This is a genomic window from Paenibacillus sp. 23TSA30-6, from assembly GCF_014858585.1.
GTDB lineage: Bacteria > Bacillota > Bacilli > Paenibacillales > Paenibacillaceae > Paenibacillus.
Genome location: NZ_SLTL01000034.1, coordinates 1 through 55,075 on the forward strand (window position 1 = coordinate 1; position 55,075 = coordinate 55,075).

Below are 55,075 nucleotides of genomic sequence, written 5' to 3' on the forward strand. Positions count from 1 at the left end.
GTTGAACCGCCGTATACCGAACGGTACGTACGGTGGTGTGAGAGGTCGGCTACTCAGTTAATGGGTAGCCTCCTACTTGATTCGGGAGGTTTTCATTTAGATGAGAGGGAGAAGGGACGCAGACGTGATCGTATCCATTTATTGTTTGAAGTAATGATTTTGAGACTCAATATATTTATGGGAGATTACCTTGATTATGAATTGACTGAAATAAGATAGATTTTTCAGGAATATTCAGCTGAAGATGAGGAGCTAAAGAGGTACTTTTTTATAACTAAGAGGGAGCTGTATTTGATAAATATAAGTCAGAGGTTATAGGGATTAAGTCTTCTTATTCTTTTAACAATTAGTAATAAAGATAGTTTTCCATAAATTTGAATAATGTTATTATGTCTTAACGAACCTAAACCGAGGTAAATTATGACAACAATTAAAGTGACACCTGAACAACTTATATCCGTCTCTAAGAAATTTGAGCTTGCACAGCAAACCGCGATGCAAATGAATAGTCAGTTATCGCAGCAAATTTCGTTTATGGAACGATTTTGGGAGGGTATAACAAAGGAGCAATTCTATTATAGATTCCAAACATCTCAGAAGAATATGGCTGACTTTGTTAGCGTTGCTTTTAGCGGGAGCTGCTTTAATCTCGGGAAGGCTGTATGATCGTTTTGGTATCCGTATGCTGCTCCAGGGAGGCTTCTTTTTTATCACGGTTATTGCACTCCTTTTAACGGTCACAATATCTTTCCATACTTCTTACATTCTATTAGTTGTTGCTTACGCGCTCCTGCTGCTCGGGATAGGCTTTATGCTGACACCGATTACCGCCTATGCAATGATGAGTGTCCCTCATGATATCATTAGGCATGCTTCGCCTATGACAATTACCCTACGCATGTTAAGTAGTTCAATGGGAGGTGCCTTGCTTGTAACGATCATGACAGCAACTAGCTCAGTTTCTTTTTCCGGCAGCATGCTTGAAGGTATTCGTGCTTCTTTTGGAATATTAACCTTCATTTCAGGGATTGGTTTTGTCTTTTCCTTGTATCTGTCGGAGCATTCGAAACTTGACGATGCCACATTATAAAGGATATTATATATAGATTAAATCCTGAATTGAGGTGAACCACCGAGGATGAAGTATTCTAAAGCGACGAACTATGCCCTTCACACCATGCTCTTTTTAGTAGCATTAACTCCTAATAATAAGCCTGTTGGTGTACAACAGTTAGCGGATCGACAAGGGGTTTCACCTACTTACTTGTCTAAAATACTGACCAAGCTGGTCAAGGCGGGAATGATTGAATCCACTTCAGGTGCCAACGGCGGTTATAGATTGAAGCGGAACTGGGAGGATATTTCGTTTCTAGATGTCATTCATGCGATTGAAGGCACAACCTCTTTGTTCGATTGTTGTCTGAACCATGAAGCAGAATGCTTAATTCAAAAAGTAATGGTTTCAGCGGAGAACAAAATGGATGAGCATCTTAAAAGTCAAAAGCTGTCCGAACTTGCCAAAGAAATAAAAATGGTTCTGTGAGCCATATTTATTTATGAAGGGCAAATTGTGAGCTGGCCCTTTGATGAAGCCATTGCAGAATTTGGAGGTGGCGCTCGTTTTGCGCTCGCTACCAATAGTCGGGTTCGCGCTGTTCATGCACGGAATCTGCTTGGCTGGAATCCGATGGGGGAATCGATTCATTCTTGGATCGACCACAACATGAAATAGAATACCGAAAGGCACTGACACTTCGTTAGTGTCTTTTTTCTATCGGATGGGTATACATTGTGGAGATAAAAGAGGAGCGTAAGCCAAACCGATTAGCCATGAGAAATCACCATATTTATTACAGCATGCCTATAATCCAATTGACTGGTATTCTTGGGGATCAGAAGCGTTTGAAAAGGCAAAATGGGAAAATAAGCCCATTTTTTTATCTGTTGGCTATTCCACTTGTCATTGGTGTCATGTCCCCAAAATACACCTACTTAAACAAGGATTCTACTTGCGGAACATCGCCATTGCTGTAGAAAGAAAAAAAAGTATTAGACTGGCCCCAGCTATAAAAACAGCGGCAGCCGTGGACGAGTAAATAAAGTCCTAGACTGTCGCTGTTTTATTGAACTAAAGTTCTCCGTTAGTATAACAATGCATCATCTCTGCAGTTCCCGAAGGAGTTAATGCACAATGAGGACTGGGCAACTTGATAGCTGTGAAACCTTGTGGCTGACACTTCCAAGCATCATTTCTTTTATGCCACTTAGCCCACGGCTTCCAATAATAATGAGTTGCTGCTCGGAATCTCTTGCATAATTTAATATTTCATATGCAGGATCTCCCTTAAGATGAAGTGTTTCTGGGTTAATCCCCGCAGATTCTAATTTTGATTTGGCTTGTTGCAACTGTTCCAAACTCGCTTTCTCCATTTCGTTCAATATTTCTTCCAAGAAATTCTTTGGTAAATATGTCATGCCATTCGATACATATTCCTGGCTGACATTAACCAAGGTAACTTGAGTTTGTTTGTTTCGGGCTATTTCAACAGTTGCGTCGAGGAGTTTGTTCGTTATTTCAGCTTTATCAATTGCCACAATAATTTTGTCAAACATATTTATCGTCCTTTCCGTGGCAGCTCGTAACTATTTTGGCTACCTACAAAACGGTTTCTTGCTGCTCCTATACCGACTAAAAAGAGTAAGACCGAAGCGCCAAGCAGAATGAAAAGTGGCAGATTCCAACTATTTGTCGCATCATGCAGAAATCCTATAAGGGCAGGACCGATTGCGGCCAGAAGATATCCGATCGATTGCGCCATGCCAGACAGTTCCGCTGCTTGATGCGCATTTTCAGTACGTAAACCGAAAAACATCATGGACAAACTAAAGGCGCAGCCTCCACCAATTCCGAGTATTATAATCCACAACAGAATGATATTGGAGCTTCCGTATAGAAGTCCGAGCGTTCCCGTCAAAAGCAAAATGATTGTGATGACCACTAACAAACGTTGGCTAGACATGCGCCCAGCAACAACGGGGACAATAAAGGTAAATGGAAGCAGAGCTAACTGCATTATCGAGAGGTACCATCCTGATTGGTTTGAGTCAATTCCTTGCTGCTTTAAAATTTCAGGCAACCATGCGATCAACACATAGAAAACCATGGACTGTATACCCATAAACAAGGTTACTTGCCAGGCAAGAGGGGATCGCCAAACATTCACATCGTTGCTGGCCATCTGTTGACTCGTCGTGGTTGTTTGCTTCGTTTGATTTCTTAATTGGGGTAACCAAAAGAGAATCGATACAAAGCTTAGAATCCCCCATATTCCCAATGCTCCCTGCCATTTTAGACCTGCGTTCACGGCTAGCGGTACACTGATTCCCGATGCGATTGCTCCAAATAAACTCATTGAAATTGAGTAAACACCTGTCATGGAGCCAATTTTATTTGGGAAATCCCTTTTGATTAAACTTGGCAATAATACATTACATACGGCAATTGCGAATCCAAGAATTGCTGTCCCAATATACAGATTAGCTGCGCCAGATAAAGAACGTATTACAATGCCAACAGTCAGAAAGATTAGGGCAATCAAAATGATACGTTCAACCCCATACCTTCGTCCTAATTTTGGTACTAGAGGCGATAATAAAGCAAAGGCGAGCAAAGGTACCGTTGTTATCAGGCCTGCTAATGTATTTGAAATATGAACGTCATCCCTTATGAGACTCACTAAAGGACCGACTGAGGTTAAGGGAGCACGTAAATTAGCTGCAATAACAATAATGCCGAGAATTATCAGTCCTATAGAGGATGGTACGGCTTTTTTATGTTGTTTGTTCGACATTCTTCATTTTTCCTTCCTGAATTCATACGTATAATTTGTTTCCTGCTGATTGAAAAACTATGAAATAACATCCGCGCGAACAATAAAAGTATAGTATATTATATTATTTTTAACAAGAAGTATTTTATAGCACACCTGAACTCATCTAAAAAAATACAACTCTGAATTCCCGTCATGGAATTCGGAGTTGTATTTAATAAGTGGAATTTTCGACTTTTAGAAACCATACTTTAAGGATATATGGAGCACTGTTTCGCTATTCGTATGATTGGTATAAGAGTGAGGAAAATCTGCACGAAAACTGATCGTATCATATTGATTCAATGTGTAAATCTCTCCATTAACTTGAATTTCAATGGAACCAGTCATTACTGTCGCAATTTCAGTTGTATTCACATGATGACCTTCAGGGTGATACGAGCTATTCGGCTGTAAGTAAGCCCGACACATTTCAATATCGTTGCTTGCGTTTTTAAAGACTGGTTCAATGATCCAATTTTTTTGATCATTAGAAAACCGCAGTCCTTCGCCTGCTCGATACAAACTAACAGGGTCTTCTGATTTCAACAAAGCCAATAGCGGTAAAGATATGCCTTTTGAAATTTTCCATATAATCGCCAAAGTTGGATTTGTATCGCCACGCTCGATATTCCCCAGAGTAAGTTTGCTTACACCCGTTAATTCCGCTAAGTCGTCTAAGCTCATGTTTTTTTCTTTTCTGTACTTTTTCAAGACACCGCCGATTTGTAATACAATTTGTTTTGATTCATCGATTTCATCCATTTGATATTCACCTCAACAAAAAACAATTATAGCTAGTATACTGTTTATCTAGACTCTTTTCCATACAATTAGTATTGGATGGTGGACTACACTCCTATGCAAAATTCTGACGTCTATGTAACTAATCTGCCAGTTAGCTTAATGAAGCATCGTCAGTCTAATACTTTATTTTCTTTTGACAATTGTTATTCTTAATATATATAACCTTCTCAATAATTTCTTTTAGCAGACCATTTTTGGTTTCTGTTTCAACAGAAGTGCTATCAAGTATAGATATTACATCCTCAAACTTTTTGGCTTTTTGGTCATTAGTAAGTCGGATTGTTTTCGAAGTAATAATTGATAATTGACAATTTCCGCTTCTAGCTTATTGATATCTGCTTTTCTTTTATTTAGTCTGTCCAAGTATTCTTCTTTGTCGTAATCACCTTCTTCATACATATCTTTGATGCGAGAGCACTTATGAATAGTGGAGTAAGTAAAATTAGACAAATTCCTTCTGATGGACTGAACTTTATTACAAATCGAAAGTTTTCAAAAATTTCATCAAAAAAAATTATGGGAGAAGATTGGTTTAAGGAGACGAGTGTAATGAAATTTTTCCCAGCCGTAGTAGCGGATCTGGATTATCGCATGATGTATCAAAATGACCAACATTAATCATATATTTGAACGAACATTAATCGATAGCACTACCATTTATCAATTACAAGGAGAAGGGAAACCGTTTATTTTATTACATGGTTTGTTGAGTGATGGAGAGGGTTTGTTTCCTTTCGGACAAGAGATTTATGAAAAAACTGGTCAACCTGTATGGATCCTGGATCTTCCAGGATTAGGACGTTCCCCTTTTAAACGAGAGGAAAATCTTCTCAATCTGTATTTGAATATACTGAAAAAGTTATTGGGGGAAGCTACTAATGGTGCGCATGTGGCTCAAAGCCGATGTAGTCAACAACGTCTTTTTTGAGAAATTCTATAAAATTAAGCTTCATGTCAGCCAATTTATGAAGCGAATCAATAAGCATCCGATGGAAACGATAGATCGCCTGCTTGTCAGGTTATAATCTTAATTGCGGTTTATATAGAAAGTGATTGTAAATGAAATTAAAAGAGAAAAACCATAGATAAATATATAAAAGGTACAAGGAGAAGTAACAAATTGATATCTCTCCATTGGGTAAATTAAGACTAGGCATGTTTAGGCCAATACTTACGTTAAAAAGACGGTTTCCCCTTTTGGGGAAACCATACGCTATACATAATTCTTTTAAATATTTACTAAATATCCGCATTAACCATACTCTGAATTTTTTTATGTGAGAAATTGTAGTATTTATACCTCTTTGTTATAGGAACTTCTTCATTTCATTAAATGCTAACTCCCTGTGACCTGCTTGGCAGTGTTGCTCACCCCCCGTTTCTTTAGTAAATACTTTGGTTGTAATGGACGCCGCATTGATTAATTCTTGTTGGATTTGTGCGAGTCGGCTAATAGGTACGTATTGATCATCTTCTCCAGCTAATAGAAGGACATCTTGATTAATGAGTGCCCCAACGCCTTGCATCGTGTGCTTTTCGAAATTTTTAATGAGATCAAAAGGCGTTGCTTCACCGGTGTTTTCCATCCCTTTGCTAATCTTCCAATGCAAATCAATATTGTGAGTCATCATCTGTTCGAATAATGAATTCACTTGATCTACTTCATTATGATCGACTAGTTGCATCATACTCTGATAAGTTTCTTCTGGCATTCCCATTTTTAAGGCATCTAAACCACAATAGAAAATGTTAAAAGCAACTACTTTATCGATTCTCTTTTCGAAAGCTGCTGCCCGCATTGCCAAATATCCTCCCCAAGAGGCACCTACGAGACTTACACGATCTAATTTGAAATAATCAATCACCGTTGATATGGGCTTTTCCCAGTTGTGAATGAATTTTAGACCGTTTTTTAATGCAGTTCCTTGTCCTGGACCATCAAATACAATAATATTGTAATGAATTCCCTTCATAAATTTCATCATTTTAAGCATCTCTTCCATGTAAGAATCATACCCACCAAAGACAAGTAATGTTTTTGTAGCTCCAGGCGCCAACAATTTTACAGCAGGAAGATGGGAATCTTCATAGGGAATCTTGTAGGATTCATAATCAAAATCATGAAAGCCTTTATAGAAGGTTTCTCTATATTTTTGATACATTTTTTCTTTATTGGGGTCTGTGGTTGCAAGATAAAATTCTGCAGCTTGATAGTAGACTGAGGCTAAGTCATAGTCCTTGCTATCTTCACGTTTCTTTGCAGAATTGAGCCAAGCTTCATACCAACTATGGGTATCGTTTAATTTCGGAATGATTTTTTCCAAATCAGCTTCAGCTCGTTCATCTTCTTGGTAATAATCATTGATAAAACGATTAATTTGGAGATTAAATTGTTCGTTATTTACATATTGCTTAAACATATATTTTCCTCCTTCGATTTGGGTATGTGCTTACTATAGAGCATAGTTACTGCTTAAAATATAATTAATATCGTATTATCTGTAGGATATCTTACACGTTATACTTGAAGTGTTCGAAAACTTACACAAAAGGAGCAAGTGGTTGAATGGATGAAGATATCAGAATTTATAAAACAAAAATAGCTATTGAGCGAGCTTTAATTGAATTACTCCAACAACATGATTTTAAAGATATTACAATCAAAAAAATTTGTGATCAATCTCTTATCGGACGTTCTACTTTTTATAGTCATTATTTGGATAAGTACGACTTGCTAGAAAAAATAGTTAAACAGTATGCTTCTGATTTTAAAGTTGAGGTTGAACATCGTTTTGAGGCAATGGAAGACGGCAAGGTAGCAAATGCCATAGAACTTGTAACCGATAAAATGATTAAAAATAAGCTCGAGATTTCAACATTATTGGCCGTTCATGAGGTAACAGCTGATTTACGTAAGGAATTTGAACAAATTTTGTTTAGGACTTGCTTAGATTATTTAAAGCAACAGAATTATTCAACGTCGATCGCATTGGAGTATTTAGCAGAACTATATGCTGCTAACTCCATGATGTCTATCCATTGGGTTTTGAAAAATGGCAAAGATGCTAACATCATTCTTTTTTTAGATCATTTGCAGGAATATATTTTTAATCAGTTAAAGTCTGATCTATATACAAGTTAGCACGCGTGGAGTGATGTTTTTATGAACTATTTTGTGAAATGTAAAATAACACTTTGTTAAAGTTCAATCACGAATTAACAAAGTGTTATTTTAAATAATCCTTCTCGTTCACAACATCGTTTCACCAAAAGGTAACTTGCTGTAACTTTGACTTTATAATCCGTGGCTAAGTCCTAATATCTGATCATTCACATGTACATTACTTAATCCCCCGTGATAACAAACTACGGATGCAATGTCGAGATCTAAATACTTTTTCAATGAGAGACGAGCTGCATCCATATCCGGTGTGGTCGGGACATGAATTCCCCCGAGAATCCCGTTTACACTGTACATCGAATCCCCGGCGATGAGAGTTTTACTTTGTCTTAAATAAAGGCTGATATGACCAGGGGTATGCCCAGGCGTATGGATGACTCGAATTCTGCCGCAAAACGGCAGTTCCTGACCATCTATTAAGGTAACATCCACTTTGCCCTTCGGGGGATTCTCAAGGTGACTATCTTTTAAAAGGGGTATCTCCCCCTGAATATACGGCTTATCCAGTTCGTGTGCATATACTTTAATATGATTGCCACACTCCTGCAAAATCTCAGGAAGACTTCCTATATGATCCACATCCTGATGCGTCAAAATCACAACTTTTAATTTGTCGAACGACACGCCTACCTTTTCCATAGCCACGCGTAAATCTTCAATTTGCCCGGGGAATCCTGTGTCTATTAAAACAGCCATTTCTTGATCCCACAAAAGAATGGGGTGAATCATATTCCCATGAAAATCTAGCTGAAGCATTTCTACTCCCTGTGAAATTTCCATAATATCGGGCCTCCGTAAAATGAAATTGCCGCCCATGCGGCTCGCCGATTCAACAAGACATGAAAGAATAGCGTGGTTTGTTGAATCGGCGAGTGTTAAGTAATGCTAAAATAGGTTCATGGGGCGAATCCAACTCTGTAGCGTTGCCGTTCCTTAATGTCAATGGATACGGTGCGAATGGACGTAATAGGAATAACAAGCGTCTGATATTGCGTAAGGTATTTAACGAACTTGTCGTCAATCTGATCCAATACCCCGTCGCATACATGGGTCCCATCTATAAAATGAATAGTTACTTCCTTGCCTTGTAAGCTTGCTAACATGATATCACCTCATATTTTCTTGAAGTTTCTTGCGGATCATTAGGTTTTGAGCATACTCTACAAAGAAGTTATCACTTGATCAATAACACCATATTCCAGTGCCTCCTGAGCGGACATGTAAAAATCCCGATCCATATCTTTTTCGACTTTTTCAAAAGATTGCCCGGTCCGCTCAGCTGTAATACGGGTTGCCTTTTCACGAGTCCATAAAATTCGTTTTGCGCTGATCGCAATATCGCTGGCCTGCCCTTGAGCGCCACCGTGCGGCTGATGGATCATAATCTCACTGTTCGGCAGCGCCGAACGTTTCCCTTTGGTGCCGGCCAGCAACAGGATCGCGCCAAACGAAGCAGCAAATCCCGTACATATCGTATGTACATCGGGTTTGATGTACTGCATCGTATCATAAATGGCAAATCCTGCGGAAGTAGAGCCACACGGGCTGTTGATGTACATGTAAATTTCTTTTTCCGGATCTTCTGCCGCCAGGAACAATAATTGAGCAATAATACTGTTAGCCAAATGATCGTCGATGGCTGCCCCTACAAACACAATACGATCCTTTAATAGTCTGGAATAGATATCGTACGATCTTTCACCTTGAGCAGTTTGCTCGACAACATAAGGAACATAAACACTCATTTTTGATACCCCCATTTTCTTGGTTCAGTTGATTTCTCCTTGTAAACGAACCGAGGTCGTAAAAAGATACGGAGGTTTCAAAGGGAAAACGATTTGCGTAAATGGTGTAACTTTTATAACCACTTGTTCGTTTACATTGGAGGTAGCAAATGGCTTTGCTTTAGAAAAGGGCAGAATAAGACCGTGGAGGAGAAGGCCTATGAAGATAGATAATTCTATACAAATGACAGACAATATAATGAACATCGAGAACTTGGAGGAATTACAGGCAGTCCTGAAACGTTACTGTCTGTCGCTTACGAAATCAAATTGGGATGCGGAAGAATTGGCTCAGGACACTTGGGTAAAAGCATTAGGAAAGCTAAATAGCTTTGAGCATACAAATCCCAAAGCGCTTTTGCTGCGGATTGCTAAGAACACCTGGATTGATGATATACGGAGAAAAGCAGTTTACACTCGGATATTGAATAAGGAACAAACGAAAGTAACCGTACCGGATAATGAATCTTTTGAAATCGAAATAGCGTTGCAGTCCTTAATGAATCATTTATCTCCGCTTCAGAGAACTGTATTTTTGCTGCGAGATGTATTTGGCTATTCGATTAATGAGACATCCGACATGCTCGAAACAACGGAGGGAGCGGTAAAAGTTGCACTCCACCGGGCACGAAAATCGCTTGGAGCAGTCAAGGAGGATCTCCTCAAAGGAGAGTTATCCTTACCTGAAAGTGAAAACTCGAAAACTTTTCTAAGGGCGTTGACGGCGGCATATCAGATGGGAGATATTGCAGCAATGGTTATGCTCTCCCATCAGGATGTAATGGAGCCGGATGTGGTGATCGGAATCGTCAATAATAAGCTGCACCGGAGTCTCGCTTCAGTAAAACAAACGGAGTCCCAAACCATGAGTATGATAGCGGCATAGTTTGCGAAGAGAATTGCGGAGCTGATCGTAGTGAAGATAAGAATCCCATAGTCTTATATCATGTAATGACACGTATTGGAAAAGAAGGCTTCCGCACAGAGGAAATAATAAAAAATTAAGTGAATTATCATTAAATAGGGAACATAAAGATAAGCTATTAGGTCATTATAAGGTGGGAGACTTAGCAATAGCGATTATGATAAAACTTGGAGAAAAGGAAGATGAAATATCTGGATTTAGAATTTTAGATGAATTTGAAAAAATCCTCATCTATAATAATTTTCATCTTCCTTGCTGTTGCACAGTTTTAGAAATCCTTTCATTTGTTTTAAAAAAGTTGTTTAATTGTTAAATCAGTGTGTAGAGATATTGGTATTAGTTTTAATGACCAAAAATATATGTCGCATGATACGTCTACCATCTGAAATATTTTTATTTCGGAGGGGAACAATATGTATAAGGAAGAAAGACTGCCTCAAACGCAAAAGAAGGCATATTATTTTTATTGATTATTTCAATTATTTCAGTGAACACGATCGCCCCGATTATTATGGGGTTGGAACGCGGCTTTAGTAAAGAAAATTATTTAGAAACGCTAAAGATTATTCCGTTTATGTGGATTATCGTTGTTTTGTTAGTAAGATTGGTTGCAGGACCGTTAGTGGGGAAGATGATACCCAAATTCGTAGGACAAACAGATGGATTCAATGCTAGAGTTTTATTGAATACTTTATTGAATGTTACGGTCTTATCTATTCTTCTAACCATTATAGGAACTTGGGTTGGTACGAAACAAATAAGCCTAGAACCTCTTCAGAACTTCTTTCACAGTTGGTTTAGAAATTTTGGTGTAGCATTTTGGATTGAGCTATTGATTGCTCAGCCAATAGCAAGATTTGCAATGAAAAAAATACACGCAAGACAGGCTAGCCAAGAGAGAATGTAAATCCGTAACACGATACCAAAGTCATAATAAAAAACCGCATAACAACGTGTTTTTTCGTAAATCGGTAAAGTTACAAACTATGTAAAAAAAGCGCTGGTCCCAGGCTGGAACCAGCGCTTTTTCGCGTTTCGGATTACGAACTTTCGTCAGGCCAAGCAGGCCGGGTTGGCGACTTATTTCCTAAAATGACGCATTGCCGTCCGTTCGCCTCTATGCTTACTGGGCCGTTAAAATCAGTGGTCCGTCCGACGTAACTGCGATCGTATGCTCATATTGCGCTGACAACTTGCCGTCAGCCGTTCTCGCCGTCCACTGATCGTCGTCGATCGTGATACGGAACGTACCTTGGTTGATCATCGGTTCAATCGTAAACACCATGCCTTCCTTTAGCCGAATGCCTTTGCCGGCTACGCCGATATGCTCGTAGCTTGGCTCCTCGTGCAGGCTCCGCCCGATCCCATGCGCCAGCAGATCGCGTACGACCGAAAACCCGTTTGATTCCGCATGCTGTTGAATCGCCGACGTTATGTCGCCGAGCCGGCCCCCCGGGAGTGCCCGGGCGATCCCCAGATCCAAGCATTCCTTTGTCACCTTCATTAGTTTTTGCGCTTCCGGCCGGATATTGCCCACCGCATAGCACCAGCACGAATCGCCGAACCATCCGCCGTATTCCACGACGATGTCGAGCTTCAGCAAGTCGCCGTCCATAAGCGCACGGTTCGAAGGAATGCCGTGGGCCACCACATCGTTGACCGAAATGCAGGTTTCGGCGGGGAAACCGTTGTAGCCTTTCGTAAACTGCTTGCCGCCCAGCTTGGTGATGTGTCTGGCAACAAAGTCATTGATTTCCCGGGTGGTGATCCCAGGCTCGATCAGTTTGGCCACCTCGCGGTAGCAGTCCGCAACGATTTGGCTCGCCGGCTTCATCTCTTCAATTTCCCTAGGTGATTTTAAAATGATCATCTTTGTTTATTCGCTCCTTATCAATTCTATAATTTTAAAAATCGGGCGATATCCCTGGCCTCCTCGTGCAGCTTTCCGCGGCGAAGCGAAAGCGAGGCGCAGCCGACCAAGGCGGCCAGCAGCATTTCCGCGCGCTGTAGCCGATACGGCGGCTCCGCCGCGTTTCCGCCGGAAGCCCCGTCCGCCGCACGACCGGTTTCCAGAAGCGCGGCAAGCGGCGCGAGCACCTCCCGGCGAAAGGCGGCCGAGAGCGGGGCTGAGCGCGCTTCAGGCAGCGAAGCAAAGCCCTCACCGGCCAGCTTATGCAGCAGGTACAGGGCGTGGTCCTCCGCCCAAAGCTGCAGCAGCCGGATGCCGGCGGCGGCGACGGGGCTAAGCTCTGCGGCAGCGGCCGTTTCGCGGCTTCCGCTTTGGGAATCCGCAGCAGCCGAGTTCCCGGTGTCCGCCGCAGCAGCTAAGCCGAAATGCCCGCCCGCCGCTGCCTCCCCCGAAGCCGAAGCGCGTGGCGCCTTCAGTTGAGCCTCCAGCGGGACCTTTGGCGAAGGGGCCTCCAGCCATCCCCCGGCCCGCTCCAACGCGTCCCATAGCAGATCGTGGAGCAAATCGCCCTTATTACTGTAATAATGGTATACCGTGCCATAGCCGAGTCCCGCCTGCACGGCCACATCGCGGATTTCCAGTAAAGGCCCTTTATTCAAAAACACATCGGCAGCGGCTTTCCGGATTTGCGCTAGACGCCGCAGCCGGATCTCTTCGTTTTGTTCCTTCGTGCGTGGAGACATCTCGTCCGTTCACCTCTTTTATTTTTGACCTACTCTTATGTCAATATAAAACATCGGCTTGCGAATAACAAGAGTCGGGCAAACAAACGTCCCGGCAACACCTCGTAAACGAATGAAGATCAGTTATATATCAGCTCAATTTTAATAGTTTGATTGTACTGATATTATTTAGCTGGTCCCAGGTGAGCAGAAGTTATGCTATACTTGCGAAGTAAAAGGGGGTGCCTACTGATGGAGAATCTATTGGGATTGTCTGTGACTTCTTACACTCATGCAAAGCCAATTATTAGGAAAGTGTTACTTTGTATGGGGCGAAACAATTTTTAACGCTGAACAAGCTTTTTTAATATTTTTGGCTTTGCACCTTATTTTCAAGAATCAAAATAAGGGGCGAGCAAAATTGAGATATACGAATGCTACAAAAGTTTTACCTCAAAAACTAATTACGGAAATTCAAAAATATGTTCAAGGAGAGACTCTGTATATTCCTAAGCCAAAAACGGAATATATGAATTGGGGCAGTTTGAGTGGCGGGAGAAGGTTGCTTGAACAGCGAAATGCCGCAATCAGAAATGCTTTTCAAAATAGCAGCAGTATCGAGCAATTAGCTAAGGAGTTTTTCCTCTCTACCGAAACCATTAAGAAGATTGTTTATTCACATAAAAAGTAGATGGACATAACGTGATGAGCTTAGGGCGTGACCGGATGATCGCGGTGAAAAACCAATCCGGTCACGTCTTTTTGTTTGGCAAAAGATTTGATCCCACCGCCGATAGGTACAGCCAACGTTCACCCAATCGGTAGTTTATCGTTTCCAGTTCTTCGTATTACCTCCCACATCCAGATTCCCAAATATTTTTATGGCATTTCATTTTCTATTCCAAAGGTTGTACTTCATTTTTTACATTATTGTTTTTATGTCAAAAATGATTCTAAATCGTTGTTTTCATTTATAAAGTTTATTTTAATCTTTAATATATGGATATAAACGACAGCAACGACGGATTTGGAACGGTGCCGATTCTGAATAAATGAAGGGAAACATGTGTTGATTCATTGTCATTAAAACAAGAAAGTGAGGAAACGATTACTATGGGGGAACAAAAAAGTAGAAGTAGACATCTGATTGATCCAGAAATTATCAGTGCAGTTGATTTAATACCAACAACCGATCTTACCGAATCTACACTAATGGAATCACGTAAAAATCAATCTCAAATGATGCAACAAATAGATGTAACGCAGATGTACCCTATTACATTAGAAAAAAAGGTTGTGCCAAGTTATTTTAGTGGTCCAGATATTCGAATAGAAATCATTAAGCCCAAACAATCAAAGCATCATAAGATGCCTCTATATTATTCGATACACGGAGGCGGGATGGTCTTAGGAAGTCCAGTCGTGGATCGTCCTGCTAATGCATCTCTTGCTGCACAACATGGTTTCTGTTGTGTATCTGTGTACTATCGCCTAGCACCAGAGCATGTACAGCCAAGTCAGTTACAGGATTGTTATTCGGGCCTAAAATGGTGTATTGAGCATGCGGAAGAGTTAGGGATAGATACTCAGAAAGTTGCCGTAGGGGGCAGCAGCGCTGGCGGCGGTTTGGCGGCTGGCCTAGCCTTGTACATTCGTGATCAGAAGGAATTCGAAATCCATCATCTAAGATTAATGAGGCCAATGCTAGATGATCGCACAAGTACCGCACCAGAGCATCCATACGCAGGAGAGTTTATTTGGACAAAACAAAGTAATTATTTTGGCTGGAAATCTGTGTTGGGGGATGAACCGGGTCAGGAGGAGGTAAGTGAGTATTATGTGCCGGCCCGTGCTAAGTCACTGACCGGGTTACCACCGACTTATATAAATATAGGTACCATTGATTTATTCATTGATGAAGCCTTATTTTTTGCAAAACAACTGGCCTTTGATGGTGTCTTAGTGGAATTACATGTCTATCCCGGGTACCATCATATGTCTCCCGCGTTTCCGGATGCGCATTTTTCAAAAGAAGGGGCCAGAACAAGTGAATACGCCTTACTAAAAGCTCTGGAGATATTTGATATAAATTCTAATGAGTATAATGTAAACGCTAATAAGGTAGGATTGCAGTAAATAAAGCACTAATGGAGAATATCCATCAGTGCTTTTTCATATCTACTTATGATCTGAATAAACCATTTATTGATAGATTCGGTTGAGAGTCATCAGTTTAGTGGCGGCCAGCCTCAGCGTGTCAATGTCGCCAAGGCGATTGCGCTAAAACCCAAGTTGATCGTGCTGGATGAGTCGGTGAGGGGGATGGATAATGGTGTACTACCTGATGTACTTGATACTTTTTAACAATGTATTAATTCTAATCTGATATTATCTTTTTTTCATCCCTTCCGACTTTTACCACCCATTTAGGGTAAAATAGTACCAAGCATAAAATCCAACTACGGAAGTGGTGATGTCCCATGTCAACGAGCAGCAAACCGAATAGATTAGCCAAGGAAAAATCACCGTATCTGCTGCAACACGCTCACAACCCAGTTAATTGGTTCCCTTGGTCAGATGAGGCTTTTGAAATCGCCAAACGCGAGAATAAGCCCATTTTCTTATCTGTCGGCTATTCCACTTGTCATTGGTGTCATGTAATGGAAAGAGAATCCTTCGAGGATGAAGAGGTTGCGGAGATATTAAACCGGGACTATGTATCCATTAAGGTGGATCGGGAGGAACGTCCGGATGTGGATCATATTTATATGTCCATCTGTCAGACGATGACGGGGCATGGAGGCTGGCCGCTGACGATATTGATGACCCCGGATCAGAAGCCTTTTTTTGCGGGTACGTATTTGCCCAAGGAGCAGAAGTTTGGACGTGTCGGACTGTTGGAGCTGCTGGAGAAGGTGGGAACCCGGTGGAAGGAGCAGCCCGAAGAGCTGGTGGAGCTGAGTGAGCAGGTGCTAACCGAGCATGAGCGACAGGACATGCTTGCGGGGTATCGCGGTGAACTGGATGAACAGAGCTTGAATAAAGCTTTCCATCAGTACAGTCATACCTTCGATAAGGAATATGGCGGCTTCGGGGAAGCTCCGAAGTTTCCTTCTCCGCATAACTTGTCTTTTTTGCTGCGATATGCACAGCATACGGGGAATCAGCAGGCGCTGGAAATGGCAGAGAAGACGCTGGATGCGATGTCCCGGGGCGGAATCTACGACCATGTAGGTATGGGATTTTCACGGTACTCCGTGGACGAGAAGTGGCTGGTGCCGCATTTTGAAAAAATGCTGTATGACAACGCTCTGCTGGCCATCGCGTATACAGAGGCTTGGCAGGTGACGGGCAAGGAGCTGTACCGGCGGATTACGGAACAAATCTTTACATATATCGCAAGGGACATGACAGATGTAGGAGGGGGTTTTTATTCGGCGGAGGATGCGGATTCCGAAGGAGAAGAGGGCAAATTCTATGTCTGGGACGAATCTGAGGTAAGGGCTGTACTCGGCGATAAGGATGCCGCCTTTTTTAACGATTTGTATGGGATTACACCTTACGGGAATTTTGAAGGCCATAACATTCCGAACCTGATTGATATTAATCTGGAAGCCTACGGGATCAAGCATGACTTGACCGAACAGGAACTGGAACAACGGGTCAATGAGCTACGCGGCAAGCTGTTTGCTGCCAGGGAACAACGGGTTCACCCTCACAAGGATGACAAGATTTTGACCTCGTGGAACGGGTTGATGATCGCTGCTTTGGCGAAGGCGGGACAGGCTTTTGGAGATACCAGATATACAGAGCAGGCCCAGAAGGCAGAGTCGTTCCTATGGAACCAACTGAGACGGGAGGACGGACGGCTGCTGGCGCGTTATAGGGACGGAGAAGCAGCTTATCCCGGCTATGTTGATGACTATGCTTTTTATGTGTGGGGCTTGATTGAGCTGTACCAGGCCTCCTTTGACATACAATATCTGCAACGGGCGCTGACGCTTAATCAGGATATGATCGACCTGTTCTGGGATAAAGAACGGGACGGATTATTCTTTTACGGGTCAGATAGCGAGCAGCTGATTGCCAAGCCTAAAGAAATTTATGACGGAGCCATTCCGTCGGGTAACAGTATCGCGGCCCATAATTTTGTGAGGCTTGCGCGGCTAACGGGTGAATCTCGATTGGAGGACTATGCAGCCAAGCAGTTTAAGGCTTTTGGCGGCATGGTTGCTCATTACCCGTCAGGCTATTCGGCGTTGCTCAGTTCGTTGTTGTATGCAACTGGAACGACAAAGGAGATTGTTATTGTGGGCCATAGGGATGATCCGCAGACCGTACAGTTCATTCAGGCGGTTCGAGCAGGATTCAGACCCCATACAGTGATTATTTTGAAGGATGAAGGACAGCCGGAGATTACAGAGACGGTTCCTTATATCCGTGATTACGCTCTTGTGGATGGCAAACCAGCCGTATATGTGTGCGAGCATTTCGCCTGCCAGGCACCTGTCACCCGTCTCGATGATCTTAAGGCTTTACTGAATTGATTAACCTAAAATAAAAACAAATTTGATCCCCTTGGGGTAACAAGCATATGGTGATTTTCGAAAAATGACCTTATGTATGCCAACCTCAAGGGGATTATTTCATGTTTAGAGGTAGGTATAGTGAGTTAAAACTAACATTTCCTTAACATGTTCTGTGCATTTTTTTTAATAGTTTTTAGGTATATTATATTAAGGAATCGGTTCCAAGGAGCCTTGCTTCATTCAAAACTAAGTACATATACCTATTCGTTATCGTGTTTATATCTTTTTTTGTGTCGAAGTGTTTTAGAGGGAGATGATGAAGAATGGAAAAGGGGAAGTGAATTTGTCGAGTGAATAATCATTGGCAAAGCGAAGCGGTTCACAATATGCAAGCAATCCAGATGATGAATTGGAGATGTTGACTAATGAAGAAGTTTGCAGGAAAACCATGGCACATGGGAAGGATGCTCAGCAATAATTTTAAAACGAAGCTGATGGTCGCTTTTATTGCTTTTTTGATCATACCATCTATGATTGTTGGGGCTCTATCATTTGTGAGCGCCAGACAGGAGATTCTAAACCAGATTGAAGATAGCGCCGAGCAGGTCATCATCCGCACTAATTTTATTATTGATAGCGCCATTTCACCCAATGTGCATGATGCAGAATATTTCGCTGAAAGGCTAAAAGGCAACCTGGTGGAGACGGAGGAACAAGCGGCGAATTTGGAAGAATTCTTTAAGCAATATATTGCACTCCATCCTGAAACAGAATCCATTTATTATGGAACGAAGGATGGTAAATTTATAACCTATCCACAGAAGGAATTACCGGATAATTATGATCCCCGAGTCAGACCTTGGTATGAGGAGTCCATAAAGGAACAAGCAAAAACAGCGATTAGTGCGCTCAATTTCTCCGCATCCTCCAAACAAATGACGGTTACAGTGTCCAGAGCCACGACGGATGGTTCGGGTGTTATTGGCATCGATCTGAAAATTAGCGGTATTAAGGAGACACTGAACAAGATTAAAGTAGGTCGTGAAGGTTATGCCATATTGCTGGACAGCAAGCGCACTTACATTGTTCATCCGACGAAGGCACCAGGCACCAAAATTGCAGATATTGAATCACGCATGTATGAGAGCGACGCTGGTGAATACGAGTATCAGTATGAAGGTCAGTCCAAATATATGAACTATGCGACCAACAAGCTGACAGGCTGGAAAATAGGCGGAACGCTGTATTTATCTGAAGTGGATGAAGCAGCACAGCCGATTTTGATCAGCACTTTGCTTACGGTCGTCGGGTGTCTTGTGGTGGGTATAATCATTGTCTATTTCCTGATTCGTTCCATCATCAAACCTATTTTAAAATTGAAGGAACAAGCGGTTAATGTGAGCGCAGGGGATCTGACGCAGGACATTCAAGTGAAGAGTGAAGATGAGATTGGACAATTGGGACTGGCTTTCCGAAACATGCAGGATAACTTGCGATCTGTCATTCAGAACGTAGGGGAAAGTGCAGATCATGTCGCTAGATCCTCGAACGAGCTAACGGTAAGCGCAGAACAAACCAGTGCTGCAAGTGAGCAGGTATCACAGGCTGTTCAGGAAATTGCCAGTGGAGCAGAGAAGCAGACTACAGGTCTGGAAAATAACTCAGTAGCCCTTGATGAAATTGCACAGGGAGTCACACAAATTGCGGAACGCTCCATCTCGGTAGCCGATTTGGCCAGACGATCCTCTTTACAAGCAGAGGAAGGACGGAAATCCGTTGAGCAAACAGGCGAACAAATGAATTCGATTCACCATTCGGTAGAGCAATCTAACCGAATGATTCAAACCTTGCAAGCCCGCTCTCAGGAAATCGGTGAAATTACCAAGGTTATTAGTGAACTATCCAATCAGACGAACCTGCTGGCCTTGAATGCAGCGATTGAGGCGGCTAGAGCAGGTGATCATGGCAAGGGCTTTGCCATCGTTGCAGATGAGGTGCGCAAGCTGGCAGAGCAATCGCAGACATCTGCAACACAGATTGCCACATTGATTGCCGAAATTCAGCATGAAACGGAAACCACGGTTCAGACGATGAACCGTGTTACGACTGAGGTTCAGGATGGGCTGCAGATTTCCAAAGAAACCATTGTCAAGCTGGGAGACGCGATGGAAGGCATTCGGGAGACCACACCTCAGGTGGAGGAGGTCGCTGCGATTGCACAACAGATATCAGCGAGTGTACAAGAGATTGCAGCGACAGCCAACGAGCTGGCGACGATTGCAACCGGTAATGCTGCTACATCTGAGGAAGTCGCCGCTTCCTCGCAAGAGCAGCTGGCTTCCATGGAGGAAATATCAGCCTCTGCTCAGCTGCTATCAACAATGGCTGCTGAGTTGAGGTCTATGATTAGTCGTTTCAAGTATTAAAACGAACTTGAACCCTATGGAATCTATAGTACAATGAATGCTCGGGACAGTTCTTTAAGCCTTATGGCATAAGGAATCTGTCCTGAGTTTTTTTATATTTCCAATATAGCTTACAAAGTAGGGAGATTACAGGAGGGAGAACACTTGGTTCGAGACTTGGTGCTTTATGTTATCGTGATATTATTAATTGTTTTGACTTTTCAGCCACCTATTACATTTGCGCGCCGCAATCTGATTTCTCAGCTCATTCGGCAGACGATCACGCGTGTTTTTTATGGAGTGACAGGAATTCTATTCTTATATTTTGGCATAAGTGATAGAGCTCTGATGACTTGTGTTCTGGAGCTAGTGATTGGTCTGATGTTCATCGCTTTGTTTGTACGCGTTTGGATCATTAAACATACATATGAACAACGTTTACTGGACCAAAACCGTGATCTCCTAAATGTGCTTCGGGTTCAACCCGGTTTTACCTTCAGGCTGGAGAAAAGCGGCGACGAATTTTATTATAGGCTGCTCGAAGGAGGCTTGCTGGAGCGCATGGGTCTGAATCTGCAAGTCAGCTATAATCGAAGGGAGCATGTTAAGCGACTCGGGGATATTTTTGAGCTTTCCTCTGAAACGCTGGAGCAGCTTAGCGAATATTACAAACAGGCATGGTTCGGTGACCGGACGGTATTTGAGCTGGAGTTTTGGGAATACTCGGCTTTAATTACCTTACATCCGGTCAGGGAGAACGGGATCACCAAGCATGTCATCGGTCACGTAATGGATATTACGGAGTATAAAGCTTCCGAGCAGAAAAGAAAGGAGGTAGACGAGGCTAACCATGCCAAAAGCGTTTTTTTGGCTCATATGAGCCACGAAATTCGCACGCCGTTGAATGGTATTATCGGTCTGTCCAAGCTGTTGAACAAGACAGAACTGACTGCTGTCCAAAAAGACTACCTTGACAAGCTGCTCGCCTCCTCACGAACCCTCTCATCCATGCTCAATAACGTATTGGACTTTTCCAAGATGGAAGCAGGGAGTTTGGAATTGGAAAGACAGGAGTTTGAGCTGGAAAAAATGCTTAGGCATCTTGCAGAGACGGTGGGTACTTTGCTGGAACACAAAGAAATAGAGATTATTTTTATAACGGACCCCAAATTACCCAAAAGTGTTAAAGGTGATCCATTGCGGATGGAACAGGTGCTTTTAAACCTTCTGACTAATGCCGTCAAATTTACAGAACAGGGACATGTATTGTTAGAGGTGAAAATGCTAAGCCAGCAGAACGGACGGGTAGTGTTGTCCTTTATGGTGGAGGATACGGGTATAGGTATTTCCGAGGTGGGTGTGAACAAGCTGTTTGTCCCTTTTACCCAAGCGAATACATCAACCAGCCGCCGATATGGGGGCTCCGGGCTGGGTTTAGCCATTAGCAAGCATTTGGCTGAAGCCATGGGCGGGAATGTAGAGGTTGAAAGCCGATTGGGAGAATACAGTCGGTTTTACTTTAATGTCGAACTGAATATCGGGGATCTACATCCGGAAGGCGCACAGATAGAAAAACAAATAAGCGGCAAAGCCTTAATTGTTGTGCGGCATGAGCTGTTGAGATTTAGTCTGAACGAATTACTACAAAGCACAGGATTAGAAACATACACCATTTCATCCTTTCAGGAATGTGTGGAAGCTTTTCAAAATGGCGAATATTTTGATTTGGTTATGGTCGACATGGGGATGAATGGCTTTAGAGAGCTGGATACACGGAGACAATGGCTTCAATTGCTAAATAGACAGATGACTCAGGTCATTGGACTTACAACAGTGTTCCAGATGGAAGGGGTAGCGGCTGGGGACGAGGATAGCAGGGTGGATGCCTTTTTGTCTAAGCCCGTGACTCGAAACGCTGTATTGGAGGTTATCCGCTGGAGGCTGGAAAAGGAAAAGACAGTGTCTGTAGATGTTAATACTCTGGATACATATACGATGATGAGCCCTCGTTATGAAGGAGAGATGACAACACAGAAGTATCAAATTCTCATAGCGGAGGACAATGAGATTAACCAGGTGGTAATTACCGAATTCCTGGCAGAGCGCGGTTTTGAAGTAACCATGGTTGCAAACGGAAGAGAACTGTTAGAGTCACTGGAACTGCGTTCCTGGGATATGGTAATGCTTGATCTGCATATGCCAGAGATGGATGGCTTTGAGACGGCCAGACATATTCGCAGAAAGAAAGCTTTTAACAGACTTCCAATTATCGCCTTTACGGCCGATGCTACGCAGCATGAACAGGAGGTTTGCCTTCGTTCAGGCATTAATGCTGTGCTGCTCAAGCCTGTCCATGAACTGAATGCTGTAAGAGTGTTAAACAGTTGGATTCATTTAGCATGGCTGCAAGAACTAAATGGTGTTCACGCGGAACAGGCGATAGCCGGCATGGATGGCAAGGTATATATTTTCCAATTTGCCCTTTACAAATGGATTCAGGAATACCAGTATCTCGATAAAAGATTGACGAGGAAAATGGACAACGGACAGTTATCTGCCGCTCTCCGATTAATCCACTCGCTTAAGGGAGGGGCAGGAAACCTGTTTGCGTCCGGGCTGTTGGCAAAGGTCATAGAGCTGGAAAAGAGATTGAAACGTAGCCATGAAACCTCACCGGGGGAGCTGTATCCAGACTGGCGAGAGCAATTGATCTTGGTTCAAAAGGAGATTAACCAAATCAAGTCATCGGTTCCCTGGAGCTGATCGTGCTATTGCACAAATTTATAACCAATTCCCCAGATGGTCCTGATTAATTTCGGCTTTTTAGGGTCTTTTTCGATTTTCCTGCGCAAATGGTTGATATGTACGTCTACAGCCCTCTCATTAATAAAGGAGTCTGTGCCACGAAGAGCTTGAATCAAGGCATATCGGCTGAATACAATTCCCCGGTTCAAATAAAAAAGCTTCATAAGCTCAAATTCCGAAAATGTCGTCTCCACAATCTGCCCATCAACGGTAATCATTCTTCGCGCCAGATCCAAAACAATGCCTGTTTCAGGCTCGGCTTCAGGCGCAAGGCCTCTTGCCTGTAACCGTGTGATTTCAATACGACGGAAAAGAGCCTCGATTCGCGCCTTTAGCTCCTGCATACTGAAAGGCTTGCAAATATAATCGTCTGCTCCCAACGTAAGTGTACGGATGCGCTCTGAGATATTGTTTTCTGAAGAAATCACGATGATTGGCACATCCGTATGCTTGCGTACCAGTGGGCAGGGATTGACACCATCCAAATCTGGAAGCAGCAGATCTAGCAAAATAATATCAGGCTGCACCATACCCAGCCGGGCAATTCCCTCAGCCGCCTGTTCCACCCGGGTAACGTTGTAGCCTTCTCCAGTCAAATACAAGGAAAGGGTATCTCCCAGCATATTGTCATCTTCAATAATCAAAACATTAGACATGATGATATTTCCTTATCTTTCTATCAAATTCGAGCCAAATGGTTAGGATAGGTTCAATGCATTCAAAAAGTTTTTGGCAAGTTCTTTTGATAGAGTAACCCCCTTTGGACAGTCTGTCAAAAGATCAGGGGCATCGGGCAAACCAATAGCCGGGCAGAACGGATTTATACTTTTTTGATATGGAAATGCTCTATTTATAAGATTTTTAGCTCTATTCCGACATTTTTCGTGGAGAATTAACAAAATACACCAAGCCCTCGACACTCAATTACAAAAATTTAACAAAACACATTAGAATCATGCATTGACTTCAAAAATATTTATGGTATTTTATTACATAGGAGTGACATCCACTGATAGAGACCCCTTAGAAACCCCCACCACTTAATCTTCTGGAGTTTAATTTACTCTCAATAGGCTACTCTGCATTTATTTATCTGTACTCTATTCGTTCTCGTGATCGTACTCATGATTCTTTGGTGTGGCTACCCCTTTGCGATTCAGGCTGTCTTCTTATTTCAGATTACATATTTACACTTTTTTTGCTTTCCATGCTTGTATTTTTTCAAATCAGGTCAGCGGGAGGACGAGAGATTATGAACACATTCGAAGCACTGGAGTCCAATGTAAGATCCTATTGCAGAAGTTTTCCGGTTGTTTTCAACAAAGCGAAGAACGATGTGCTGTACACAGAGGCAGGAAAGGGATATATCGACTTTTTTGCCGGAGCAGGGGCTTTGAACTACGGGCACAATAATGATTTCATGAAAAACCGGCTTTTGGATTATTTAACCTCAGACCGGATTATGCATGGTTTGGACATGTTTACGACGGCCAAACAGGAGTTTATTGAATCTTTCTCCGAGCGTATTCTCCAGCCCAAGGGCTTGAATTATAAGCTGCAATTTTGCGGTCCGACTGGTACTAATGCGGTGGAGGCGGCATTGAAGCTTGCGCGCAAGGTGAAGAAAAGAAATGGAATTTTTGCTTTTATGGGCGCGTTTCACGGCATGTCGCTAGGCGGTTTGTCTGTTACCAGTAACAACTCCATGCGAGAGAGCGCCGGTGTATCCTTGAATAACGTTACCTTCATCCCTTATAACAGTACGTTTAACGGCTTGGATACCATTTTATATATGGAGCAGCTTTTAACAGATACCCATTCCGGGGTGGAAAAGCCAGCGGCCATCATTCTGGAAACGGTACAGGCTGAGGGCGGTATTAACATCGCAGATACCGAATGGCTGCGTGATTTGCGGCAGCTGTGCGATGATCATGATATTTTGCTGATTATTGACGATATACAGGTTGGCTGCGGTCGGGTTGGTTCGTTCTTCTCGTTTGAGCGGGCGGGTATCGTTCCTGATATGGTTGTTTTGTCCAAGTCAATCAGTGGCTATGGTTTGCCGATGTCCCTGTTGCTGATCAAGCCGGAATTGGATATTTGGAGTCCTGGTGAGCATAATGGCACCTTCCGTGGAAATCAGCTTGCTTTTGTCGCTGCAAAGGCAGCGCTGGAGTTCAGGGATACGGTAGGGCTGGAAGCACAGGTGAAGGAAAAAGAGGCTTTTGTCCAGCAATTTTTGCGTGAACATATTCAAACAATCGATCCTCTCATTGAAATTCGAGGCTTGGGTCTGATCTGGGGAATTGATGTATCCCACCTGGGAGAAGCGTTCGCCAAGGAGGTAGCTACTCTCTGCTTTAGTAAGGGCCTCATCATTGAGCGGGCTGGACGTAACGATACGGTGATTAAAATTATGCCTGCCCTAACGATCAGCTTGGAAAACCTGCGTGAAGGCTGCAACATCATTAAAGAATGCATGGTTCAGGTGTCCAGCACACTGGTTACTTTGTAAATCTTCATATTTTAACAGATCGACGGGAACCTCCATCACTGCTATTTTCTAGCGGTAGGAGGTTCTTTGTCAAACCACCAATAATCCGGTATGATGAGAATGATTATCAATGAACAATACTGGAGTGAAACGCTATGCAGGGAGCTACTTTTCATCATAATTTTAATCTGTTTCTTGAAAAACTGGAGCTGAACGCTGACGTTACAGGTCATAAAGCTCCGATGGAACTTACACAAACCGTGGGGAAGGGCACTATTCGCCGTTGCTCCCCGCGTCTGGATATGGAGCTTGTGGTTTCCGACTATACCTTTCATCAAAGCCGAACGATTGATTTTGTGGCTACTGTGCCTATGGTCGAGCTTACTTGCTGTTTTCGCGGCGGCCGTGAGGTTCAGGCGTCGGGAGTGCGGCATGAAATTGTGCCGGGGCATTTTTCGTTACAGCTTCTGAAGCCGGGCGAAGCCCGCTTTGAATTTACGGCGAATGAGCAATTTACGATGCTAGGCATTGGCATTCCGGTATCGACATTTCATTATTTTATGGAAGAGCCGGACGGGAGAAGGAGTGTTGATTTTGCGGATTTACTCGGACCTCATTCGTTTCGCGCTTTTCAGGCTCGCATGAATCCAGTTGCCGTCTTCAAGTTGACTCAGCTGATGCAGGGCATCCAATCCGGTTCGATGCGCAATATTGAAATGGAATGTGCCGTATTGGATTTGTGGATGCTTGCTTTACGCACCTTTTTCGAGGATAGGCATGATCCATCTGTCTCCTTGAACCGGGACGAAATCGCCAAAATTAAGAGGGCGCGTCAAATTATGCTGGAGCACATGGCGGAGCCGCCGTCTCTCTTACAGCTTTCACGTATGATCGGCATGAATGACTACAAATTGAAAATGGGCTACAAGGAAATGTTCGGAACAACCGTCTTTGGAGATCTGCGTGAACAACGGCTGGATCAGGCTCTTCATTTGCTGCAAGTCGGAGGAAATAGTGTGACGGAAGTTTCTTGTGCGGTGGGTTATTCCAATCCAAGCTACTTTGCAGAGGCATTCCGAAAAAAATACGGCTGCAACCCGGGTACGCTCGTCCGAAATCGTCTATTCGGCTAAATAAGCCATTCCCGCAAACCAGCAACGAATTCCGTTAGCTGGTAGATCAGAACTGAACCCCCGTGTAGGATGAATGGCAAGGTTACTGTACCTGTTATTCATTCATAAGAAGGGGGAACTAGGGTATGAATTCCGTACCACATGTACAAAAAGCACCTAACCCAAAACATTTCTGGACACTCGTCCTGTGCGGAACTTTACTGGTCATTACAACCACAGGCTTGGCCCGTATGGGTTATGGCGCTGTGCTTCCGTATATGCAGAAGGGGCTGCATCTGACAATATCACAGACAGGATTACTGGGAACGATCATGTTTCTGGGTTATTTGCTCACGGTAGGCTTGTCAGGTGTGCTGGCTGTACGCTGGGGAGCTAAATTGGTGCTTATAACAGGCAGTGCGGGTGTAGTGGTCAGTATGCTAGGATTGGCATGGTCGCCTTCATTTTGGGCTATCGGGTTGTTCATGTTCCTTATTGGGGCTGGCAGCTCACTTGTATTTACTCCACTGATGTCCCTGATGATCGGCTGGTTTCCGCAGCAGCGGGGGAAGGTATTAGGTATACTGTTGAGTGGCGCCGGTATCGGCATGTTATTAAGCGGTTTTCTGATCCCTGTGATCATACAGGTATTTCCTCATGACGGCTGGCGTGCTGTATGGTTGTGCTTCGGGATTATTTCGTTAGTGGTGCTTGTGTTGTCACTATTTGTTCTGAAAAATCCGGCATCTGCCTGTCAAACGGTAAGCGAGGAGGATAAGCCCCAGTGGTTGAAAAATAAAGAGCTTACCCGCATTGCTGTTTTATATTTTCTGATTGGCATGGCCTATCTAATACCTAATCTGTATCAAAGCAGCTATATGCTGGAGGCAGGTATTTCAAGCAGCACGACAGGGCTGATATATGCGTTTGCAGGGGTATTCAGCATTATAGGCGGCCCTGTATGGGGAAGTATCTCGGACAAGGCTGGGGTGCAACGAACATTTATGCTGGCGTGGATTTTTGCTGTGCTTGGGGATCTCGTTCCCATCGTTATGGACAACGTGTGGGGCTTTGCGATTTCATCTATCATTTGGGGTTCGAGCATCGGAGGACTAGTCACCTTGATCCAGGTTAAAGCTTCACAGCAGGTTCCGTCCAAATATGTTCCCTCTGCCATCGGGTTTATCTCTGTATTTTATGCAGTAGGGCAGATGCTGGGTCCGGCGCTGTCAGGCTGGATGATCGAGCATATGGGGGGCTTTGCCGCCGCTTACGGCTTGGGGGCTGTCGTCTATGTATTAGGCTTCGTGCTGAATAGCAGGGGGAAAGTCGTTTCCGTGCAATCAGAACGCAGTTCGTTATAATTCCTGATTTGAAAATTAAACTCAAAAAAAAGCCCCCTGGTCGGTAGACTGCCACATTCTGCGTCACAGCAGGTGGTAGCTCCAACCAAGGGGCATTTTCCAATACAATTAAGAAGTAACGGTTTGCACGTATTTTTGTGCGGATTGCTCAAGCTGCTCGTCGGTCAGAACCCCAGCACCATATTGTACGAAATAAGGGAGCAATTTGGCACCAATCAAGTGGCTTGTAGCTTCGAGAGGTCTCAACAGTTCTTCGATTGTGTATCTGTTCCGTCCGTCATGTTGATAGTTTTCCTCTGCACTAGCGGCAGACAGAGCAATCAGTAACTCTTTGCCCTCCAATTTGCCACCTTCGCTTCCATAAGCCCAACCGTAAGTCAGAACCACATCTTGCCATTTTTTCAGCAGGGAAGGGGTGCTATACCAGTAAAAAGGAAATTGCAGTACGATACGGTCATGCTGCTCCACGAGTTCCTGCTCTTGAGCTACATTGATTTTCTCATCCGGGTATACTTCATACAGGTTATGAACGGTTATACCCGATTGCTTTTTAAGCCCCTGGACCCATCTTTTGTTAACGCGGGACTCCGCAAGATTAGGGTGGGTTACAATAACAAGTGTTGACATATGAAAAACATCTCCCTTAACTTATTTTATGTAAGTAAATTACGTTATTACTTGTAGTTATTATAGTTTCAGCTTATATTCTTGTCAAATGGCTTGTCTTTAAAAAATAAATCCCCGGCAAGCGAGTGCCGGAGAAGTCATCCTGTGAGTATTCTCTGTCGAATTAGGCAATATGATTGAGCGAAACTATCTTATTCTTGCCAGAACGCTTGGCTTGATATAGATAGTCGTCCGCTTCCTGAAAAAACGCATCTTTGTTCATTTCTTCTGTATAGCTTTTCAGCCCAATGCTTACGGTTACGGAAATGTTTTGCTTTTTTTCGTAAAAAGTCATCTTTTCTACTTCGTGCCGGATGTTTTCGGCGATTTGATAAGCTTCTTCAAAGGTATGCTCGAACATCAGGATGGCAAATTCCTCACCACCATAGCGGGCCGCAATATCATTTGCTGTAATCTGTTCTGTAATGATTAGCGAAATGCTCTCCAAAATTTTATCTCCGAACTGGTGCCCGTAATTATCATTAATTTTCTTGAAATTATCAATATCCACTAACACAAGATGGATAATGGCGCCTTGCTCAGCATATTCGAGTGCTTTTTCATAGAAGTTCTGAAAGGACAAATGATTATAGAGCTTGGTTAACCCGTCGGTCATCGACATTTTGCTTATAATCGCATTACTAATCATTAATTCCTGGTGAGCACGCTGTGTTTTATACAAATCCAACAGCAGGTCACGGCCGCTTGCCTGAATAATAATGGCAATAAAAGTGGACATAATCAAAAAGATCAGAATCGCTACAATATCAAAGAACGACAAGTAGGTACGGAACGAACCATCCACTGCCAGCAAAAGTAAAAAGACTCCAACTTGCAAGACAAAGGAAAACCATATTAGGCGACGATTGAAGAACAGGATGGATGAGAAAATAGGCAACAAGCACAACGCCGGGATAATCCGAACATCGTAGTTTAAACGAATGATGGTCCAGCAAATGACCGTGCTTGCCATAAATAGGATCACAAATGAATATCTGTTGTATTTATAATGAACCAGCTCTGCAAGCAGATTGGAACCACACATAATCAGTGTCGGAACAATGAGAACTCCAACGTAAAATTCATAAGACGAAGCGTGGTATTCGAGAAATAAATAACAACCAAGCTGCGCAATAAAATGTACGGCTATAATCATCCAGTATAATAAAAACATCCTCCGTACCCAGCGAGCTTCCTTTAATTTATAATCGGTTGTTTGAGTAAGTCGTGTTGTCTTATTCATGATGTCACCACACTTAATGTATCTTTAGCCATTCTCGTATTATAAGGTACTATGTGATGAAGTTGAAGCTAATTTTTTAGGTGCCGATTTAGGTGCCAATGTACTTGTCAGCCCAGTAACACTTTAACCTGATGGACAGCACCATCTCCTGCAACCGGCAGAACATTGTCCGTGAGAACAGTCCCATTTATCGTGACTGTAGCTACACCCTTGGATATATGTTGTGGATTCGTGATTTGGATCACGTAGGTATCGCCGCGAAAGACGCGAGTGATTGTAAATTCGTCCCAGGCTGCAGGAATGCACGGGTCAATACGCAGACCATCCCATTCGGGCTGGATACCTAGAATAGACTGGGTAATGGCTACAAAGTTCCACGCGGCCGTGCCAGTCAGCCATGAATTTTTGGCTTCGCCTTCACGAACGGCATCCTTGCCTGCAATCATTTGCGCATATACATACGGCTCGGTACGGTGGATGTCGCTGATGTCCTCCAGGTAGGCAGGAGCAATTTTGCTATACAGCTCAAAAGCGCGATCTCCACGGCCAATCACGGCCTCCGCCATCATAATCCACGGGTTATTGTGACAGAAGATGCCCGCATTTTCCTTGTACCCTGGAGGATAAGAGGATATTTCACCCAGATTGATATAATAGCGGGAATAAGGCGGATTTTGCAGCACAATGCCATAGGGAGTCTCCAGCCGATCCCGTGTAGAGTCGAGCGCTTTTTGAGCCTGACCTTCCTCAACCCCGATTCCGGCCATCACGCAAAAACCCTGAGGCTCAATGAAAATTTGGCCTTCCTCACAATCCTTGCTACCCACTTTATTCCCATAGTGGTCGTAGGCTCGCAGAAACCAATTCCCATCAAAGCCATGCTCCAACGTGGCGGTCCGTATCTGATCCACATGGGCCTGGGCCGTGGCTGCTTCGTCATCTAATCCTCTACGCTTGCACAGCTCAATAAAATCTGGCCCTGTATATACGAATAGTCCGGCGATGAATACCGATTCCGCTATGCGACCCTCCAAATTTTGCGTGGTCTGATAGGACTCATCCGGTGTAGCAGAAAAACAATTCAGGTTCAAGCAGTCGTTCCAGTCTGCCCGGCCAATCAGTGGGAGACCATGCGGGCCGAGATTGTTAACTACATGATAAAAGGATCGCTTCAAATGCTCAAACAGGGTAGCGGTATGCTCTTCAATCCCATCGAATGGCACCTGTTCGTCCAATATGGAAAAGTCTCCCGTTTCTTTGATATACGCAGCGGTGCCAACAATTAGCCACAGCGGATCATCGTTGAAACCGCCGCCGACCTCGTGGTTTCCTTTTTTGGTTAAAGGCTGGTACTGATGGTAAGCCCCGCCGTTATCAAATTGAGTGGAGGCGATATCGATAATCCGTTCCCGCGCGCGCTCCGGTATCTGGTGGACGAAGCCGAGCAAATCCTGATTCGAATCCCGGAAGCCCATACCACGCCCGATGCCAGATTCAAAATACGAAGCGGAACGCGACATATTGAACGTAACCATACATTGATACGGGTTCCATATATTCACCATCCGGTTCAGCTTGTCGTCGTGGCTCTGAATGGTGTACTTGGAGAGCAGGTTGTTCCAATAGGCCCGCAGCTCACTCAAGGCTCGTTCAACATCGGCTTCATCCGCGAATTGAGCAATCATGGCATGAGCCTGCTTTTTGTTAATCACGCCAGGAGATTCCCATTTTTCATCCTCCCGATTTTCCACATAACCAAGTACAAAGTTAAGACTCGTTTCTTCACCTGGCTCCAATGTGATTTCGATGCAATGCGATCCTACAGGCGACCACCCGCTGGCAATAGAGTTAGAGGCTTGCCCGGAGGTGACGGTTTGCGGCTGATCCAGCCCGTTGTATAGTCCCAGAAAAGCTTCACGGTCTGTATCGAATCCTGCCATTGGACGATTGACAGAGAAGAAAGCATAGTGGTTGCGACGCTCACGATATTCCGTTTTGTGATAGATGACGGAGTCCTGTATTTCGACCTCGCCCGTGTTCAGGTTGCGTTGAAAATTGGTCATATCGTCATAGGCGTTCCACAGACAAAATTCCACGAAAGAAAAGAGTTTGATCTTTTTAGTCTGTGCAGAGGTGTTCTGAAGCTTGACCTGATGTACTTCTCCATCAAAGGACAGCGGTACAAAAGCCAACTGCGTCGCCCGGATACCGTTACGTTCACCCATAATTGAAGTATAGCCAAGCCCATGTCGGCACTCATACAGATCCAGCTCCCGTTTAACCGGCATCCAGCCCGGTGTCCAGTAATCCCTGTCATCATGAATATAAAAATAGCGACCGCCGTTATCGACAGGAATATTGTTGTATCGGTATCGTGTTAAGCGACGTAAGCGCGCATCCCGGTAAAATGCATAGCCGCCGCCTGTATTGGAGATCAGTCCAAAAAATCGTTCGTTGCCTAAATAATTGATCCAGGGATATGGGGTTTGAGGGGTGTGGATGACATATTCTTGGTTAGCATCATCGAAGAAACCGTACTTCATGGCGCAGAACTCCTCTCGAATTTAAAGAAATAAGGCCAAACACATTATTATATTCAAAAATGAAGCTGTTCTTCCTAAAAGAATCGGTTTCCTGCCTGATGCAAAAGATGCTTGATTTCCCCGACCTTGTTTCTTGAATTTGCAAAATATTTGAAATGGGTAAATATACCTTTTTATGCTAAAATGAAAGAGTAAGGACTCAGCATGGCAGGAGGTTGCAAGGATGGCACCCATCACATTGTTTTTCATTCCATATGCGGGCGGATCGGCATCGGTCAGCTTCAAATGGAAAAAGCTGCTGCTTCCGCAGATTAAGCTTGTTCCGCTGGAGCTGGCGGGCAGAGGTATTCGTTCCGGTGAACCGTTAAAGGACAGCATTGAGGAAATGAGCGAGGATTTATTGCTCAAGATCAGTCAAGAAATAGCCCCCGGCGATCCTTATGCCATTTATGGTCACAGTATGGGAACGATGATCGCATTCGAGCTGTATTACAAGCTGGTGGCTGGCGGTTATGGGAAACCTGCTCATCTGTTCGTATCTGGGGGACGGGCACCGCATGTCCCGAGAGATTTCCCGTGGGCCCATGATCTTCCCGCAGAGCAGTTCAGGACGCATTTGCAGCGGTATGGTCAGCTTTCGGAGGCCATTTTTGACAATCGCGAATTGTACGACTATTTTATCCCGGTGCTAAGAGCGGACTTCAAAGCCGTTGAGACGTATGAGTACATGGCCCCAGCCGTACCTTTGAATTGTTCGGTCACAGCATTGACAGGGCTGACCGATAACACAATGACCTTGCAGGATGCGGAGGCGTGGGGGCAGCATACGGATCAGAATTTTCGTATTTTCACCTTTGATGGAGGACACTTTTTTATTCATGACGAGGTGGAGAGGATTACGCAAATCATTAATGAGACCTTGGAACGAAGTGCTGTGACAAACAGGATGCAACATTAAAAAAGAAGAGGTGATTGGAAGTGACTGTAGGCGTATTGGCGCATTTATTTGGCAAGTTGCCTTATCGCGAGTTGGCTGCAAAGGTAGGAGCGGCGGGCTTTACTCATGTTCAACTGGCTCCATGGAGAGCGATCAGTGATGTGGACTTTAACAAACCGGGCAAGTTCAGTCCGGGATTGGCACTGTCTATCGCGGAGGCATTCCGTCAGCATGGAGTTTCTATATCGGTGCTTGGCTGCTATTTGCATTTTTTTGAAAAGGATGAGGATCTTCTACGTGAAAATGTAGAGCGCTTTAAAGAGCTGATCCGATACGCAAGCCTGTTAGGGGCACCGATGGTGGCTGCCGAAGTCGGACGTAATGAGGATGGAAGCGCATATACGGAACGAGACTGGAAGGTTGTAAAAGAAGTTGTGCGCGAATTAGCGGACGAGGCGGGAAAATGGGGCGTGTTCGTCGGATTGGAGGCCGCTAACGATCATTTGGTCGGAACGGCGGTAGAGCTGGCTACCTTGCTGGAGGAAGTACCGTCATCCCAGATCGGCGTAGTGATAGATCCGGGCAATCTGCTGAAAACGGAAAATCTGGCACGACAGGATGAAGTCATCCGCGAAGCGTTTCAACTGCTGGGACCCCGGATTATCGCGGCGCATGCCAAAGACCGGCGTTTGTCATCGACAGGTGAGATCGAGACCGTACCGCCGGGCTTTGGCGACATGAACTATGGTCTATACATGGAGCTACTGGAACAGTACAAGCCGGGGGTTCACATCATTATGGAGGCCGCGCAGGAGCACCAGATGGCTGAATCGAAACGCTACATCGAGAGCCATCGCTTATCGGCTCAAAAGGCGCAAGATGTACAGACGAAATAATATTATTCTTTCATATTTGGGAATTTCTCAGGAGATTTGGAAGCGTCTACTTTTCCAAGTCTCTTTTCTTTAGCTTTGTTTAATCCTGCACTACCGCCACAATCACAAGTACCCAACTTGCTAAAAAAGCCACTCCGCCAATCGGGGTAATCGCTCCGAGCTTCTTCACACCGGACAAGCTAAGGGCATACAAACTGCCGGAGAACAGGAGAATACCTGCTAGCATTACCCAGCCTGCGGTAACAATCAGAGAAGAATGGACCAGATTTCCTGCAACTACTCCGAGCAGAATCAAGCCCAAGCCATGAGCAATATGATATTGGATACCTGTCTGGAATATGCTCATCATATCTGCAGAAAGTCTTTTTTTCAAAGCATGTGCTCCGAAAGCTCCCAGAACTACAGCTAAAACCATCATTATACAACCAAGCCCCAGTAAAATTTTCATATTATAACGCCTCCCTGTAAAATCGTACCGATTTCCTGTAATTTCGTCAATTTTCATTACTAAACCCTAAACATATTGATTTTTTCGACTCTCATTTGGCGGTGGGTATGGTATATTTTTTCCAGGGCCAATGTGAAGCATTTGGAGCTAATGGACAGCGTGTCCTCCACTTTTTTGACGGGAAAGTGAGGTGATGGTGCTGTCTTTTTGTGCAGTCGTTTTTCGGAACAAAAGCTTGTGTAAAGCCAAAATTGATATTGGAGAGGATGGATGCAAAAGTGATCAGCAGAAAATCCGTGTTCAGGAAATCTGTCTCTATGGTCATGTCAGCCATTTTGGTACTTCCGCTAACTTTAGGCATATTTCAAGCCGAACCCGACCGTGCATCAGCCGCAACACCGGAATCCACACGCTTCCTTCAATTGTATAAACAACTGAAGGACCCGGCCAGCGGATATTTTTCCAAGGAGGGTATTCCTTATCATTCGGTTGAAACCCTGATGAGCGAGGCTCCGGACTACGGACACTTAACGACCTCGGAAGCGTATAGCTACTGGATGTGGCTGGAAGTGCTGTATGGCCATTATACCGGGGATTGGGGACATTTGGAATCGGCATGGGATAACATGGAGAAATACATCATTCCTGTTAATGAGGGTGACGGCAAGGAAGAGCAGCCTACCATGAGTAACTACAATCCTAACAGCCCAGCCACCTATGCAGCAGAGTATCCGCAGCCGGATCAATATCCAAGCCGTCTGAGTGGTCAGTATAGCGGTGGCAAGGACCCGCTGGATGCAGAGTTGAAGGCAACCTATGGCAACAATCAGACCTATCTGATGCATTGGCTGCTGGACGTGGATAATTGGTACGGTTTTGGCAATCTGCTGAATCCGTCTCATACAGCGACCTATGTGAACACCTTCCAACGCGGGGAGCAGGAATCGGTTTGGGAAGCCGTCCCGCATCCATCGCAGGATAATCAAAAATTTGGTAAAGCAAATGAAGGCTTTATGAGCCTGTTCACCAAGGAAAATAATGCTCCTGCACAGCAATGGCGCTACACGAATGCCACCGATGCGGACGCACGGGCGGTTCAAGCCATGTATTGGGCTAAAGAGCTGGGGTATGACAACTCCGTTTATTTGGATAAAGCAAAAAAGATGGGGGACTTCTTGCGGTACGGCATGTACGATAAATACTTCCAGAAAACCGGAAGCGCTTCCAACGGAACCCCGGTAGCTGGTACCGGCAAGGATGCAAGCCATTATCTGATGGCATGGTATACGTCATGGGGTGGCGGACTGGGTCAAAGCGGCAACTGGGCTTGGCGGATTGGCGCCAGCCACGCGCATCAGGGCTACCAAAATGTCGTTGCGGCTTACGCGTTATCCGATCAGGATGGCGGATTAATACCAAATTCACCAACGGCGGGACAGGATTGGGCTACCTCGTTGAAGCGCCAACTGGAATTTTATACGTGGCTGCAATCCGATGAGGGAGCCATTGCAGGTGGAGCAACGAATAGCTGGGATGGTGCCTACAAGGCGTATCCGTCTGGCACAAGCACCTTCTATGGATTGGCTTATACAGGCGCTCCTGTATACCAAGATCCACCGTCCAACAATTGGTTCGGAATGCAGGCTTGGCCTGTCGAGCGGGTTGCCGAGCTGTACTACATTTTAGCCAAGAAGGGTGATACTTCTTCCGAGCAGTTTAAAATGGCCAAGCAAGTGACGGAAAACTGGGTAGCATGGTCCAAGAGCTATGCATTTGCCAACGAACGTCCTGTGACAGACGCGCAGGGGTACTATTTGGACGCTCAAGGCAAGCGCATTCTGGGTGGTAAAAATCCGAAGGTTGCCACTACAGCAGCTAAAGGCGAGTTCTGGGTGCCAGGCAATCTGGAATGGAGCGGGAAGCCAGAAACCTGGACCGGATTTGCCAATCATAAGGGGAATGCCAATCTGCATGTGGTAACGAAGAATCCAGGGCAAGATGCGGGAGTGCTGGGCAGTTATGTTAAAGCGCTTACTTTCTTTGCTGCCGGAACGAAGGCCGAAAAAGGAGATTACACCGCATTAGGCAAGGAAGCCAAGGATCTGTCCAAAGCTTTGCTCGATGCTGCATGGGGTTACAACGACGGCGTAGGCATTACCACAAAGGAAGCACGTGAGGATTATTATCGTTATTTTACGAAAGAAGTGTATATCCCGAACGGATGGAGTGGTAAAACGGGGCAAGGCAACACCATTCCTGGCGCAGCCGCTACCGCATCTGATCCGTCCAAGGGAGGCAATGGTACGTATTCTAGCTACACCGATATCCGGCCTAACATCACCAAAGATCCGCAGTGGTCTTATCTCAAGGACAAATACACAACTTCATGGAATAATCAGACGAAAAAATGGGATAAAGGTGCTCCGGAATTTACGTATCACCGTTTTTGGTCCCAAGTCGATATGGCGACAGCTTATGCCGAATATGACCGTCTCATCAACAATAGTGGAACAACCGAGCCGACAGCTCCCAAAGCTCCGGCCAATGTGAAAGCAAGTACCGGGGATGCTCAGGTTACACTGAGCTGGAGCAAAGCGACGGGGGCCGACAGCTATACCGTCAAGCGCTCCACAACCAGTGGAGGACCTTATACCACGGTAGCCACAGTAACAGACAGCACTTACAAGGATACAGGAGTGGTGAATGAAACCACCTATTATTATGTAACAAATGCAACCAATTCCTTGGGAACCAGCCCGGATTCTGCCGAGGTCAGCGCCAAGCCGACAGCAGCATCCGTTCCGGCTACGGGAGATGTGATTGCCCAATACCACGTGGGCGACACGAACCCGGGAGATAATCAGATCCGTCCGCTTTTCCGTGTTGTAAACAAGGGGAAAGAGGCTGTTGATCTGAAGACTGTCAAGCTCCGGTATTATTATACAGTGGATGGCGACAAGCCGCAGGAATTTCATTGTGACTATGCACAGCTCGGTAGCGGCAACGTTCAGGGACGTATTGTGAAGCTGGATAAGGCCGTGACGGGTGCAGATTACTATCTGGAAATCTCCTTTGGAGCTGGTGCGGGAAGTCTGGCAGCAGGAGCCAATACGGGGGATATTCAGGTTCGCTTGAACAAAACGGACTGGAGCAATTATAACGAAAGTGATGATTTTTCCTATGATGCGACCAAAACGTCTTATACAGATTGGGACAAAACGCCTCTGTATGTGAACGACCAACGCGTATGGGGTCTGGAGCCTTGAATGTAAAATAAACATTGGGTGAGACGAGCGCAATGTAAGGAGGGGGGAACCTCACATTGTATTGCGCCCGTTTTCCAATGATATTTCTCCGATATTGTATATTCCCGCCGACACTCTTGTGGTACACTAAGATCGCTACATCATTACATATATGACCGAGGTGACCTGAGACATGAAAGACAATTTGGCACAGGCTCTGAATGAGCAAATGAATTTTGAATTTTACTCCGCTCACGTATATCTGGCAATGGCTGCTTATTGCTCCAGCGAAAGTCTGGATGGGTTCGCAAACTTTTTCCTGGTACAAGCTGAAGAGGAACGGTTTCATGCCATGAAGCTGTACAAATATATTAATGATCGCAGAGGACGCGCCACATTGGCAGCATTACCGGAGCCTAAAAACAGCTACGATTCTATGCTGGATGTGTTCGAGCACGGCTACAAGCATGAGCAGCAAAATACGCAGAAATTTTATCATTTGGCTGACTTGGCTCTGGACGGACGTGAGCATGCGACGATCCATTTCCTGAAATGGTTTATTGATGAGCAAGTCGAAGAGGAAGCTCTGTTCGACAGTGTAATCCAGAAGCTCAAACGGATTGAAAGGGACAGCAATGCCTTTTATATGCTGGACAGTGAGTTTGCCAATCGCACCTTTGTAGCCCCTGCGGAATAAAGCAACATGTATGGACGAAAAAGCAGAGAAGCCCGGTTTGCGGGCTTCTCTGCTTTTTTTATAATCAGGTATAAGCTTGGCACATTAGCCGATTCGAGGATATTAAAGGCACAATAAGTCTTTAATTTAGGCGTAGTCATGAAATTTACAAAGCGACAAATTATGCCCTGCACACAGTGCTCATGCTCGTTACTGCTTCGTCGGTTGGCCGATAGGCGTTTAGCATTTGGCAAGGAGATGAGCATCATGATTTACGATTGTGCTATTATTGGCGGAGGACCCGCCGGATTGAATGCAGCCCTTGTGCTTGGCCGGGCAAGACGAAGCGTGGCTTTAATCGACAACAACCAGCCCAGAGATGCCGTTACGCATGCGTCGCATGGCTTTATTACGAAAGACGGCGTAACGCCGGCCGAGTTCCGTCGAGTTGCTTATGAGGAAGTACTGCGCAATCCGTCTGTCGATCATCTGCAAACCGAGGTTGTTTCGATTGACAAAACTGAATTCGGATTTGAGGTGCTTGATTCGTCCGGCCTTCATCGGCCAAAATGGACAGCTTGAGCATGTTCGCTTTACGGATGGAACTCAAGTCTTGAGGGCTAGAACCTCAATACCTGGTGTATATGCCGCCGGGGATTCTTCATACTTCATGCCTTCCCAAATGATTTTTGCCGCGGCCGACGGCAGCCGAACCGCTATGTGTGTATATATGGATTTAACGGAGGAAGATTTTGCAATTCGTGCTCACTTTCGTTAGGTTATCGTTATTTTAAATATACTTATAGAAAAAATTAATTTGTCGCTGGATGGAGAGCATGCTACAGTTATTTTATCTTTTATACCTTATTAAGCAGATGGGATTAATAAATTATTAATTATACAGGAGAGGTGGGTTAACATGAGCGAAATCTATCGCCTGGCACAACAGGAAGATGCAGAGAGATTGCAGTACGTAACTTATGAGGCATACGAAACGATTCGGCAGTTGGAGCTTAAATGGCCTGCCGCTCAGGCAGACATTCCTCTCATTCAGGAGAATATTAAAAATAATGACTGCTACGTGCTGGAAGTCGATGGCGTAATTCAGGCTACGGTGAGCCATCTCAAAAATAGAGCTCTTAATTTTATAACCGATCTACCATTTGTCATGTGGTTTGCCGTCGACCCGGCTGCTCAGGGCAAGGGCTACGGACGCAAGCTGCTAAACTGGGTAGAGCAGAATATTATCCGTGATCAGGTGGGAGCTCCTGCCGTTACGCTGGCAACAGCCGAAAAGCATCCCTATCTGCTGTCTATGTATGAGCGTTGGGGGTATGAGCGTATCCATGCGTTTGACCATGGTACAGGAGACGGAACGATGCATTTACTGCGTAAAGTTGTGAATCCCCAATTATTTGAAACGTATATTCGTGAAAAAAACGGAGCAGAGACTGCTAACCGCAATTAGACCCGATACCCGGGATGGGACGAAGCCGATTCGTTCTCCGAAAGGGGGTTTCATGAAATGAAGTTTGTGTTATTCAGCCTGATGGCTAATCTGCCTAATGCGATTACCGGGGAAACCTGGAGCTCGCAGCAAAAATTCCAAAATGTAATCAAGCAGGCTGTTCTCGCAGAGGAGCTTGGTTATGATGCATACGGTGTGGGGGAGCGGCACGGTGCACCTTTTCTGTCATCCTCACCCCCGCTGGTGCTGACCGCTATTGCGGCGAGAACCGAACGGATTCGTCTCCTGACTATGGTAACGGTGCTTAGCGTGCTGGACCCGGTGCGCGTGGCAGAAGACTATGCGACGTTGGATCATTTATCAGGTGGAAGATTAGAGATTATTATTGGTAAAGGCAATGACCCGCGCCATTATCCGTTGTTTGGAATTACGGAGGAAGAACAGTGGGACTCGCTTGCCGAGCGCTATCGTTTGCTCAAACGGCTGTGGAGCGAGGAAGAGGTTACGTGGGAAGGAAGCTACCGCCCTCCGTTGCATCAAGTTACGACACAACCTCGGCCGTATCAGCAGCATATTCCTATATGGCACGGTAGTGCTTCCAGTACACTATCGACCGAGCTGGCCGCTCAATACGGGGAGCCGATATTTTCCTCGAATTCTTTCCATCCTCAGGCCAAGTATAAAGCGCTTATTGATCATTACCGCGAACGGCTGGCTTATTACAGACATGATCCGGCACAGGCCGTAATTGGTGCCGGAGCAGGGAGTTTGTATCTGGCAGATACGGATGAGGAAGCGATTCGACGGTATCGTCCTTATTATGATGCCTACCACTCGACAGCGGCAGCTCAGCACAATCAGTCGCCCTTCACGAGTCTGGAGGATAATATTCGTAATGGTCCTGTTCTGATCGGCTCTGCGGAGAGCGTTCTTGAGAAAATACGGAACTATCATACCGCGTTCGGTAATCAGGTACTCAGCATCAGCGTGGACGGGCTAGGTGAGCAAGAGCAGCTCGAACAGTTGCATCGGTTTAGCGAGGATATCATACCAGTACTGCGACGAGAAATTCCGAGCGCGATTTGGCAGCATGGGCCGAATCTTGATGTTGGAAGCAGGTCAATTACCGCTGTAAAAAATGATGCGCCACCCATATCTCCTATTTTTCAACTATAGTTGTTGACAGTTCAATCACCTTATCTCTAAAAAGCCTCCATTTAGGAGGCTTTTTAGAGATAAGGTTTTTGTATTGGAAATATATGAAGAAGCAAATTGACAGAGACAAGTAAAAAGAGTAACGTGATTTTTATATTATTTAAATCTTACAAATTTCATCGGATTAATAAATTCCTAATCTTATAGAGATCTGATGATTTGAGGAGGAATTGTTTTGAGTGACCCGCAATCCAGTATAACTAAACGCCATATAACAGCAGAGGATTTATACCATCTTCGGTGGGTCAGCGATCCTGCTGTCCATCCAGGTAACGGTGCAGTCGCTTACGTAGAGCAGTATATTAATGAAGACCGGACAGACTATAATTCTAACATTTGGGTTTTGCCATCAGAACAATCCGAGCCGTTGCCCTTCACATATGGGCCGAAAGACGAATCACCTGTCTGGTCACCTGACGGATCACAGCTTGCTTTTCTCCGCACACTGGAAGGTAAGCGTCAGGTATGGATCATTCCAGCTCGCGGAGGAGAGGCTCGGCAGCTTACATGGGCAGAGAAAGGCGTTCATTCATTGGCTTGGTCACCTGACGGTGCCTACATATCCTTTGTCGCAAAAACCGCAGAGAGTCTGTCACCCCCAACATCCGGCGCTGGAAAACAGGAGGTACATACACTTCGAACTGTCGAACACGGCCAGATCGGTACATCCAAACAGGGTGTGGAATCGACCCAGCCTCCTTTATCCGCTAGCGCAAACTCTAAAGTGCAGCCAAAAGGACAGGTCGTTAACCGAACAAAAGCCAAGTCTGATGGCTACGGGCTGTGGGATGATACGCGAAATCACTTATATGTGACTGATGTAAATTCAGGGGACACCGTCCAACTGACGTTCGGCGCGTATGATGTGGCGGAACCTGTCTGGTCGCCGGATGGCAAGCTTATTTTATTCGTGGCCAGAATAGCGGAGCATTCAGAAGAGGACACGGATTTACGAAGGCAGAATGATTTGTTTACGATAGATCCTGCTATTTCAAAAGGAGGTATGGCAATACCACGTAAGCTAACTCGGTCGGAGCTGCAAATCGAGAGTGCTGCATACTCTCCCGATGGTTCAACGATTGCCTTTTACGGACATGATCGACATGCTAAAGACGCGACCCAGACCCGTTTATACATCATCCCTTCGAGTGGTGGCTCGGCAGTATGCATTAGTGAAACGCTGGACGCACACCTCGGTAACGCGGGTATGAGCGATATGCGCTCACACCTTCATATAGGGCCACCACGTTTTAGTACGGACGGTCAATCCCTGTATACACTTGTAACCCGTGAAGGAAATGTACATGTATATCAGTTTGCATTTGATGGAAGCTTTGCAATTTTGACGCAGGGAGACAGAGAAATTTATCAGTTCACGCTCACCCCGGATGAGCAGCATATTATTGCAGCTTCAACTCACGTGGCATTGCCGGGCGATTTATTTCGAATTGCGATCTCTTCCGGGACAGAGGAACGGCTGACGCAGGTGAATGACTCGCTGCTTGAAGAGATCGAGCTAAGTGTGCCTGAGGGCTTTTGGACCGAGGTCGAGAATGGTCGGCGGGTCCAAGGGTGGGTGATGAAACCTGTCGGTTTTGCGGAGGGAGTAACCTATCCCGCTATTTTGGAAATCCATGGCGGCCCCCATGCGATGTATTCCCACTCTTTTTTTCATGAGTTTCAGTTGCTAGCGGCGCAGGGATATGCGGTCATTTACACCAATCCTGGAGGAAGCCGAGGGTACGGCCAGTCTTTTACCAATGTCGTTCTTGGCGACTACGGTGGACGAGATTACACGGACTTGCTGAGTGCGGTAGATGAGGCCATTCGCCAGTTTCCATTCATTCATCCAGAACGACTAGGAGTTACAGGGGGGAGCTATGGGGGCTTTATGACTAACTGGATTGTCGGTCACACAGACCGTTTCCGTGCAGCCGTGACCCAGCGCTCCATATCCAACTGGCTATCCATGTATGGCGTGAGCGACATTGGCTACTCATTTACAGAAGACGAGGTTTCCGGCAATCCTTGGGACGATTTCGAGGTCTTGTGGAGACAATCCCCGCTGGCATATGTTAAGCAAATAAATACACCACTGCTTATTTTGCATGGGGAGCAGGATCTTCGTTGTCCCATTGAGCAGGGAGAACAGCTATTTACTGCACTGCGGCGATTGGGGAAATCCACACAATTTGTCCGTTTTCCAGACTCAAGCCATGAGCTTTCACGAAAAGGGCATCCGCAGCTTCGTGTGGAACGACTTCAACGCATTACAAACTGGTTTGTCAAGCACCAGATATAGTACAAAACCCGTTGCTTTCACTCACTACACAGAAATTTTTACAAAAATTCATCAAAATTCATTAAAAAATTACAAACAATGCCTTATTTTCAGACCAAAGAGGGCATTGTTTGTGTGTATAATATACTTATACATTACAACGTCATACTTTAATTTACTTTTGTGTTTATAAGACCCTATCAATTTCTATTTATTTAATTTTTTTCTTATTAAAGGAATTTGAAAAAATATTGACATTTTTCAAGTCCATATTTATTATATAGTTAAAATATTTCACAATTAATACTTTCTTTTGGAATAAAATTGCGTTACCTTCGGTATTTTTTTCGACACACTCATCTATGATACTGGATTCTTAGGTCCCAACCTAAGTCTTTAGTCCACTCCAGGTTTTTCACACTTCCAAGTTTTTCACACTTCCAAGTTTTTACACACACCTAACTCATTTTCAATTACACCACGAATGGCAATTCAATTACCTAATTAAATCTTAAATTGTGCTTATTGTTTTTTGGCAACCGTACAACCTTGCTTTGTTATGGTTTGCTGCATCTATCTGCATTTCTCCATATCTCCATACATATGTACATTAACACCTGAATCGTAAAAACATTTTTGTTTTGCCACATCTTTGTGGGGAGGAAAGGGGTTTCGTATGAATCGCATGGCTTTGGTTTTTCCAGGACAAGGATCTCAGTATGTAGGAATGGGAGCCGCATGGCATAGTGATTTTACAGAAGCGGATCGCTTGTTTGAAGAGGCTGCTGATATTTTGGGATATGATCTGAAAGCTTTATGCATGGCAGGTCCGATCACCCAATTATCCAAGACATTCTATACTCAGCCCGCACTTCTTACGATCAGCGTCATTGCATTCCGGCGTTATATGCACGAAATCGGGATTATTCCGGAATTTTCAGCAGGTCATAGCCTGGGTGAATATTCAGCTCTGGTAAGTAGCGATGTTCTATCCTTTGGCGACGCTTTACGACTGGTTCAAGAGCGGGGACGCTTCATGGAAGAAACCGCTGAGGCAGGGCTGGGCAGCATGATTGCCGTTCGCGGAGCTGAGATGAACGCTGTGGAAGAAATCTGTCGTCTGCACTCCACAGTCGATCAGCCTGTCGTCATTGCCTGTTACAATTCACCTAATCAGTACGTCGTCTCAGGTCATCATACGTCGGTAGCTGTGGTAGCTGGCGAATTAGAGCAGCGAGGGGCTCAAATTACCCGGTTGCAGGTCAGTGGTCCTTTTCATAGTCCGCTTATGCAACACGCTGCGGACAAGCTGACCGCAGAGCTGCAAAAATATACTTTCCATGAAGCGCGGTGGCCCGTGATTTCCAATGCGACCGCTCAGCCATACTCCGATGTGGACAGCATCCGTCAAGGATTGGTTTCGCAAATGACTCACCCGGTTCGATGGATACAAACCATGCAATATATGGAAAACCATGGCGTGGAGCAAGGCATTGAGTTAGGCCCACGGACAGTGCTGAAAAATTTGGCGAAAGAAATAAACACTACCATCGAAGTGCTGTCCCTGGACAGAGACTTGGATCGCGTTGAACTGGAACGCCGTTTCTCGATCCGTGATTGGGTTGCCCGTTCCCTGTCACTGGCGGTGTCTACCCCCAATGCCAATTGGAATGAAGATGAGTATCGAAAAGGTGTTATTTTACCTGTCCGGAAACTGGAAGAATTACTGCGAAACTCGAAATCAGGCAGTAGCCCACCTCCTGCTTCTGAGCAAAGACAGGAAATACTGGGGTGTATTTGCCTGGTGTTACAAACCAAACAGGTTTCCGAAGGAGAGCAGAAAGTAATGCTAGAGCAATTGAGGAGGGATCAGGATGGAACAGTTTCAAACTTTAATTGAAATCATTCAAGACCGTGCAAGCCGGGATGAGAACGGGATCACCTTTATTTCCGGTGATAAGCAAGAGGAATATGTGTCCTACAGTAAACTTCTGGAGCAAGCATCACAGGTGCTTCATGCATTACAGGAAAAAGGGATACAACCTGGCGATGAGCTGATCATGCAGATCGACGACAATCATACCTTTGTGAATGTATTTTGGGGCTGCCTGCTCGGTGGAATCGTTCCTGTTCCCGTAAGCATAGGGAATAATGATGAGCATAAAATGAAACTGTTTAAAATCTGGAATACGCTCTCCCGCCCTTATATGGTTGCGGATGACAAGGTTTTGGAGCAACTGGAAAAGTACGCGCATCAGCACGAACTGCTGGATTCCTTTGAGCCTGTTAAAAAAGCAACTTTTTCAAGCCATACATTCGACTATTCCGGTCTGAATAAAGGTGTAGTTCATGTATCCAAACCGGAGGATTTGGCTTTTATCCAATTTTCCTCAGGCTCTACAGGTGATCCTAAAGGGGTCATGCTGACACATGAAAATCTGGTTTACAATATTCGGGATGTCGCAAATCAAACGGGCATGAGCTCCAAGGATGCTTATTTGGGTTGGATGCCGCTTACGCATGATCTGGGATTGATCGCCTTTCATTTAACCTGTGTGGTCGCTAATGCCAAGCAGCTGATTATGCCGACGGCACTTTTTATCCGACGCCCGTCTTTATGGCTAAAAAAAGTATCGGAGCATAAGGTGACTCAAATATGCTCTCCCAATTTCGGATATAAATTTTTTCTTGATCAGTACAAACCTGAAACAGCGGATAACTGGGATTTGTCAAGCGTACGTATGATTTTAAATGGGGCTGAGCCGATATCTGTAGAGCTTTGCCATGTGTTTATGGATGCGATGAGTGTTCACGGCTTGAATAAAAATGCGATGTTTCCCGTCTATGGATTGGCAGAGGCGAGCGTGGGTGTTTCCACTCCCCCTCTGGACAAAGATTCCTTTATTCCGCTTTATTTGAATCGGCAGCAGTTACACGTAGGTGAACCCATAGAAGAAGTAGACAAGTCCGACAAGCGGTGTCTTACTTTTGTGGATTTGGGGTATCCGATGGCCAGTACCTCTGTCCGCATTTGCGATGAACAAAATCGGGTGTTGGAAGATCGTGTGATTGGACACACACAGATCCGCGGCAAAAATGTGACAGCTGGATACTACAACAATCCCGAGGCTACCGCCAAGGTCAAAACAGAGGATGGCTGGCTCATCACCGGAGATTTAGGGTTTATGCGGAATGGCCGCCTGGTTATTACGGGTAGAGCCAAGGATATCATTTTCGTGAACGGACAGAACGTTTATCCGCATGACATCGAGAGAATTGCCGAGGAGCTGGATGGCGTGGATCTCGGAAAAGTAGCGGTGTGTGGTGTCCATGATGCGCAAACCAGGCAGGATCGTATTGTTGTTTTTGTGATGCACACGAAAAAGATAGAGCATTTTGTGCCGCTAGTTCAAAAGCTGAAAAGCCATCTGAACTACCGGGGCGGTTGGTATATTCAAGATGTAGTTCCGATCCGGCGTATCCCTAAAACAACCAGCGGGAAGGTTCAGCGCTTTAAATTAGCCCAAAGTTATGAGCAGGGCGAATTCGATGAAATACTGACAACTCTGGCCGAGGCCACTCAAACCCTGCAAGCTGCTGAGCGTGCAGTCTTGCCTCAGGGAGAAATAGAACAGAAGCTGATTGGAATCTGCCAGGATATTTTAAATGTAAAGTCGATTGGTACGGACGACAGCTACTTTGATATCGGAGTAACTTCCTTGCAACTCGTTCAGATTGTGGACCAGTTGGAGGATCAATTAGGGGTTCATATTGAAGTGACGGACTTCTTTTCCTATCCGACCATCGCCAAGCTGGCAGCGTATATCTCCAGTCAGGGCCTAAGCAGCGACGCGGCTGCAACAGCACAGTCCGAGGCCAAGGAGGAAGCAAATGATCGGGATATCGCCATCATCGGCATGTCCGGCAAGTTTCCTCAAGCGGAAACGCTGGAGCAGTTTTGGGCAAATGTGTCATCAGGGGTAGACAATATCGGCCCGTACAGCGATGAAAGAAGAAAAGACGCCGAAGCTTTCATTTCCCGTCTGAATACCGAAGGTCGAAATATGCAAATCGCAGAAGGTGGTTATCTGGACGAAGTAGATAAGTTCGATTACTCCTTCTTTAAGCTGACTCCACGGGAAGCCTCGCTAATGGACCCCAATCAACGGCTATTTCTACAAACCGCCTGGAGCACGATTGAGGATGCGGGGTATGGAGGTAAGCAACTGGCAGGCCAAAAGGTCGGCGTGTATGTCGGCTTTTCCAAAACCAGCTTCGAATACGAGCGCCTGCTGTCCGAGGTGGAACCGGGTGCGCTGCCGAACTTTGCCATTGGTAATTTATCGTCCATTATTTCCAGCCGAATTGCGTATTTGCTCGATCTAAAAGGCCCGGCGTTAACGATTGATACAGCATGCTCTTCCTCACTTGTAGCGGTTCATCTGGCTTGCAAGTCTATCCTCAACGGAGACTGCGATATGGCACTGGCAGGTGGAGTAAAGACGATTTTACTGCCTCTGAAAGCAGGCATTGGCATGGAATCCTCTGATGATCGGGCACGCGCCTTCGACGATCAGTCGGATGGAACGGGCTGGGGCGAAGGAGTTGGAGCGGTTTTCCTGAAGCCGCTGCGTAAAGCGGAGCAAGACGGTGACAACATTTTGGCCGTGATCAAGGGAAGTGCCATCAATCAGGATGGCACTACGATTGGTATTTCCGCGCCGAATGCGCTCGCTCAAGCGGAAGTGATTTCGCAGGCGTGGCGTGATGCACAGATTGATCCCGAAACGGTGAGCTATATCGAAGCGCATGGCACCGGAACCAAGCTGGGCGATCCAATCGAGATTGACGGCATTACCAAAGCTTTCCGCAAGCATACACAGCGCAAACAGTTTGTGGCGATCAGCACGGTCAAAACGAATATCGGCCATCTTTACGAAGCCGCCGGGATTGCGGGCTTGATCAAATCCGTACTGTCCATAAAGCATCGGCAGATTGCACCGCTCGTTCATTTTCGCACGCCAAACCAGAAGATCCATTTCGAGGAATCTCCGGTATATGCCAATACGAAGCTGAGGGAATGGAAAACGGACGGCTTCCCGAGAAGAAGCGGGCTGAGTTCCTTTGGATTCAGCGGGACAAACTGCCATGTGGTGCTGGAGGAATATATAGTGAAGACGGAATCGGATCAAACCTCCACGGTCAGCAACAATGGATCATCACCGCTGCTGCTGACCCTGTCAGCGCGGAGTGAATCCGCTTTGCGCGAGCTGGTCGGGCGGTACGCAGAACGATTCGGTCACGCGGAAGAACTCGTGATGCAGGATGTATGCTATACGGCTAACACAGGAAGAAGTCACCTGAATCACCGGATTGCGATAACTGCTGCTGGAGCGGATGCGCTGAAAGCGAAGGTACTTCAATTGCACGAACAAGGCAGAGCCGTCGAAGGCGTATACACTGGAAAAGCGGATAGCACAGGTGGTGCAGAGACGATTACTGGAAGCTTGGACACGTTGCAATCACTGGAGCAACTGGCTGCCAGGTACGTGCAGGGAGCGCAGATCGATTGGAATGCCCTATATGCAGGCAAGCATTACAAAAAGGTTTCTCTGCCTACGTATCCATTCGAGCGTAAAAGATGCTGGATTAACGTGCCCGAACAGGTTCAAACGGAACAGAAGGTACCCGTTCATGAAAACTCAACAGTAAAGGAGTCTGGAATTATGGGGAACGAGTATTTAGCGTCGGCATCGGTTACCGATCAGCACAAATCATCTATTCTTCAAAGGTTAGCGAAAATGATCGGTAATGTGTCCCAGCTCAGTCTGGAGGAACTGGAGCCACAAACACATTTTCTGGAGCTTGGGCTGGATTCCATTAATTTGTCCCAGGTTCGCCACAGTATCAAGGATACCTTCGGACTGGACGTTCCAATGAACGAATTTTTCGAATCGTTGACCACGCTGGAGCTATTAGCCAGCTACGTAGCCGAGCGGGTGAGCATCTCCAATTCTGCTGAAACCCCGGTTCAGTCTGTGGTAAATCGTCCGGAAACAACTCTGAATCAGGCTGATCATGCAGCATCCTCGTTAACCCAACTGTCTCATGAATCCGGCGTTCCGGCTGCCGCATCCGTTTATGGTATAGATACGGCTGGGCAAACACGAGCTCAAAGTTTCCCAATCGCTACAACTCCTGCGGGTGTAGAGCGAATTTTGGAGCAACAGCTACATCTGATGTCACAGCAGCTCGATGTTCTCCGGCATCAACCATCTGCATCCGTAATAGCTTCCGAGCCGTTTAGCCCGGAAACGGGCGTTTTGCCCTCGGCAAGTAGAGAAAGCGCGCAGATCATTCATACCGAATCCAAGCAGGAAGTCGCGGCTGCATTAGCACCGGCTCCATCTGTAAAGGCTGTTCCCAAGCAGACAGGCAATGAAGCCAAACCGTATACACCTTATAAAAAGCTGGATGTTAAAGCACGCGAATTGCTTTCGCTCCGTCAGGAACAACATCTGCAAGAGCTGATTGAACGCTACACGGCCCGTACGCATAGCACCAAGCAGTACACCCAGCAGTATCGCTCTGTATACGCCAATAACCGTAATGTGGCTGGTTTCCGGCCTGTTTTGAAGGAAATGGTGTACCAAATCGTTTCTCAACGTGCAGACGGATCAAAAATTTGGGATCTGGACGGCAATGAATATGTCGATTTGACGATGGGCTTTGGCGTGAATCTGTTTGGGCACAATCCGGCCTTTATCAGAGAAAAAATTGAGGAAGAACTAAAAAACGGCATGTGTGTCGGCCCGATGTCCAACATGGCCGGGCAAGTCGCCGAGAAAATTTGCAAGATGACCGGCGTGGAACGGATTGCACTGTACAATTCCGGTACCGAGGCTGTCATGGTCGCGCTCCGTTTGGCACGTGCTGCCACGGGACGGGCTAAAGTCGTCATTTTTGCTGGCTCGTATCACGGTACATTCGACGGGGTGCTGGCGCTGGGGAGCGCGAGTGACAACAAAGAGCATTCGACACCTCTTTCTCCAGGTATCCTGCAGCATATGGTGGACGATATCGTCGTGCTTCATTATGGAGCGGACGAATCCCTGGATTATATCCGCACCCATGCGCATGAGCTGGCCGCGGTTGTCGTGGAGCCGGTGCAAAGCCGCCGACCAGATTTTCAGCCTCAAGCCTTTTTGCAGGACATTCGCCAGATGACGGAGCAGTCAGGTACTGCCTTCATTTTTGATGAGGTGATTACAGGCTTCCGGATTCAGCCGGGAGGGGCACAAGCCTGGTTTGGTGTGCAAGCCGACCTTGTGACTTACGGTAAAATCATTGGCGGCGGGCTGCCGATCGGCATCGTAGCCGGGAAAGCCGCCTTTATGAACGGGATCGACGGAGGTACGTGGAGCTTCGGGGACGATTCTTATCCACAGCATGAGCAGCAGCGGACCTTTGTCGCGGGAACCTTCTGCCATCATCCGCTGGCAATGGCTGCATCCTTAGCGGTGCTGGATCATTTGGAGCACAACGGCGAGCAGCTGCAAAATCGCCTGAACAGCCGTACCTCGGCGTTAGCAGCGGAGCTAAACAGCTATTTTACGAACGAACACGTACCTATGAAAGTGGTTAACTTTGGCTCCCTGTTCCGCTTCGTGCTCAAAGGCGATCTGGAATTGTTCTTTTATCACATGCTGGACAAAGGCATCTATATCTGGGAAGGACGAAACTGCTTCTTGTCCACGGCCCATACCGAGGAAGATATTGCGCGAATTGTGCAAGCGGTCAAGGATAGCGTGAACGAGCTGCGTAAAGGGGGATTTTTACCGGACCCGCCCCCGAATGGAAACGGCCCAGGGCCGGGCAAGCAACCTGTACCTGTAACCGTACCTCCAGAAGCTGAAGCAGTGGGTGTTCCAGAAACCGTAATTGCGCTGACTCCTGATCAAAAGCAGCTTTGGTTCGCCTCTGTTTCAGAACGAAGTGACTCTCAATCTTTACACGAAACCGCCTTGTTGCGGTTTCGTGGTCCACTTCAGCAGAAGGCGTTCAACCAGGCTGTCCAGACCATCGTGAACCGTCATGAAGCCTTACATACCTTTATGAGCGGCGATGGGGAAACTCAGGTGATCGCTCCTGTGATGAAAGTGGAAGTTTTGCTTCATGATTTTACCAGTCACCACCCGGATGAACAGGAACAGCATATCCGGGCATGGATGATCCAGGACAGCGAAACCCCGTTTGCCATGACGCCAGGAGAGCCGTTATTCCGGATTCATCTGCTGAAAATATCAGATGAGGAGCATCTGAGTGTCTTTACGTTCCATCATTTTATCGCGGATGGCTGGTCGATTGGTGTATTCATTCAGGAACTGGAACACATCTATTCTGCGCTTGTCCGACATGCTGACTACAACCTTCCCGATCCAGTACCTTTTCGGAATTATGTTGTTTGGCAGCAGGATCAATTGAAAGCCGGGAAAGGAGAGGCCTTTGCTTTTTGGTCAGCAGTGCTGGAAAAGCAGCCGCCTGTCCTCAATCTACCATCTCCGGTGAGGGGAATACAGATTCCGTCTTCCAGCGGAAGCAGACATACTGTAATGCTCGAAGCGCCGCTCGTTAAACAATTGAGATCCACCAGCATAAAGCTTGGCAGCAGTCTTTTTATAACGCTGCTATCAGCCTTTCAGATTTTTCTGCATCGCCTGACAGGGCAGCAGGAAGTAACGGTGGGGATTCCCACCGCAGGACAATCCCATATGGACGCCTTCTCCCTGATCGGCAACTGTGTCAACTTGCTTCCGGTGATCAGTGAAGTGCGTCCTGATGCTACTTTTACGGAGCATGCCCAAACGGTTAAAAAGCGCATGAATGAACTGGACAGCTTCCAAAAATACAGCTTTGCCGGACTCGCTCAACTGGGGCTGAGGAATTTGCCTGTCATTAACGCTGTATTCAATATGGATCGACCGATTCCGCGTTTTCAATTCCATGGAATGGAAGCAGAACTCGTTGAGAATGAGGTATCATTCAGCAAATACGAGTTGTTTTTGAACGTGACAGAGGCGCAGAAGCAATTACGTCTTGATTTTGACTACAATTCGGATCTTTTTCAGCAAAACATCATCGAAGCCTGGTCAGGATATTTCCTGAATCTGCTGCATTCCATTGTAGAGGAAGGAGGGGCTCGCGTTTCCGCGATGTCTTTACTCCGTGCGTCGGAGAACGAACAACTTCGAACTGCATGGGCAGCAAATACCGATGCCAACGGAAACTATCTTTGCGTCCTTGATGCTTACAAGCATCTGGCACCTGTCGGGACAGCAGGGGAGGTGTATCAAGCCTCTGTAGCAGGCCTGTTGGGAACGACTCGGGAATGGGCTTACGTGGAAAACGATGGCAAGCTGCGGCATATTGGAAATTTGAATCGGACCATCCACATTCGTGGACATCAGGTTAATCTGGAACAGCTGGAGAAACACCTGCTGCACATTTTCCAATTGGAATCCTGCGTCATTACATCGCAAACGGGTGAAGCTGGGGAAGTCTCATATATAACGGCCTATGTGGTGGCGAATGCATCGAAGCCTTGGGAAGAAGCCGCACTGAAAAAGGCTATAATCGAGATTCTTCCAGATTATACACAGCCCCGTTTTTGGATTCCTATGGGGCATATTCCTCTTTTGCCAGATGGTCAGCCTGATCTTCAGGCTCTACCAGCGCCGGGACAAGCAAGCGTATTCGCTAAAACAGACGCCGCTTCTGAGAACCACGGCGTAGAAGATCAGCTCGTAAACATTTGGATGAACGTTCTGAATGTAACGGATATCAGCTATGATGACAACTTTTTTCAACTGGGCGGTGATTCGCTAAAAGCGACGGTCATTCTGTCGAGAGTCAATAAGGAATTGGGTGTACACATTCCACTCAGCCACATTTTTGAGCTGCAAACGATTGCTGAGCTGGCTACATATATTGCGGGTGGAGCAAAGCAGACCTATGAACCGATTGTATCTGTAAAATCGCAAGCCTTCTATCCGGTATCTTCTTCCCAAAAGAGAATGTACGTGCTGGATCAGCTGGGAGGCGGAACGGCCTATCATGTACCCGGTCAGCTTTTCATAGAAGGAGATTTGGAGGTTTCCCGCTTTATTGAAGCCGTTAAGGAAGTTATTTTGCGGCATGAATCCTTTCGGACGTATTTCGATCTGGAGGACGGGGAAGTAGTACAAAAAGTTCGGGACACGATTCCATTCGACATCCCGTATACCCGTATTTCCAAGGAAGAAGCAAAACAGGCGCGGGCCTTGTTTGTTCAGCCTTTTCATCTGGGAACAGCCCCTTTATTCCGCGCCGAACTGTACGAATTTATCGAAGGTGGCTTCATACTGCTAGTGGATATGCATCACATCGTGTCCGACGGTTTCTCCATGGCCGTGCTGCTGGATGAAATCATTCAACGGTATCAGGGCAGACAGCTTGCGAACATTCAGCTTCATTACAAAGACTTTGTTGCTTGGCAGAAGCAGCAGATCACTGACGACGCATTGCAAGCGCATGAATCATATTGGCTCCAGACCTTGAATGGCGAGCTTCCTGTACTGAATATGCCTACGGACTTTTCACGTCCGCAAGCACAAAGCTTTGAAGGTGACAGCTTGACCGTCACATTGGAATCCAACCTTACTAGCACACTCTACACATTGGCCCAAGATACCGAATCTACGATCTTTATGGTACTTTTGGCAGCTTATAATGTCCTGCTGGGCAAATATTCCGGCCAAGAGGATATTATCGTGGGTACACCTGTTGCTGGAAGACGGCATGTGGATACGCAAGCGATGATTGGCATGTTCGTTAATACGCTGGTTCTTCGCAATCAGCCGCAATCTTCTTTAACGTTCCAATCCTTTTTGCAGGAGGTTAAGCAAAGCTCGCTGCTGGCACTGGAGCATCAGGAATACCCGTTTGATGAGCTTGTAGACAAGCTGGAACTGGTACGCGACGTAAGTCGAAACCCGGTGTTCGATACGATGTTCAGTTTGCAAAATGTCGGCACAGATGTTTTGGAAACAGGAGGCATTCGTTTTAAACCGGAAGAATTCAACGCGGGCATATCCAAGGTGGATTTTTCATTGCATGTGACCGAGGAAAAAGAACGTTTGTCCTTCACTTTGGAGTATGGCACGAAGCTGTTTAAACTGGAGACCATCCGACGGCTGGCAGAGCATTTTGTGCGAATTTTGGAAACAGTGACGCAGGATGTCGGGGTGCAGTTGGCTGATATTACGATCGTATCTGATGAAGAGAAGCAATTGCTGCTGACCGGATTTAACGATACCATCGTACCTTTCCCGTACAATGAGACACTCCACTGGCAGTTTGAAAAGCAGGTCGTACAGACGCCGGATCATATAGCATTGGTGTTCGGAAATCAGCGTCTGACCTACCGGGAGTTGAACGAACGCGCTAACTCACTGGCACGGGTACTTCAAGCGCACGGTGTAGGACCCGACAAGCTGGTTGGCCTGATGGTACA

General features: G+C 45.6%; 37 protein-coding genes and 5 pseudogenes. 28 read left to right on the forward strand and 14 right to left on the reverse strand.

All coding sequences use genetic code 11. The annotated features are described in order from the left end of the window. Positions 1 to 420: 420 nt before the first annotated feature. The 5 genes and pseudogenes from E0698_RS22730 to E0698_RS27730 form a co-directional block, all read left to right on the forward strand. Positions 421 to 633, forward strand: a pseudogene (locus E0698_RS22730) (WXG100 family type VII secretion target); the annotation flags it as partial. Then, positions 623 to 1,090, forward strand: a complete 468-nt coding sequence (locus tag E0698_RS22735) for a hypothetical protein (protein WP_238354107.1) — start codon at positions 623 to 625, stop codon at positions 1,088 to 1,090. The pseudogene E0698_RS22730 and the gene E0698_RS22735, both read left to right, overlap by 11 nt. A gap of 48 nt (positions 1,091 to 1,138) precedes the next feature. Then, a complete protein-coding gene (locus E0698_RS22740; protein ID WP_149095018.1) occupies positions 1,139 to 1,543 on the forward strand; it encodes an Rrf2 family transcriptional regulator in 405 nt (134 codons plus the stop codon). 27 nt (positions 1,544 to 1,570) lie between these two features. After that, the gene (locus tag E0698_RS22745; RefSeq protein WP_192512981.1) at positions 1,571 to 1,732 is read left to right on the forward strand and encodes a hypothetical protein; all 162 of its coding nucleotides are present in this window, start codon (positions 1,571 to 1,573) and stop codon (positions 1,730 to 1,732) included. 59 nt (positions 1,733 to 1,791) lie between these two features. Then, a pseudogene (locus E0698_RS27730) lies at positions 1,792 to 1,976 on the forward strand (DUF255 domain-containing protein); the annotation flags it as partial. Between the two features lie 205 nt (positions 1,977 to 2,181). On the opposite strand, the gene E0698_RS22755 reads toward E0698_RS27730, so the two are convergent. The 3 genes from E0698_RS22755 to E0698_RS22765 all read right to left on the reverse strand — a co-directional run bounded on the left by E0698_RS22755 (position 2,182) and on the right by E0698_RS22765 (position 4,634). Continuing rightward, complete coding sequence (locus E0698_RS22755; RefSeq protein WP_192512982.1) at positions 2,182 to 2,613, reverse strand: universal stress protein; 432 nt, start codon at positions 2,611 to 2,613, stop codon at positions 2,182 to 2,184. A 2-nt stretch (positions 2,614 to 2,615) separates the two neighbouring features. Next, positions 2,616 to 3,851, reverse strand: coding sequence for a CynX/NimT family MFS transporter (locus tag E0698_RS22760; protein ID WP_192512983.1), 1,236 nt, complete (start codon positions 3,849 to 3,851; stop codon positions 2,616 to 2,618). 216 nt (positions 3,852 to 4,067) lie between these two features. Beyond that, positions 4,068 to 4,634 (reverse strand): helix-turn-helix domain-containing protein, encoded by a 567-nt coding sequence (locus tag E0698_RS22765; RefSeq protein ID WP_134914818.1) that lies wholly within the window; start codon positions 4,632 to 4,634, stop codon positions 4,068 to 4,070. Positions 4,635 to 5,087: 453 nt separating this feature from the next. On the opposite strand from E0698_RS22765, the pseudogene E0698_RS22770 reads away from it, so the two are divergent. Beyond that, positions 5,088 to 5,568 (forward strand): annotated as a pseudogene (locus E0698_RS22770) (alpha/beta fold hydrolase); the annotation flags it as partial. Positions 5,569 to 5,983: 415 nt separating this feature from the next. Here E0698_RS22770 and E0698_RS22775 read toward each other — a convergent pair. Continuing rightward, positions 5,984 to 7,096 (reverse strand): alpha/beta fold hydrolase, encoded by a 1,113-nt coding sequence (locus E0698_RS22775; protein ID WP_192512984.1) that lies wholly within the window; start codon positions 7,094 to 7,096, stop codon positions 5,984 to 5,986. 146 nt (positions 7,097 to 7,242) lie between these two features. Here E0698_RS22775 and E0698_RS22780 point away from each other — a divergent pair, with 146 nt between their 5' ends. Further along, positions 7,243 to 7,818 carry a TetR/AcrR family transcriptional regulator gene (locus E0698_RS22780; RefSeq protein ID WP_192512985.1) on the forward strand — a complete coding sequence of 192 codons (576 nt, stop codon included), beginning with the start codon at positions 7,243 to 7,245 and terminating at the stop codon, positions 7,816 to 7,818. 153 nt (positions 7,819 to 7,971) lie between these two features. On the opposite strand, the gene E0698_RS22785 is transcribed toward E0698_RS22780, so the two are convergent. The 3 genes from E0698_RS22785 to clpP all read right to left on the reverse strand — a co-directional run bounded on the left by E0698_RS22785 (position 7,972) and on the right by clpP (position 9,602). Then, on the reverse strand, positions 7,972 to 8,637 hold the full coding sequence (locus E0698_RS22785) for an MBL fold metallo-hydrolase (protein WP_192512986.1): 666 nt from the start codon (positions 8,635 to 8,637) through the stop codon (positions 7,972 to 7,974). Between the two features lie 116 nt (positions 8,638 to 8,753). Beyond that, complete coding sequence (locus tag E0698_RS22790) at positions 8,754 to 8,960, reverse strand: hypothetical protein (RefSeq protein WP_134914815.1); 207 nt, start codon at positions 8,958 to 8,960, stop codon at positions 8,754 to 8,756. Between the two features lie 57 nt (positions 8,961 to 9,017). Beyond that, on the reverse strand, positions 9,018 to 9,602 hold the full coding sequence (gene clpP / locus E0698_RS22795; protein WP_192512987.1) for an ATP-dependent Clp endopeptidase proteolytic subunit ClpP: 585 nt from the start codon (positions 9,600 to 9,602) through the stop codon (positions 9,018 to 9,020). 223 nt (positions 9,603 to 9,825) lie between these two features. Here clpP and E0698_RS22800 point away from each other — a divergent pair, with 223 nt between their 5' ends. Further along, the gene (locus E0698_RS22800) at positions 9,826 to 10,527 is read left to right on the forward strand and encodes an RNA polymerase sigma factor (RefSeq protein ID WP_238354106.1); all 702 of its coding nucleotides are present in this window, start codon (positions 9,826 to 9,828) and stop codon (positions 10,525 to 10,527) included. Between the two features lie 526 nt (positions 10,528 to 11,053). Continuing rightward, positions 11,054 to 11,473, forward strand: a complete 420-nt coding sequence (locus tag E0698_RS22805) for a hypothetical protein (RefSeq protein ID WP_337916440.1) — start codon at positions 11,054 to 11,056, stop codon at positions 11,471 to 11,473. A 216-nt stretch (positions 11,474 to 11,689) separates the two neighbouring features. Here the strand turns inward: E0698_RS22805 and map are convergent, their stop codons facing one another. Further along, entirely contained in the window at positions 11,690 to 12,436 is a 747-nt protein-coding gene (gene map / locus E0698_RS22810; RefSeq protein WP_192512989.1) for a type I methionyl aminopeptidase, read from the reverse strand. A 26-nt stretch (positions 12,437 to 12,462) separates the two neighbouring features. Then, the gene (locus E0698_RS22815) at positions 12,463 to 13,218 is read right to left on the reverse strand and encodes a TetR/AcrR family transcriptional regulator (RefSeq protein ID WP_192512990.1); all 756 of its coding nucleotides are present in this window, start codon (positions 13,216 to 13,218) and stop codon (positions 12,463 to 12,465) included. Between the two features lie 400 nt (positions 13,219 to 13,618). Between E0698_RS22815 and E0698_RS22820 the strand changes: the two genes are divergently transcribed. The 6 genes and pseudogenes from E0698_RS22820 (at position 13,619) to E0698_RS22845 (ending at position 22,894) form a co-directional block, all read left to right on the forward strand. After that, entirely contained in the window at positions 13,619 to 13,888 is a 270-nt protein-coding gene (locus E0698_RS22820) for a CD3324 family protein (protein ID WP_134914821.1), read from the forward strand. Positions 13,889 to 14,310: 422 nt separating this feature from the next. Further along, positions 14,311 to 15,333 (forward strand): alpha/beta hydrolase fold domain-containing protein, encoded by a 1,023-nt coding sequence (locus E0698_RS22825; protein WP_192513007.1) that lies wholly within the window; start codon positions 14,311 to 14,313, stop codon positions 15,331 to 15,333. A gap of 90 nt (positions 15,334 to 15,423) precedes the next feature. Next, positions 15,424 to 15,525 (forward strand): annotated as a pseudogene (locus E0698_RS27130) (ATP-binding cassette domain-containing protein); the annotation flags it as partial. A 152-nt stretch (positions 15,526 to 15,677) separates the two neighbouring features. Further along, complete coding sequence (locus E0698_RS22835; RefSeq protein WP_192512991.1) at positions 15,678 to 17,744, forward strand: thioredoxin domain-containing protein; 2,067 nt, start codon at positions 15,678 to 15,680, stop codon at positions 17,742 to 17,744. A gap of 407 nt (positions 17,745 to 18,151) precedes the next feature. Next, the gene (locus E0698_RS22840) at positions 18,152 to 20,152 is read left to right on the forward strand and encodes a methyl-accepting chemotaxis protein (RefSeq protein WP_192512992.1); all 2,001 of its coding nucleotides are present in this window, start codon (positions 18,152 to 18,154) and stop codon (positions 20,150 to 20,152) included. A gap of 144 nt (positions 20,153 to 20,296) precedes the next feature. Next, a complete protein-coding gene (locus tag E0698_RS22845) occupies positions 20,297 to 22,894 on the forward strand; it encodes a hybrid sensor histidine kinase/response regulator (RefSeq protein WP_192512993.1) in 2,598 nt (865 codons plus the stop codon). 5 nt (positions 22,895 to 22,899) lie between these two features. On the opposite strand, the gene E0698_RS22850 is transcribed toward E0698_RS22845, so the two are convergent. After that, the gene (locus tag E0698_RS22850; RefSeq protein ID WP_134914806.1) at positions 22,900 to 23,592 is read right to left on the reverse strand and encodes a response regulator transcription factor; all 693 of its coding nucleotides are present in this window, start codon (positions 23,590 to 23,592) and stop codon (positions 22,900 to 22,902) included. Between the two features lie 596 nt (positions 23,593 to 24,188). On the opposite strand from E0698_RS22850, the gene ectB reads away from it, so the two are divergent. The 3 genes from ectB to E0698_RS22865 all read left to right on the forward strand — a co-directional run bounded on the left by ectB (position 24,189) and on the right by E0698_RS22865 (position 27,906). Beyond that, on the forward strand, positions 24,189 to 25,451 hold the full coding sequence (gene ectB, locus E0698_RS22855; RefSeq protein ID WP_192512994.1) for a diaminobutyrate--2-oxoglutarate transaminase: 1,263 nt from the start codon (positions 24,189 to 24,191) through the stop codon (positions 25,449 to 25,451). 134 nt (positions 25,452 to 25,585) lie between these two features. Further along, a complete protein-coding gene (locus E0698_RS22860) occupies positions 25,586 to 26,563 on the forward strand; it encodes a helix-turn-helix transcriptional regulator (RefSeq protein ID WP_192512995.1) in 978 nt (325 codons plus the stop codon). 125 nt (positions 26,564 to 26,688) lie between these two features. Then, positions 26,689 to 27,906 (forward strand): MFS transporter, encoded by a 1,218-nt coding sequence (locus tag E0698_RS22865; protein WP_192512996.1) that lies wholly within the window; start codon positions 26,689 to 26,691, stop codon positions 27,904 to 27,906. Positions 27,907 to 28,014: 108 nt separating this feature from the next. On the opposite strand, the gene E0698_RS22870 is transcribed toward E0698_RS22865, so the two are convergent. The 3 genes from E0698_RS22870 to E0698_RS22880 all read right to left on the reverse strand — a co-directional run bounded on the left by E0698_RS22870 (position 28,015) and on the right by E0698_RS22880 (position 32,358). After that, positions 28,015 to 28,533, reverse strand: coding sequence for an NAD(P)H-dependent oxidoreductase (locus E0698_RS22870; protein WP_192512997.1), 519 nt, complete (start codon positions 28,531 to 28,533; stop codon positions 28,015 to 28,017). Between the two features lie 163 nt (positions 28,534 to 28,696). Then, positions 28,697 to 29,815 (reverse strand): GGDEF domain-containing protein, encoded by a 1,119-nt coding sequence (locus tag E0698_RS22875; RefSeq protein WP_192512998.1) that lies wholly within the window; start codon positions 29,813 to 29,815, stop codon positions 28,697 to 28,699. A gap of 107 nt (positions 29,816 to 29,922) precedes the next feature. Beyond that, positions 29,923 to 32,358 carry a GH36-type glycosyl hydrolase domain-containing protein gene (locus E0698_RS22880; protein ID WP_192512999.1) on the reverse strand — a complete coding sequence of 812 codons (2,436 nt, stop codon included), beginning with the start codon at positions 32,356 to 32,358 and terminating at the stop codon, positions 29,923 to 29,925. Positions 32,359 to 32,581: 223 nt separating this feature from the next. On the opposite strand from E0698_RS22880, the gene E0698_RS22885 reads away from it, so the two are divergent. Then, complete coding sequence (locus E0698_RS22885) at positions 32,582 to 33,316, forward strand: thioesterase II family protein (protein ID WP_192513000.1); 735 nt, start codon at positions 32,582 to 32,584, stop codon at positions 33,314 to 33,316. A gap of 20 nt (positions 33,317 to 33,336) precedes the next feature. After that, on the forward strand, positions 33,337 to 34,191 hold the full coding sequence (locus E0698_RS22890) for a TIM barrel protein (protein WP_192513001.1): 855 nt from the start codon (positions 33,337 to 33,339) through the stop codon (positions 34,189 to 34,191). 79 nt (positions 34,192 to 34,270) lie between these two features. Here E0698_RS22890 and E0698_RS22895 read toward each other — a convergent pair whose 3' ends face one another. Then, the gene (locus tag E0698_RS22895) at positions 34,271 to 34,639 is read right to left on the reverse strand and encodes a DUF423 domain-containing protein (protein WP_192513002.1); all 369 of its coding nucleotides are present in this window, start codon (positions 34,637 to 34,639) and stop codon (positions 34,271 to 34,273) included. Between the two features lie 317 nt (positions 34,640 to 34,956). Here E0698_RS22895 and E0698_RS22900 point away from each other — a divergent pair, with 317 nt between their 5' ends. The 8 genes and pseudogenes from E0698_RS22900 to E0698_RS22935 all read left to right on the forward strand — a co-directional run. Beyond that, a complete protein-coding gene (locus tag E0698_RS22900) occupies positions 34,957 to 37,905 on the forward strand; it encodes a glycoside hydrolase family 48 protein (protein ID WP_192513009.1) in 2,949 nt (982 codons plus the stop codon). 172 nt (positions 37,906 to 38,077) lie between these two features. Next, entirely contained in the window at positions 38,078 to 38,581 is a 504-nt protein-coding gene (locus E0698_RS22905) for a ferritin (protein WP_134914797.1), read from the forward strand. Positions 38,582 to 38,827: 246 nt separating this feature from the next. Then, positions 38,828 to 39,338: pseudogene (locus E0698_RS22910) on the forward strand (FAD-dependent oxidoreductase). 141 nt (positions 39,339 to 39,479) lie between these two features. Then, positions 39,480 to 40,028, forward strand: a complete 549-nt coding sequence (locus tag E0698_RS22915; protein ID WP_134914796.1) for a GNAT family N-acetyltransferase — start codon at positions 39,480 to 39,482, stop codon at positions 40,026 to 40,028. A 57-nt stretch (positions 40,029 to 40,085) separates the two neighbouring features. Further along, positions 40,086 to 41,204 carry an LLM class flavin-dependent oxidoreductase gene (locus tag E0698_RS22920; protein WP_192513003.1) on the forward strand — a complete coding sequence of 373 codons (1,119 nt, stop codon included), beginning with the start codon at positions 40,086 to 40,088 and terminating at the stop codon, positions 41,202 to 41,204. Between the two features lie 214 nt (positions 41,205 to 41,418). Then, positions 41,419 to 43,545, forward strand: a complete 2,127-nt coding sequence (locus E0698_RS22925; protein ID WP_192513004.1) for a S9 family peptidase — start codon at positions 41,419 to 41,421, stop codon at positions 43,543 to 43,545. A 655-nt stretch (positions 43,546 to 44,200) separates the two neighbouring features. Next, positions 44,201 to 45,424: an ACP S-malonyltransferase gene (fabD, locus tag E0698_RS22930; RefSeq protein ID WP_192513005.1), complete on the forward strand. Its 1,224-nt coding sequence runs from the start codon at positions 44,201 to 44,203 to the stop codon at positions 45,422 to 45,424. Next, positions 45,399 to 55,075: aminotransferase class III-fold pyridoxal phosphate-dependent enzyme (locus E0698_RS22935; RefSeq protein WP_192513006.1), on the forward strand; the 9,677-nt coding region annotated here is incomplete at its 3' end. The genes fabD and E0698_RS22935, both read left to right, overlap by 26 nt.

Excerpts from the sequence above, each read along its gene's own strand:
- E0698_RS22920 (WP_192513003.1), top strand. The coding sequence starts at position 40,086 with ATGAAGTTTGTGTTATTCAGCCTGATGGCTAATCTGCCTAATGCGATT.
- clpP (WP_192512987.1), bottom strand. The coding sequence starts at position 9,602 with ATGAGTGTTTATGTTCCTTATGTTGTCGAGCAAACTGCTCAAGGTGAA.
- E0698_RS22785 (WP_192512986.1), bottom strand. The coding sequence starts at position 8,637 with ATGGAAATTTCACAGGGAGTAGAAATGCTTCAGCTAGATTTTCATGGG.
- E0698_RS22740 (WP_149095018.1), top strand. The coding sequence starts at position 1,139 with ATGAAGTATTCTAAAGCGACGAACTATGCCCTTCACACCATGCTCTTT.
- E0698_RS22780 (WP_192512985.1), top strand. The coding sequence starts at position 7,243 with ATGGATGAAGATATCAGAATTTATAAAACAAAAATAGCTATTGAGCGA.
- E0698_RS22850 (WP_134914806.1), bottom strand. The coding sequence starts at position 23,592 with ATGTCTAATGTTTTGATTATTGAAGATGACAATATGCTGGGAGATACC.
- E0698_RS22760 (WP_192512983.1), bottom strand. The coding sequence starts at position 3,851 with ATGTCGAACAAACAACATAAAAAAGCCGTACCATCCTCTATAGGACTG.
- E0698_RS22860 (WP_192512995.1), top strand. The coding sequence starts at position 25,586 with ATGCAGGGAGCTACTTTTCATCATAATTTTAATCTGTTTCTTGAAAAA.
- E0698_RS22790 (WP_134914815.1), bottom strand. The coding sequence starts at position 8,960 with ATGTTAGCAAGCTTACAAGGCAAGGAAGTAACTATTCATTTTATAGAT.
- E0698_RS22765 (WP_134914818.1), bottom strand. The coding sequence starts at position 4,634 with ATGGATGAAATCGATGAATCAAAACAAATTGTATTACAAATCGGCGGT.
- E0698_RS22775 (WP_192512984.1), bottom strand. The coding sequence starts at position 7,096 with ATGTTTAAGCAATATGTAAATAACGAACAATTTAATCTCCAAATTAAT.
- E0698_RS22905 (WP_134914797.1), top strand. The coding sequence starts at position 38,078 with ATGAAAGACAATTTGGCACAGGCTCTGAATGAGCAAATGAATTTTGAA.
- E0698_RS22755 (WP_192512982.1), bottom strand. The coding sequence starts at position 2,613 with ATGTTTGACAAAATTATTGTGGCAATTGATAAAGCTGAAATAACGAAC.
- E0698_RS22900 (WP_192513009.1), top strand. The coding sequence starts at position 34,957 with ATGGTCATGTCAGCCATTTTGGTACTTCCGCTAACTTTAGGCATATTT.
- E0698_RS22835 (WP_192512991.1), top strand. The coding sequence starts at position 15,678 with ATGTCAACGAGCAGCAAACCGAATAGATTAGCCAAGGAAAAATCACCG.
- E0698_RS22865 (WP_192512996.1), top strand. The coding sequence starts at position 26,689 with ATGAATTCCGTACCACATGTACAAAAAGCACCTAACCCAAAACATTTC.
- E0698_RS22815 (WP_192512990.1), bottom strand. The coding sequence starts at position 13,218 with ATGTCTCCACGCACGAAGGAACAAAACGAAGAGATCCGGCTGCGGCGT.
- fabD (WP_192513005.1), top strand. The coding sequence starts at position 44,201 with ATGAATCGCATGGCTTTGGTTTTTCCAGGACAAGGATCTCAGTATGTA.
- E0698_RS22800 (WP_238354106.1), top strand. The coding sequence starts at position 9,826 with ATGACAGACAATATAATGAACATCGAGAACTTGGAGGAATTACAGGCA.
- map (WP_192512989.1), bottom strand. The coding sequence starts at position 12,436 with ATGATCATTTTAAAATCACCTAGGGAAATTGAAGAGATGAAGCCGGCG.
- E0698_RS22885 (WP_192513000.1), top strand. The coding sequence starts at position 32,582 with ATGGCACCCATCACATTGTTTTTCATTCCATATGCGGGCGGATCGGCA.
- E0698_RS22895 (WP_192513002.1), bottom strand. The coding sequence starts at position 34,639 with ATGAAAATTTTACTGGGGCTTGGTTGTATAATGATGGTTTTAGCTGTA.
- E0698_RS22840 (WP_192512992.1), top strand. The coding sequence starts at position 18,152 with ATGAAGAAGTTTGCAGGAAAACCATGGCACATGGGAAGGATGCTCAGC.
- E0698_RS22875 (WP_192512998.1), bottom strand. The coding sequence starts at position 29,815 with ATGAATAAGACAACACGACTTACTCAAACAACCGATTATAAATTAAAG.
- E0698_RS22870 (WP_192512997.1), bottom strand. The coding sequence starts at position 28,533 with ATGTCAACACTTGTTATTGTAACCCACCCTAATCTTGCGGAGTCCCGC.
- E0698_RS22880 (WP_192512999.1), bottom strand. The coding sequence starts at position 32,358 with ATGAAGTACGGTTTCTTCGATGATGCTAACCAAGAATATGTCATCCAC.
- E0698_RS22825 (WP_192513007.1), top strand. The coding sequence starts at position 14,311 with ATGGGGGAACAAAAAAGTAGAAGTAGACATCTGATTGATCCAGAAATT.
- E0698_RS22915 (WP_134914796.1), top strand. The coding sequence starts at position 39,480 with ATGAGCGAAATCTATCGCCTGGCACAACAGGAAGATGCAGAGAGATTG.
- ectB (WP_192512994.1), top strand. The coding sequence starts at position 24,189 with ATGAACACATTCGAAGCACTGGAGTCCAATGTAAGATCCTATTGCAGA.